This is a genomic window from Mycobacterium colombiense (assembly GCF_001665835.1).
Lineage (GTDB): Bacteria > Actinomycetota > Actinomycetes > Mycobacteriales > Mycobacteriaceae > Mycobacterium > Mycobacterium colombiense_A.
Map to the genome: position 1 here is coordinate 115,344 of NZ_LZSX01000079.1, position 43,631 is coordinate 158,974.

Annotated in this window: 40 protein-coding genes (1 of these 40 only partly in view); 19 read left to right on the top strand and 21 right to left on the bottom strand. The window is 69.0% G+C overall.

Features of this window, described 5'->3' with window-relative positions; genetic code table 11:
• Positions 1 to 860, bottom strand: the 5' portion of a protein-coding gene (locus tag A5760_RS18895; protein ID WP_064883522.1) for a histidinol-phosphate transaminase. It extends 283 nt beyond the left edge of the window; 860 of the gene's 1,143 nt are visible here — the first part of the coding sequence; its start codon is at positions 858 to 860; its stop codon lies beyond the left edge, outside the window.
• Entirely contained in the window at positions 857 to 2,203 is a 1,347-nt protein-coding gene (hisD, locus tag A5760_RS18900) for a histidinol dehydrogenase (RefSeq protein WP_064883524.1), read from the bottom strand. The genes A5760_RS18895 and hisD overlap by 4 nt, the downstream gene beginning before the upstream one ends.
• A gap of 86 nt (positions 2,204 to 2,289) precedes the next feature.
• Here hisD and A5760_RS18905 point away from each other — a divergent pair, with 86 nt between their 5' ends.
• A complete protein-coding gene (locus A5760_RS18905) occupies positions 2,290 to 2,703 on the top strand; it encodes a nitroreductase family deazaflavin-dependent oxidoreductase (RefSeq protein WP_064883526.1) in 414 nt (137 codons plus the stop codon).
• A 144-nt stretch (positions 2,704 to 2,847) separates the two neighbouring features.
• Here A5760_RS18905 and nadC read toward each other — a convergent pair whose 3' ends face one another.
• Genes nadC through nadA form a run of 3 tightly spaced genes read right to left on the bottom strand, consistent with a single transcriptional unit; the run spans position 2,848 to position 6,331 of the window.
• Positions 2,848 to 3,708: a carboxylating nicotinate-nucleotide diphosphorylase gene (gene nadC / locus A5760_RS18910; RefSeq protein ID WP_064883528.1), complete on the bottom strand. Its 861-nt coding sequence runs from the start codon at positions 3,706 to 3,708 to the stop codon at positions 2,848 to 2,850.
• Positions 3,705 to 5,285 (bottom strand): L-aspartate oxidase, encoded by a 1,581-nt coding sequence (locus A5760_RS18915; protein ID WP_064883530.1) that lies wholly within the window; start codon positions 5,283 to 5,285, stop codon positions 3,705 to 3,707. Before A5760_RS18915 ends, nadC begins: the two co-directional genes overlap by 4 nt.
• The gene (gene nadA, locus A5760_RS18920; protein WP_064883532.1) at positions 5,282 to 6,331 is read right to left on the bottom strand and encodes a quinolinate synthase NadA; all 1,050 of its coding nucleotides are present in this window, start codon (positions 6,329 to 6,331) and stop codon (positions 5,282 to 5,284) included. The genes A5760_RS18915 and nadA overlap by 4 nt, the downstream gene beginning before the upstream one ends.
• Before the next feature lie 46 nt (positions 6,332 to 6,377).
• On the opposite strand from nadA, the gene A5760_RS18925 reads away from it, so the two are divergent.
• Together A5760_RS18925 and A5760_RS18930 are read left to right on the top strand one after the other, a co-directional pair.
• Positions 6,378 to 7,103: an NUDIX hydrolase gene (locus tag A5760_RS18925; protein ID WP_064883533.1), complete on the top strand. Its 726-nt coding sequence runs from the start codon at positions 6,378 to 6,380 to the stop codon at positions 7,101 to 7,103.
• A 161-nt stretch (positions 7,104 to 7,264) separates the two neighbouring features.
• Positions 7,265 to 8,605, top strand: coding sequence for a lipase family protein (locus tag A5760_RS18930; RefSeq protein ID WP_064883614.1), 1,341 nt, complete (start codon positions 7,265 to 7,267; stop codon positions 8,603 to 8,605).
• Here the strand turns inward: A5760_RS18930 and A5760_RS18935 are convergent.
• Genes A5760_RS18935 through bioB form a run of 3 tightly spaced genes read right to left on the bottom strand, consistent with a single transcriptional unit; the run spans position 8,600 to position 10,550 of the window.
• Positions 8,600 to 9,259: a DUF2567 domain-containing protein gene (locus A5760_RS18935; protein ID WP_064883535.1), complete on the bottom strand. Its 660-nt coding sequence runs from the start codon at positions 9,257 to 9,259 to the stop codon at positions 8,600 to 8,602. The genes A5760_RS18930 and A5760_RS18935 overlap by 6 nt on opposite strands.
• A complete protein-coding gene (locus A5760_RS18940; RefSeq protein WP_064883538.1) occupies positions 9,256 to 9,483 on the bottom strand; it encodes a hypothetical protein in 228 nt (75 codons plus the stop codon). Before A5760_RS18940 ends, A5760_RS18935 begins: the two co-directional genes overlap by 4 nt.
• Positions 9,484 to 9,512: 29 nt before the next feature.
• Complete coding sequence (gene bioB, locus A5760_RS18945; protein WP_064883540.1) at positions 9,513 to 10,550, bottom strand: biotin synthase BioB; 1,038 nt, start codon at positions 10,548 to 10,550, stop codon at positions 9,513 to 9,515.
• Between the two features lie 135 nt (positions 10,551 to 10,685).
• Between bioB and A5760_RS18950 the strand changes: the two genes are divergently transcribed.
• From A5760_RS18950 to A5760_RS18975, 6 genes are all read left to right on the top strand, one after another.
• Positions 10,686 to 10,877, top strand: coding sequence for a hypothetical protein (locus tag A5760_RS18950; protein ID WP_064883542.1), 192 nt, complete (start codon positions 10,686 to 10,688; stop codon positions 10,875 to 10,877).
• Positions 10,878 to 10,989: 112 nt separating this feature from the next.
• On the top strand, positions 10,990 to 12,822 hold the full coding sequence (locus tag A5760_RS18955; RefSeq protein WP_064883616.1) for a hypothetical protein: 1,833 nt from the start codon (positions 10,990 to 10,992) through the stop codon (positions 12,820 to 12,822).
• 4 nt (positions 12,823 to 12,826) lie between these two features.
• Positions 12,827 to 13,189 carry a hypothetical protein gene (locus tag A5760_RS18960; protein WP_064883544.1) on the top strand — a complete coding sequence of 121 codons (363 nt, stop codon included), beginning with the start codon at positions 12,827 to 12,829 and terminating at the stop codon, positions 13,187 to 13,189.
• Positions 13,186 to 14,550 (top strand): hypothetical protein, encoded by a 1,365-nt coding sequence (locus A5760_RS18965; protein WP_064883546.1) that lies wholly within the window; start codon positions 13,186 to 13,188, stop codon positions 14,548 to 14,550. The genes A5760_RS18960 and A5760_RS18965 overlap by 4 nt, the downstream gene beginning before the upstream one ends.
• Positions 14,551 to 14,631: 81 nt before the next feature.
• Positions 14,632 to 16,812 (top strand): adenylate/guanylate cyclase domain-containing protein, encoded by a 2,181-nt coding sequence (locus A5760_RS18970; RefSeq protein WP_064883548.1) that lies wholly within the window; start codon positions 14,632 to 14,634, stop codon positions 16,810 to 16,812.
• Entirely contained in the window at positions 16,809 to 18,221 is a 1,413-nt protein-coding gene (locus tag A5760_RS18975) for a mechanosensitive ion channel domain-containing protein (RefSeq protein ID WP_064883549.1), read from the top strand. The genes A5760_RS18970 and A5760_RS18975 overlap by 4 nt, the downstream gene beginning before the upstream one ends.
• A 50-nt stretch (positions 18,222 to 18,271) precedes the next feature.
• On the opposite strand, the gene A5760_RS18980 is transcribed toward A5760_RS18975, so the two are convergent.
• From A5760_RS18980 to A5760_RS18995, 4 genes are all read right to left on the bottom strand, one after another.
• Positions 18,272 to 18,781 (bottom strand): 2'-5' RNA ligase family protein, encoded by a 510-nt coding sequence (locus tag A5760_RS18980; RefSeq protein WP_064883551.1) that lies wholly within the window; start codon positions 18,779 to 18,781, stop codon positions 18,272 to 18,274.
• Positions 18,781 to 19,461, bottom strand: coding sequence for a dethiobiotin synthase (bioD, locus tag A5760_RS18985; RefSeq protein WP_064883553.1), 681 nt, complete (start codon positions 19,459 to 19,461; stop codon positions 18,781 to 18,783). The genes A5760_RS18980 and bioD overlap by 1 nt, the downstream gene beginning before the upstream one ends.
• Positions 19,462 to 19,470: 9 nt before the next feature.
• Positions 19,471 to 20,616, bottom strand: a complete 1,146-nt coding sequence (locus tag A5760_RS18990) for an 8-amino-7-oxononanoate synthase (protein WP_064883555.1) — start codon at positions 20,614 to 20,616, stop codon at positions 19,471 to 19,473.
• Positions 20,617 to 20,700: 84 nt separating this feature from the next.
• Complete coding sequence (locus tag A5760_RS18995) at positions 20,701 to 22,005, bottom strand: adenosylmethionine--8-amino-7-oxononanoate transaminase (protein ID WP_064883557.1); 1,305 nt, start codon at positions 22,003 to 22,005, stop codon at positions 20,701 to 20,703.
• A 62-nt stretch (positions 22,006 to 22,067) separates the two neighbouring features.
• On the opposite strand from A5760_RS18995, the gene A5760_RS19000 reads away from it, so the two are divergent.
• From A5760_RS19000 to A5760_RS19030, 7 genes are all read left to right on the top strand, one after another.
• Positions 22,068 to 22,544: a hypothetical protein gene (locus tag A5760_RS19000; protein WP_064883559.1), complete on the top strand. Its 477-nt coding sequence runs from the start codon at positions 22,068 to 22,070 to the stop codon at positions 22,542 to 22,544.
• Between the two features lie 326 nt (positions 22,545 to 22,870).
• Positions 22,871 to 23,623 carry an NlpC/P60 family peptidoglycan-binding protein RipD gene (ripD, locus tag A5760_RS19005; protein ID WP_064883561.1) on the top strand — a complete coding sequence of 251 codons (753 nt, stop codon included), beginning with the start codon at positions 22,871 to 22,873 and terminating at the stop codon, positions 23,621 to 23,623.
• Between the two features lie 144 nt (positions 23,624 to 23,767).
• Positions 23,768 to 25,921 carry an acyltransferase family protein gene (locus A5760_RS19010; protein ID WP_064883563.1) on the top strand — a complete coding sequence of 718 codons (2,154 nt, stop codon included), beginning with the start codon at positions 23,768 to 23,770 and terminating at the stop codon, positions 25,919 to 25,921.
• Positions 25,922 to 25,982: 61 nt separating this feature from the next.
• Entirely contained in the window at positions 25,983 to 28,184 is a 2,202-nt protein-coding gene (glgX, locus tag A5760_RS19015) for a glycogen debranching protein GlgX (protein WP_064883565.1), read from the top strand.
• A 3-nt stretch (positions 28,185 to 28,187) separates the two neighbouring features.
• A complete protein-coding gene (gene treY / locus A5760_RS19020; RefSeq protein WP_064883567.1) occupies positions 28,188 to 30,485 on the top strand; it encodes a malto-oligosyltrehalose synthase in 2,298 nt (765 codons plus the stop codon).
• Positions 30,478 to 32,208: a malto-oligosyltrehalose trehalohydrolase gene (treZ, locus tag A5760_RS19025; RefSeq protein WP_064883569.1), complete on the top strand. Its 1,731-nt coding sequence runs from the start codon at positions 30,478 to 30,480 to the stop codon at positions 32,206 to 32,208. The genes treY and treZ overlap by 8 nt, the downstream gene beginning before the upstream one ends.
• Before the next feature lie 56 nt (positions 32,209 to 32,264).
• The gene (locus A5760_RS19030) at positions 32,265 to 32,447 is read left to right on the top strand and encodes a hypothetical protein (protein ID WP_064883571.1); all 183 of its coding nucleotides are present in this window, start codon (positions 32,265 to 32,267) and stop codon (positions 32,445 to 32,447) included.
• 7 nt (positions 32,448 to 32,454) lie between these two features.
• Here the strand turns inward: A5760_RS19030 and A5760_RS19035 are convergent, their stop codons facing one another.
• Positions 32,455 to 33,783: an aminotransferase class I/II-fold pyridoxal phosphate-dependent enzyme gene (locus A5760_RS19035; protein WP_064883573.1), complete on the bottom strand. Its 1,329-nt coding sequence runs from the start codon at positions 33,781 to 33,783 to the stop codon at positions 32,455 to 32,457.
• Positions 33,784 to 33,823: 40 nt separating this feature from the next.
• On the opposite strand from A5760_RS19035, the gene A5760_RS19040 reads away from it, so the two are divergent.
• Complete coding sequence (locus tag A5760_RS19040; RefSeq protein WP_064883575.1) at positions 33,824 to 34,495, top strand: pyridoxamine 5'-phosphate oxidase family protein; 672 nt, start codon at positions 33,824 to 33,826, stop codon at positions 34,493 to 34,495.
• Here A5760_RS19040 and A5760_RS19045 read toward each other — a convergent pair.
• The 4 genes from A5760_RS19045 to A5760_RS19060 are packed head-to-tail and all read right to left on the bottom strand — an operon-like array spanning position 34,475 to position 37,768.
• Positions 34,475 to 35,380: a phosphatase PAP2 family protein gene (locus tag A5760_RS19045; RefSeq protein WP_064883577.1), complete on the bottom strand. Its 906-nt coding sequence runs from the start codon at positions 35,378 to 35,380 to the stop codon at positions 34,475 to 34,477. The two genes, A5760_RS19040 and A5760_RS19045, sit on opposite strands and share 21 nt — an antisense overlap.
• Positions 35,381 to 35,401: 21 nt before the next feature.
• Positions 35,402 to 36,685, bottom strand: a complete 1,284-nt coding sequence (gene ilvA, locus A5760_RS19050) for a threonine ammonia-lyase (protein ID WP_064883578.1) — start codon at positions 36,683 to 36,685, stop codon at positions 35,402 to 35,404.
• A gap of 32 nt (positions 36,686 to 36,717) precedes the next feature.
• A complete protein-coding gene (locus A5760_RS19055; RefSeq protein WP_064883580.1) occupies positions 36,718 to 37,155 on the bottom strand; it encodes a nitroreductase family deazaflavin-dependent oxidoreductase in 438 nt (145 codons plus the stop codon).
• Positions 37,156 to 37,210: 55 nt separating this feature from the next.
• A complete protein-coding gene (locus tag A5760_RS19060; protein WP_064883582.1) occupies positions 37,211 to 37,768 on the bottom strand; it encodes a TetR/AcrR family transcriptional regulator in 558 nt (185 codons plus the stop codon).
• A 96-nt stretch (positions 37,769 to 37,864) separates the two neighbouring features.
• On the opposite strand from A5760_RS19060, the gene A5760_RS19065 reads away from it, so the two are divergent.
• The gene (locus tag A5760_RS19065) at positions 37,865 to 38,272 is read left to right on the top strand and encodes a hypothetical protein (protein WP_064883584.1); all 408 of its coding nucleotides are present in this window, start codon (positions 37,865 to 37,867) and stop codon (positions 38,270 to 38,272) included.
• Positions 38,269 to 39,747, top strand: coding sequence for an FAD-dependent oxidoreductase (locus A5760_RS19070; protein WP_064883586.1), 1,479 nt, complete (start codon positions 38,269 to 38,271; stop codon positions 39,745 to 39,747). Before A5760_RS19065 ends, A5760_RS19070 begins: the two co-directional genes overlap by 4 nt.
• Here A5760_RS19070 and A5760_RS19075 read toward each other — a convergent pair.
• From A5760_RS19075 to A5760_RS19090, 4 genes are all read right to left on the bottom strand, one after another.
• The gene (locus A5760_RS19075; RefSeq protein WP_064883588.1) at positions 39,744 to 40,529 is read right to left on the bottom strand and encodes a DUF6065 family protein; all 786 of its coding nucleotides are present in this window, start codon (positions 40,527 to 40,529) and stop codon (positions 39,744 to 39,746) included. The two genes, A5760_RS19070 and A5760_RS19075, sit on opposite strands and share 4 nt — an antisense overlap.
• A gap of 241 nt (positions 40,530 to 40,770) precedes the next feature.
• The gene (locus A5760_RS19080) at positions 40,771 to 42,483 is read right to left on the bottom strand and encodes a nitric oxide reductase activation protein NorD (RefSeq protein ID WP_064883590.1); all 1,713 of its coding nucleotides are present in this window, start codon (positions 42,481 to 42,483) and stop codon (positions 40,771 to 40,773) included.
• Positions 42,480 to 43,298 carry a CbbQ/NirQ/NorQ/GpvN family protein gene (locus A5760_RS19085; RefSeq protein WP_064883592.1) on the bottom strand — a complete coding sequence of 273 codons (819 nt, stop codon included), beginning with the start codon at positions 43,296 to 43,298 and terminating at the stop codon, positions 42,480 to 42,482. The genes A5760_RS19080 and A5760_RS19085 overlap by 4 nt, the downstream gene beginning before the upstream one ends.
• A partial coding sequence (locus tag A5760_RS19090; RefSeq protein WP_155764375.1) for a spirocyclase AveC family protein occupies positions 43,299 to 43,631 on the bottom strand: 333 nt, incomplete at its 5' end.

The window sequence follows — 43,631 nt, forward strand, 5'->3', positions numbered from 1 at the left end:
AGTGTCGCCACACTGCCCAGGGTGTCATCGGCATGCCGCAGCGCGGCGCGGGCGGCGGCCTGAGTGAGCACCGACAGGTGATACGGGAGCCGCACCAGCAGCATCGCGTCGATCACCGCCGGGGTGGCGATCAGGTAGCCCAGCCGGCCGCCGGCGAACGCGAACGCCTTGCTCATGGTGCGCGAGACGATCAGCTTGGTCGGGTACTCCCCCACCAGCTCGACGGCGCTGGGCTGCGAGGAGAATTCGCCGTAGGCCTCATCCACGATCAGGATGCCGGGCACCACGTCGAGCAGCCGCCGCAGGTCCGGCAGCGGAACGCTCTGCCCGGACGGGTTATTCGGGCTGGCGACGAACACCACATCGGGCCGGCGGTCGGTGATGGCGGCCACGGCGGCGTCGACGTCCAGGCCGAAGTCGTCGGCGCGGGCGGCCTGCAGCCATTCGGTGCGGGTGCCGTCGGAGATGATCGGGTGCATCGAGTACGACGGGACAAAACCGATGGCGGTGCGCCCGGGGCCCCCGAAGGCCTGCAGCAGCTGCTGCAGGATCTCGTTGGAACCGTTTGCCGCCCATAGGTTTTCGACTCCGAGCGCAACGCCGGTCTGTGCGCTCAGGTAGGCGGCCAGGTCGGTCCGCAGCGCCACCGCGTCGCGGTCGGGGTAGCGGTGCAGGTCGGCGGCGGCCTCGCCCACCGACCGCACCACGTCGTCCACCAGCGCCTTGCTCGGCGGGTGCGGGTTCTCGTTGGTGTTCAGCCGCACCGGGACGTCCAATTGCGGTGCGCCGTAAGGCGATTTGCCGCGCAGGTCGTCGCGCAGCGGCAGGTCGTCGAGCGCAGGTTCCGATTGTCCGCTCATCGCTCGAACCTCCGCCGTACCGCTTCGCCGTGTGACGGCAGGTCTTCGGCCTCGGCGAGCGCGATCACGTGTCCGGATACGTCTTTCAGGGCCGCCTCGGTGTAGTCGACGACGTGGATGCCGCGCAGGAAGGTCTGCACCGACAGACCGCTGGAATGCCGGGCGCTGCCCGCGGTGGGCAGCACGTGATTGGATCCTGCGCAGTAGTCACCGAGGCTCACCGGCGCGTACGGGCCGACGAAAATGGCTCCGGCCGAGCGGATTCGGCTTACCACGGCGGCGGCGTCGAGGGTCTGGATCTCCAGGTGTTCGGCGGCGTAGGCGTTGACCACTTCGACACCGGCGTCCAGGTCGTCGACCAGGATGATGGCCGATTGGCGACCGCCGAGCGCGGCCGTCACCCGTTCGCGGTGCACGGTCGTCTGCAGCTGTTTGGCCAGCTCCGCGTCCGTGGCGCCGGCCAGGTCCGCGCTGGGGGTGACCAGCACGCTGCCCGCCATCTCGTCGTGCTCGGCCTGACTGATCAGGTCGGCGGCGACGTGCGCCGGGTCGGCGGTGTGGTCGGCCAGGATCGCGATCTCGGTCGGGCCGGCTTCGGCGTCGATCCCGACGTGCGACCGGCAGAGCCGCTTGGCGGCGGTGACGTAGATGTTGCCGGGCCCGGTGATCATGTCGACGGGCGCCAGTTCGGCGCCGTCGAGGTCGGTGCCGCCGTAGGCCAGCAGCGCGACCGCCTGCGCGCCGCCCACGGCCCACACCTCGTCGACGCCCAGCAGCCGGGCCGCGGCCAGGATCGTCGGGTGCGGCAGGCCGCCGAATTGAGCCTGCGGTGGGCTGGCCACCACCAGCGAGGCGACGCCGGCGGCCTGGGCCGGCACCACGTTCATCACCACGCTGGAGGGGTAGACGGCGTTGCCGCCGGGCACGTAGAGACCCACCCGGTCAACCGGGACCCACCGCTCGGTGACGGTCGCGCCCGGGCCAAGGGTGGTCGTGACGTCGGTGCGACGCTGGTCGGCGTGCACGGCGCGGGTGCGTTCGATCATCACCCGCAGCGCGTCGGCCACCCGCGCGTCGAGTTCGGCCAGCGCCTTCTCCAGCGCGGCGTCGGGCACCCGGACGGCCGGGGGCCGGACGCCGTCGAACGTGGCCCCGAACTCGCACGCGGCTTCGGCGCCGCGCTCGGCGACGGCCTGCACGATCGGCCGGACCTTGGGCAGCACCGTCTCCACGTCGGCGCCGCCGCGGGGCAGCGCCGTCCGCAATCGGGCAGCCGTCAACTCCGCGCCCCGCAGGTCGATACGGGCCATCGGCGACGGTTGGGTGGTGCTCACGGTGTCCATTGTCCCAGAGGAACTCAAGTCAATATCCGACCGGTACAGTGCCGGTATCTAGGCCATACCCCGCGTTGCCGACCCAGGGAGCCGCCATGTCCGCGAAGGATCACCCCAACAACGCCCCGGGCACCCCGATGGTCTTCCCGCCCTGGTTTGAGCGCTTCCAGATCAAATACTTCAACCCGGCGCTGAAGCCGATCGCGCGATACCTGCCCGGAATCGCGACGATCAAGCACCGGGGCCGCACCTCCGGCAAACCCTACGAGACCATCGTGACCACGTATCGCAAGGGCAACACCGTGGCGATCGCGCTGGGCCACGGCAAGACGAACTGGGTGAAGAACGTGCTGGCCGCCGGTGAGGCGGACGTGGAGTTCAGCCGCAACCGATCGGTGCACCTGATCAACCCGCGAATCCTGCCCGCCGGCTCGGACGGGCACGGCCTGCCTGGACTGGCGCGCATGCAGCTGCGCCGGATCGGCGTTTTCGTCGGCGACATCGCCTGAGGCCGCTCGCCTGAGGCGCGTATGGGGGCACCGCAGCGTCGAGGGTGCGCTGGTGGCGTTGAGTGTGCGCCCACGGCGGCGACATCCGGGTGAAGCCCGCCCAGGATGCACACCCGACGCGGCGCGCAGTAGACGCAAGCTTTCCTACATATCGAGGCCGATGTCGAGCGCCCGCACCGAATGGGTCAGTGCCCCGACGGCCAGGTAGTCCACCCCGGTCGCGGCGTACGCGGCAGCGTTCTCCAGGCTGAGCCCGCCCGAGGCCTCCAGCAGCACGGCGGGTGCCCGCGCGTCACGGCGCTGCACGGCCATCTGCGTCTGCCACACCGGGAAGTTGTCCAGCAGGATGAGCTCGGGCTTCTCGGGCAGCACCTCGTCCAGCTGCTCGAGTGAATCCACTTCCACCTCGCACGGCAGATCCGGCGCCGCCTCGCGCACCGCCCGCAGCGCGTCGACCACCGATCCCGCGGCCACCACGTGGTTGTCCTTGATCAGGGCCGCGTCGCCGAGCCCCAGTCGGTGGTTCACGCCGCCACCGACCCGGACCGCGTATTTCTGCAGGACGCGCAGACCGGGCAGGGTCTTGCGGGTATCGCGCACCTGGGCCTTGGTGCCGTGCACGGCGTCCACCCAGTGCGCCGTCGTGGTTGCGATCCCAGACAGGTGACAGATCAGATTCAGCATGGTCCGCTCGGCGGTCAGCAGGCCGCGGATCTCGGCGCGCAGCGTCAGCACCGGCTGGCCGGGCTCCAGGCGGGCCCCGTCCTCGACGCGGTCGACCACCTCGTAGCCGCGCGCGCCGAGCACCTCGTCGAGCACCAGCAACGCGATGTCGATGCCGGCGATCACGCCGGGCTGGCGGGGCACCATGGACGCGGTCGCGACCGTGTCGGCGGGCACCGTGGCCAGGGTGGTGATGTCGGGGCCGTAGCGCAGGTCCTCGACCAGGCCGCGCTTGACGGTTTCGCGCGCGGCGGTCAGTTCGCAGTCGGACATCGTGGTCATACGACCGCCGCCAATGCCTCCACCAGCACCGCGTTCTGGTCGTCGGCCAGCCGCAGCACGTGGCTGCGCCCCAGCTCGGACGCGGTCTGCCGATATTCCTCGCGATGGTGGCAGCCCCGGCTCTCGGTGCGGGCCAGGGCCGCGGCCGTGACCGCGCGGGCGGCGACGGCCAGCGCCACATCCTCGAAGTCGCGGCGGCCGGACACGGGACGCGGCGGCGCCTGCGACAGCAGGGTGGACAGCCGGGTCAGCCCGGCGGCATCGCGCACCACCGACGCGTCCCGGCTCATCGCGCGCTGCAGCACACCGCGCTCGGGCGCGGTGTGGACGAGTGGCTCGGGCGCGACCGCCTGCACCCGCCCGGTCGTCGCGGCGTGCGCGGCCGCCAATTTGCCGGCCCGTCCGCCGACCACCAGACCTTCCAGCAGGCTGTTGGACGCCAGCCGGTTGGCACCGTGCAGTCCGGTGCGCGCCACCTCGCCGGCGGCGAACAACCCGGGCAGTTCGGTTTGGCCGTAGACATCGGTGACGATGCCGCCGCAGCTGTAATGCGCCCCGGGGACAACCGGGATGGGCTGCCGGCGGGGATCGATGCCGGCGGCCCGGCAGGCGGCCGTCACCGTCGGGAACCGGTTGGCGAAGTCGCCGATGTGGCGCGCGTCGAGGAAGACGCAGGCATCGCCGGTGGCCTTGAGCCGGGCGTCGATGGCCGCGGCGACGACGTCGCGGGGCGCCAGATCCCCCATCGGGTGGACACCGGCGGTCACCGAATCGCCTTGCCGGTCAATCAGTTTCGCGCCCTCACCGCGGATGGCCTCGGTGACGAGCGGACGCCGTCCGCTGGCGGCATCGCCGGCGAAGAGCATCGTGGGGTGGAACTGGATGAACTCGAGATCGCTGACCCGGACACCGGCCCACAAGCCCAGCGCGATGCCGTCGCCGGTGGAGCCCTCGGGGTTGGTGGTCGCGCCGTACAGGTGCCCGAGGCCGCCGGAGGCCAGGATCACCGACGGCGCGCTGATGATTCCGTACCCGCCCGGCGTGCCGACCAGGACGCCGGTCACGGCCGCACCGTCGTGCAGAACCCGCAGCGCCACATGGCCGGTGCGGATGTCCAGCGTGCGCGCGGCGTGATCGAGGGCGCGCTGCACCTCCGCGCCGGTGGCGTCGCCGCCGGCATGCACGATGCGGCGCCGGGAGTGTCCACCCTCGCGGGTCAGCGCCCACTTGCCCGGCGCGGCTTCATCGAAACGTGCTCCGTCGCCGACCAATTCGGCGACTGCCGCGTATCCATCGGCGACGATCGAGTAGACCGCCTGGGGGTCGCACAGACCCGCACCCGCGACCACCGTGTCCGCGACGTGGGCCTCCACCGAATCGTCATTGTCGGGCAGCACCACCGCGATGCCGCCCTGCGCGTAATGCGTCGCCGTCGCCCCGCGAGCCTGGTCGGCCTTGCTCAGCACGACGACGTTGCGCCCGGCGCGGTGGGCGGCCAGTGCGGCGGCCAATCCCGCGACGCCGGTACCGACGACGACGACGTCGGCGCTGTGCGTCCACTGGGGACGGGCGGTCACTCGCCACCGCCAGGCTGGCCGATCTCGATCATTCGCTGCACGCTGCGCCGGCCGGCGGCGGCCACGTCGGGATCGACATCGACCTCGTCGGCCCCCTCGACCAGGCAGCGCAACAGCGCGGCCGGGGTGATCATCTTCATGAACTTGCAAGAAGCGCGGTCGTTGACCGCGCGGAAGTCGACTTGCGGTGCGGCCCGGCGCAATTGATACAGCATGCCGACCTCGGTGGCGACCAGCACCTTGCGTGCGTTGGTCTGGTTGGCGGCCTCCAGCATGCCGCCGGTGGACAGGATCTTCACCCGGTCCGGCGGGAAGGCACCCTCGCCCGCGAGATACAGGGCCGAAGTGGCGCAACCACATTCGGGGTGCACGAAGAGCTCGGCATCGGGATTGGCGCGGGCCTGGTCGTTGAGTTCGTCGCCGTTGATCCCGGCGTGCACGTGGCATTCGCCCGCCCACACGTGCAGGTTCTCGCGACCGGTCATTCGGCGGACGTGGGCGCCGAGGAACTGATCCGGGCAGAACAGCACCTCGCGGTCGGGGTCGATGGACTCGACGACCTCGACCGCGTTGGACGAGGTGCAGCAGATGTCGGTGAGCGCCTTGACCGCCGCCGTCGTGTTGACGTAGGAGACGACGACCGCGCCGGGGTGTTCGTCCTTCCAGGCCTGCAGCTCGTCGGCGGTGATGGAATCGGCCAGCGAGCAGCCGGCACGCTGGTCCGGGATGAGCACGGTCTTGTCCGGGCTCAGGATCTTGGCCGTCTCGGCCATGAAGTGCACACCGCAGAACACGATGGTGTCCTCGGGCGCCTCGGCGGCGATCCGCGACAGCGCCAGTGAGTCGCCCACGTGGTCGGCGACGTCCTGGATCTCGGGCAGTTGATAGTTGTGCGCCAATACGGTGGCGCCGCGCAGCTTGGCCAGGCGGCGAACCTCGGCGGCCCATTGCTCATCACCGGCCACACCGGCATACCCGGCGGGTGAATTCGTGATGTCGGCGACCATGCCTTCGGCGAGCGTGTCCATGCGATTGATAACCGTCATGGCGGTCCCTTTCAGCCCAGGAGGTTTTCGACTTATAATCGAAAACATGGCCCATGGTAGCACCGCTCACGAAGTGCTCGCGGTCGTGTTCCAGGTTCGCGAAGTGACTGAACAGGTTACGAAGGGACACCGGACGGCGAAACCGCAGTTGAACGTGCTGTTATGGCAACGCGCCCGGGAGCCGCAACAGGGCAAGTGGTCGCTGCCGGGCGGGCAGCTGCGCAACGACGAGGACATGATCACCTCGGTCCGGCGCCAGCTGGCCGAGAAGGTGGACCTCAAAGAGCTGGCCCACCTGGAGCAGCTCGCGGTGTTCTCCGACCCGCAGCGGGTGCCGGACACCCGGGTGATCGCGTCCACGTTCCTGGGCCTGGTTCCCTCCCCCGCCAGCCCCGAGCTGCCGCCGGACACCCGCTGGCATCCGGTGAACTCGCTGCCGCCGATGGCTTTCGATCACGGTCTGATGGTGGACAACGCTCGCACCCGGCTAATCGCCAAGCTGTCCTATACCAATATCGGCTTCGCTTTGGCGCCAAGGGAATTCGCGCTTTCCACGCTGCGCGACATCTACGGCGCCGCGCTGGGCTATCAGGTGGACGCGACGAACCTGCAGCGAGTGCTGGGCCGGCGCGGCGTCATCCGGGCGACCGGCACCATCGCACAATCCGGGCGCAGCGGCGGACGGCCGGCCGCACTGTACCGGTTCACCGACGCGGCGTTGCGGGTCACCGACGAGTTCGCCGCGCTCAGACCTCCGGGGCTGCCAGGCTAGGCTGGCGGAAAGCGTCATCGGGCGACGCGGGGCGATTCGAAATTTTCAGTAGCGTTCTGACCTGTCCGGAGTGACGAGAAGTCGCCCACACTGCGGCGATTACGTTTTGGTTACCTGCCGTTCGTGCGCGAGAATGCCGGGTGGCCACGAAGGGAGCCTCAATGGCTGAGCTCGGCAACCTGGTCGGCACGCAGGGCGCGGAATGGCTCGCCCGGCCGCCGCACGAGGAACTGCAGCACAAGGTGCGTCCGCTGCTGCCCTCGGACGACCCGTTCTACCAGCCGCCGCTGGGCTTCCAGCACGCCGAGCCCGGGACCGTGCTGCGCTCGCGCGACGTCGAGCTGGCGTTCCTCGGCCTGATCCCGCAGCCCATCAAGGCCGTCCAGCTGCTGTACCGGACCATGGACATGAACGGCGAGCCGGAGGCCACCGCCACGACGGTGATCGTCCCCGCCGACCTCGCTCCGGGCCAGTCCTGCCCGGTGCTGTCGTACCAGTGCGCGATCGACGCCGTCTCGTCGCGCTGTTTCCCCTCCTACGCGCTGCGGCGACGGGCGAAGGCGCTGGGCGCCATCGGCCAGTTCGAGCTCTTCCTGATCGCCGCCGCCGTGGCCGAGGGGTGGGCCGTCTCCGTGCCCGACCACGAAGGCCTGCGCGGCCTGTGGGGCGCACCGTACGAACCGGGCTACCGCGTCCTGGACGGCATCCGGGCCGCGCGCAACTCGGAGCGCCTCAACCTGTCCTCCACCGCCCCGGTCGGGCTGTGGGGGTACTCCGGTGGCGGACTGGCCAGCGCATGGGCCGCCGAGATGTGCGCCGAATACGCGCCCGAGCTGGACATCGTCGGCGCGGTGCTGGGCTCACCAGTCGGGGACCTGGGCAACACCTTCCGCCGGCTCAACGGCAGCTTCCTGTCCGGGCTTCCCGCCCTGGTGGTGGCCGCGCTCGCGCACATCTATCCCGATCTGGACCGGGTGATCCGCGAGCACACCAACGAGGAGGGGCGCGCCCTGCTCGACTCGCTGGAGAAGATGACGACGGTGGAAGCCGTGGTGCGGATGGCCGGCAAGAACATGGGCGACTACCTCGACCAGCCGCTCGAGCAGATCCTGTCCACCCCGGAAATCACCTACGTCTTCGACCACATCAAGCTGGGTGCCGCCGTCCCGACGCCGCCGGTGCTGATCGTGCAGGCCGTGCACGACTACCTGATCGACGTCCACGACATCGACGTGCTCGCCGACGCGTATTCGGCCGGCGGCGCGCACGTCACCTACCACCGCGACGCCTTCAACGAGCACATGATGCTGCATCCGCTGTCGGCGCCGATGGCGCTGCGCTGGCTGACGGATCGCTTCCAAGGCCGCCCACTGACCGAGCACCTGATCCGGACCACGTGGCCGACGATGTTCAACCCGATGACCTACGTCGGTATGGCCAGGCTGCTCAAGATCGCCGCCAAGGTCGTCACGGGTCGCAAGATCGGCCGTCGTCCGCTATGACACGGGCGCTTCCGCGGCGCCTCCGCCTCCCACCGGCAGCGCTTCGGAAGGCCTAGGCTCCGGCGGAAGCGCACCCAGGTCGTCGCGGGCGTCCGCGGCCGCCCGCACAGCGTAGACAAGGGCGGCGATGCCGGCCGGCCACAACAGCGTCACCGCGACCTGCAGCGGACCGCTCGAGAAGAACACCGGCGGCGCCTGCGTGACGTACGCGACCGATGGGCTCTTCGTCAGCGGGACCGCATCGAAGTCCAGGGCGCCGTAGCTCAGCCGAACCAGCCCGGCCCCCACCGCCGAGGCCAGGGCGGCCGCCGCCACCATGCCGCCCGACAGGGCGATGACCATCGCCGGCCCGCGGTGCTCGCGCCACTGCCACACCCCGACCGAGCCGACCACCGCCAGCACGGTCAGCAGGCCCAGCATCAGCGCCGGCGCGACGAAGAAGTGCTCGGACTCGTTGCCCAGATAGTCATGGACCCGCTCGCCCGAACGGGTGAGGGCCACCACGGCGCGAATCGGCGGGGCGATCCACGCCCACACTCCGCCGATCACCAAACCGGTGACCGCCGTCCCCAGGGCCACGACCAGGAGCGCGCGCACCCGGGCCCGCCGCGAAACGGTGACGACGGGCGCATCGGACTTGGCCGGCTCGGTCACCGCTGGGTCTCCAGATCACCGGAATCGACCTCACCGTGCCGCGAGCAGCGCGCGCGCCAGCCGTCGGGGCGAACCTGCACCACCATCCGGCGCCCGCATGCCGCGCAGAATCGGGGAGGCTCAAGACCCAACTGAGCCGCTGTCGGCACTGAGGTGCCCCCTAATTCCCCGGTGTAGACGTTGTAGACGCCGGCACTGACCGCCGCGCCCAAATCGCCAACCACAAGTCTCCAACCCTAGCCGCGAAGCCGGGCTACAAGCTGGCGTTGAGCCCCTTGAGGGGCATCTGCAGGTCGTCCAGCAATTCCAGGTCGGATTCGGCGGGCCGGCCCAGCGTGGTCAGGTAGTTGCCGACGATCACGGCGTTGATGCCGCCCAGGATGCCCTTCTTGGCGCCCAGGTCGCCCAGCGTGATCTCCCGGCCGCCGGCGAATCGCAGCATGGTGCGGGGCAGCGCCAGGCGGAACGCGGCCACGGACTTCAGCGCCTCGCTCGCCGGCATGACCTCCAGGTCGCCGAACGGGGTGCCGGGACGCGGGTTGAGGAAGTTCAGCGGCACCTCGTCGGGGCCCAATTCGGCCAGTTCGGCGGCGAACTCCGCGCGCTGTTCCAGGGTCTCGCCCATGCCCAGGATGCCGCCGCAGCAGACCTCCATGCCGGCGTCGCGGACCATCGACAGCGTCTCCCAGCGCTCTTCCCAGCTGTGGGTGGTCACCACGTTGGTGAAGAACGAGCGGGCGGTCTCGAGGTTGTGGTTGTAGCGGTGCACACCCATCTCGGAGAGCTGCTCGACCTGCTCGGCCGTCAGCATGCCCAGCGAGCAGGCGATGTTGATCTCGACCTCGTTGCGGATCGCCTCGATACCGGCCGCGACCTGGGCCAGCAGCCGCTCGTCGGGCCCACGCACGGCGGCCACGATGCAGAATTCGGTGGCGCCGGACTTGGCGGTCTGCTTGGCCGCCTCGACCAGGCTGGGAATGTCGAGCCGCGCGCTGCGCACCGGCGACGCGAACAGCCCCGACTGCGAGCAGAAGTGACAGTCCTCCGGGCATCCGCCGGTCTTCAGGCTGATGATGCCCTCGACCTCGACCTCGGGACCGCACCAGCGCATCCGCACGTCGTGGGCCAGCGCCAGCAGTTCGTCGAGGCGGTCGTCGGGCAACTGCAGCACCCGCAGCACCTGGTCCCGGCTCAATCCCTGGCCGTCCTCCAGCACCTGCCGCCGGGCCACCGCCAGGATGTCCTCGTCGTTGCCGGTTTCGGCCGTCGGTCGAGTTGCCGCTTGAGTCACCAGGTACTCCCCTTGCCTCTTTTCGTGTCCGCGCGTGGGGACACATCTGCCACGTGGTGATGGCAGCGGTGAATGAAAAGGTGTTCAAAGTAGGGTAGCGGCCGAAGTACACGACCTACCTATGGGTATACGACCATGGTGACTCCGCACGTCGAATTCTTGGCGCATCACTACCTGCTGTTGGCGGCGCCGGCGTTTCTGCCTGCGGTGATCGTCGTCGGGGTGGTGTTGTACATCGCGCTGCGCGACCGCCGGGAAGGCCGGAGCACCACGGCCGCCGGCAAGGACACTTCCCGTCCCGACACGCCCGACAAAGAGCGTGATTGACGAGCCCTGGATCGGGGCATTAAACAAACAATCACGACCCTACTTGGCAGTAATAAGCGGTTGACGGAATCGGATCCTCCGGGGCAGCCCGGCGCGGTTGGGAGGCATGACGATGCGGTCGAATGAACTGGTGATTGTTGCTGAGGCACCCGCGCGCGGCGCGGGGCTGAATCAGGTGATCGGGTTATCGATCGCCGCCGCGGTGATCACCCTGCTATTGCTATGGGTGGGCCACGCCCATCGCACCCATCGCATTCACTGGTTGACCCGCGTCGCCGACAAAGTCGGCGATAAATTCCACCGGCCCGGCTGGGTTGCGCTGCCGGTTCTGGTGTTCACCACATCCATCATCTGCGCGCTGTTCGGTTTCATCTGGGACGTCAGCTGGCATATCGGCAACGGCCGCGACCCCGGGCCGCTGGCCAATCCGGCTCACTACTTCATCATCATTGGATTGTTCGGCATCTTCCTGGGCGGAATGACGGCGGTCGTGCTGCCGTTCGACAGGCCCGGCCCGGCGGCGGTGCGCATCACGCAAAACTGGCACGCACCCGTCGGCGGCGTGCTGATGGCCGGTTGCGGGCTGTACGCGATGATCGGGTTCCCGCTCGACGACATCTGGCACCGCATCTTCGGCCAAGACGTAACCCTTTGGGGTCCAACGCATTTGATGATGATCGGCGGCGCGTGCTTCTCCCTGTTCGCGGCGCTGATGCTGGAGCGCGAAGGTGAGGCCGAAGAGGGCGAGGAGGTCTACCACGGCGCCTTCATCACCTTCCTGCGTTACCTGTCCTTCGGCGGGTTGTTCATCGGCTTATCGGTCTACCAGATCGAGTACGACTTCGGCGTCGAGCAATTCCGGCTGGTCCTGCAGCCGATGATGATCGCCGCCGCGGCGGCGCTGGCGGCGGTCGCCGCGCGCATCACCATGGGGCGGGGTGCGGCGCTGATCGCGGCGATCTTCGCCATCGCCCTACGCGGTGGTGTCGCGCTGCTGGTCGGGCCGATACTGGGTGCCCCGATCAACTGGTTCCCGCTGTATCTTGGCCCCGCGCTGGCCGTCGAGCTGATCGCGTTGACCCCACTGTTCAAGCGCCCCATCGTTTTCGGCGCCGTCGCGGGCCTGGGTGTGGGCACCTTCGGGCTGTGGCTGGAGTCGCTGTGGATCTCGGCGGTCTACCACTACCCCTGGCCGATCAGCATGTGGGGCGAGGCCCTGGCCATGGCCGTACCGGTCGCCGTCCTGATGGGCATGTGCGGAGCGCTGCTCGGCCTGGTGCTCACCGGGCAGCGGCTCCCGAGCCGGGCCGCCGGCATCTCGGTGATCGTGGCCACGGTGCTGGTGATCGGCGGCGCCGTCGCCAACGGACTGCACATCGTCGTCCCGCGGCAGAACAACGCGACCATCATGCTGACCGACGTGCCGAGCGCACCAGGGAAACGGATGGTGTCGGCGGACGTCCAACTCCAGCCGGCCGACATGGTCAGCGCGCACCCGGACTGGGTGACGATCCTGTCGTGGCAGGGCCGGATGGAGAACGACCGCGGCTTGCAGATCGACCGTCTCGAGAAGGTCGGCCCCGGCCATTATCGGTCCACAAGGCCGCTGCCAGTCTGGGGATCGTGGAAGACCCTATTGCGGGTTCAGGACGGCTACACGATGACCGCGGTGCCGATCTACGAGCCGGCCGACGACGCGATTCCGGCGCCCGAGGTCCCGGCGCTGTCGGCGATGAACAGGCCGTTCGTGCAGGAGATCACCATCCTGCAGCGCGAACGCGACCAGAACGCCCCGGTGTGGTTGTTCACCGCCGGCTCCTTCGTCGTGCTGTTCCTGACGCTGATGGTGATCGCGGGCCTGACCTGGGGTGCGGGCCGGCTCGGCTACGCGGTCACCGAGCCCGAACCCGTCGAGGACAAACAGCAGATCCCGCGGGCGGCGTGAATCCATGACACTCCGAGGCGCTCTCATCGCAGTGTGGGCGGCGGCGCTGGTCTGCGGCCTGGTCGGCTGCGGCGGTTCGACCAGTAAGTCCCCGGCCGAACCGCTGATGATCGACGTGACCATCGCCAACGGGCAGGTCACCCCGACCAACGCCACGCTGCAGGCCAAGGTGCATCAGCAGATCACCCTGCACGTGACCAGCGACGCCACCGACGAATTGCACGTGCATTCGACGCCGGATCACAAGTTCCAGGTCGCTGCCGCTCCCAACCAGACGTTCGGGTTCGCCGTCGACGTTCCGGGCAACGTCGCGGTGGAGCTGCACCATCTGGACCGCACCATCGCAACGATCCAAGTGCAGTCGTGAGCTCCGCCGCCGCGGCGGTGGTGCTCGCGCACGGCCTCGGTGGGTCGGGTGACCTCCCGGTGCCCTACGCCTACGCGATGGTCGGGGCGGCATGGGCGCTGACCTTCACGTTCGCCCTGGTGGCTTTCGCGTGGCGGCGGCCGCGGTTCGATCCACTCAAGCCGGGCCGGCCCTTGCCGGCGGCGCTGACGACGTTCGTCGACTCCCGGGTGACCCGGTGGTCGGCGGCCGCGCTGGCGCTGGTGTTCGCGGCATGGGTGGTGGCCGCCGGGGTGTGGGGTCCCGAATCGGAGTCCAACGCACTGCTCGGTGCGTTCTATGTGCTGCTGTGGGTCGGCCTGGTGGCGCTATCGCTGGCCATCGGGCCGGTGTGGCGGGTGATCTCGCCGATGCGCACGGTGTATCTGCTGCTGCGTCGCGTCGTCCCGGAACGGCTCGGCCGGCCCCGGCTGTCCTACCCCGAAGGCTGGGGTTATCGACCCGCCGCGTTCGGCCTGTTCGCCTTCGTCTGGATGGAGCTGGCCAGCCCGAACCCGGCGTCACTGCCCTGGGTCAGGACGTGGATAGCCGCCTACGCCGTGCTGATGCTGGTCGGCGGGTGGTTGTGCGGGCAGCGCTGGCTGGCACGGGCCGACCCGTTCGGCGTGTACAGCATGGCCGTCTCCCGGCTCTCGCCGTTTCGGCGCAACCAGGAGACCGGAAGGATCGTCGTCGGAAACCCGCTCGACCATCTGCCGTCGCTGCCGGTGCGGCCGGGCGTCGTGGTGCTGCTGGCGGTGCTGCTCGGCTCGACGGCGTTCGACAGTTTCTCGTCGTCGCCGACGTGGCGCGGCTTCTCCGATCAGCTCACCCGTGAATTCGGCGCTGCCCCGACATTGGCGTCGTCGATACTGCGCACCGTCGGACTGATCGTCTTCATTTGCGTTGTGGCAGTGACGTTTTCACTTGCGGCACGCGCCACCGGCGGGGTCGCCAGGGAGCGGCGCCGCGAATTGCCCGGGAAGATGGCGCATTCACTGATCCCGATCGTCGTCGGCTACATATTTGCGCACTACCTGTCCTATCTGGTGGAGCGTGGCCAGCAGGCGGTGTTCGCGCTGGCCGACCCGTTCGGCCACGGATGGAATCTGTTCGGCCTGGCGCATCTGCACGTGGCCTACGTCTTGTCCATGCACCCGCCGGTGCTGGCCGCGATCAAGGTGACCTGCGTGGTCACCGGGCACATCGTCGCGGTGATCGCGGCCCACGACAAAGCCCTGCGGCTGCTGCCGGCCGGCCATCAGCTCACCGGCCAGCTGACGATGATGCTGGTAATGGTCGGCTACACCTTCACCGGTTTGTATCTGCTCTTCGGGGGGTAGGCGTCGGGGCGTGCGCTTCCTAACGCCATCGCGAGAAGCGGCGCCCCGGCGTCGAGGGTCGACCCGACACCGGGTCGGTTGATGCGCCCGACCGAGTCGGTCCCCCCGGACGAACAGAACCCGGCCCGGAAGAAAAGGCGTCGCCCGCGAGCGCTGTCCTGGATCAGCATTCAGTCCAAGGTGATGCTGATGCTGCTGGTGTCGAGCCTGGCATCGCTGGGAGTGATCGGGGTCGTCGAGTACGTCGCGGCGCGCAATGCGCTGCTGCCGGCGGCTTCGGAGCGGATGATGCAGCTGCGCGAGGCGCAGAAGCGCGCCATCGAGACGCTGTTCTCGGACCTGTCGGACTCGCTTGTGGTCTACAGCCGCGGGACCACCGCGCTGGACGCGGTGCAGGCGTTCACGGCCGGCTTCGACCAGCTGGCCAACGCGCCCGTCGACCCCGGGCAGCAGCGGGCGCTGGTGGACTTCTACAACGAGCGGCTGATCAAACCGTTGGAGCGCGACACCGGGACCAAGTTGGCCCTGGATGCCGTGCTGCCAAGCAACAACTCACAGCGCTATCTGCAGGCGCACTACACCGTTGCGGCGCACGGGTCTTCGAATGGGTCCGCGCCCGACGACGCCGGCGACGGCAGCGCCTGGTCGGCCGCCAACGCCCGATTCAACGACTACTTCCGCGAGATCGCCACCCGCTTCGAGTACCGCGACGCGCTGCTGCTCGACACCCACGGCAACGTCGTCTACACCGTGCGGAAAAGCGCTTCGCTCGGTACCAACGTCCTCACCGGCCCGTATCGCCAGTCGAATCTGCGCGGCGCCTACGAGAAGGCGATGGCCGCGAACTCGGTGAACTTTGTGTGGATCACCGACTTTCAGCCGTATCAGCCTCAGCTGGGTCAGCCCATCGCGTGGTTGGTCGCGCCGATCGGCCCGCCGGGCAAGCCGGCCGGAGTGCTGGCGCTGCCGCTGCCGATCGCGAAAGTGAATCGGATCATGACCGCCGACAAGCAGTGGCGGGCCGCGGGCATGGGCCAGACCGCCGAGACGTACCTGGCGGGCCCGGACAACCTGATGCGCTCCGATTCGCGGCTGTTCCTGGAAGATCCGCAGCGATACCGGCGTGAGGCGCTGGCCGCCGGCGCTCGCCGCGAGACCGTGGACACCGCGATGAGGTGGGGCGGCACCACGCTGGTCCAGCCCGTCGCCACCCCGGCCGTGCGCGCCGCGCAGCGCGGCGAGACCGGGACGGTGACCGACACCGGTTATCTGGGCCGGCGGGAGCTGGCCTCCTACGCCCCGTTGTCGCTGCCGAATTCAGACCTGCACTGGTCGATCGTGGCGACCAGGGAAACCTCGGAGGCCAACGCGCGGGTGGCATCGCTCACCCAGACACTGATATTGACCACCACGGCAATGGTTTTCGTCATCTGCGTGGCCGCGCTGCTGGTCGCCCAGATATTCGTGCGGCCCATTCGCAGGTTGCAGGCCGGGGCCCGTGAGATCGCCGCCGGCAACTACGACGTCGCGATCCCGGTCACCTCACGCGATGAGATCGGTGAGCTGATGGCCGCTTTCAACGACATGAGCCGCAACCTGCAGATCAAGGAAGATCTGCTGACCGAACAGCGCAAGGAGAACGACCGGCTGCTCGCTTCGCTGATGCCCGAACCGGTGGCGCGGCGGTACCGCGAGGGCGAACAAGCCATCGCCCAGGAACACCAGGACGTCACGGTCATCTTCGCCGACATCGTCGGCCTCGACGACATCTCCGGCAAACTGTCCGGCCGCGAACTGGTGGGCATCGTCGACGAGCTGATCCGCGAACTCGACTCGGCGGCGGAATCGCTTGGCATCGAGCCGATCCGCACCCTGCACAACGGGTACCTGGCCAGCTGCGGCCTGAACTTCCCCCGGCTGGACAGCGTCCACCGCACGGTCGAATTCGCCGTGGAGATGCAAGACATCATCGCGCGCTTCAACAGCAGGACCGGCTACCACCTGGCCCTGCGGGCCGGCATCAACACCGGCAACGTGATCAGCGGGCTGGTCGGGCGATCCAGCATCGTCTACGACATGTGGGGCGCGGCCGTCAACCTGGCCCATCAGACACGCAGCAGCACAACACAATCGGGAATCTATGTGACCGCGAAGGTCTACGAGGTGATGCACGACATCCGGCGATTCACCGCGGCGGGCACCATCACCGTCGGCGGCGAGGAGCAGCAGATCTGGAAGCTGTCGGAAGGGCAGGGGCAATGAAAACCTTTGACTCGCCATCGCTGTACTGGGCCGCCGGGGTGGTATTCGGCCTACCTTTGCTGCTGATCGCCCTCACCGAATGGCACCAGAGCCTCGTCCGCAAGAGGAGCCCGCTGGCGCGGCCCGTCCTGCTGTTGCGCAGCTACGTGATCCCGCTGGGCGCCCTGCTGGTGCTGCTGGTGAATGTGGCCAGGATGCCCGCCCAGTTCACGTCGGTTCGGGTGCTCGCCACGGTGTTCGGTTTCGTGGTGCTGGTGCTGCTGCTGTCCGGGCTCAACGCAACGGTTTTCGAGGGCGCACCGCAGGGTTCCTGGCGCCAGCGGATCCCGGGCATCTTCCTCGACGTGACCCGGTTCGTGCTGATCGGGGTCGGACTGGCGGTCATCTTCTCCTACGTGTGGGGCGTGCGCGTCGGTGGCCTGTTCACCGCGCTGGGGGTGACCTCGGTGGTCATCGGCCTGATGCTGCAGAACTCCGTCGGCCAGATCGTGTCGGGCCTGTTCATGTTGTTCGAGCAGCCGTTCCGGATTGGTGACTGGCTGGACACCCCGTCGGCGCGGGGGCGGATCGTGGAGGCGAACTGGCGTTCCGTGCACATCGAATCCGGCCGGGGGCTGCAGATCACCCCGAACTCGGTGCTGGCCACCACCTCGTTCACCAATCTCAGCCACCCGCCCGGAGGGCACCAATTGGCAATCACCACAACCTTTTCCGAGATCGACCCGCCGGATCGGGTGTGCGCGCTGTTGGAGCGGGTCGCCAACGCGTTGCCGCAGCGCAGGCCCAACGCGGTGGCAACGTCGGCCCCGACCGGGGGCGCCGACTATTCAGTCACCGTCGGGCTGAAGTCGCCCGCGGACGACTCGGCCGCACAAGCGGCGTTTCTGCGCTGGCTGTGGTACGCGGCGCGGCGCGAGGGTCTGCACCTGAACGGCGCCGAGGACGACATCTCCACGGCCGAGCGCATCGAGAAGGCGGTGCGGACGGTGGTGGCGCCGGCGTTGCGGCTCAGCCAACCAGACCAGCAGGCCTTGGTGTCGCACGCGAAAATCGTTCGGTACGGGGCCGACGAGATCGTCGAGCACGCCGGTCGCGTTCCGGCCGGGATGACGTTCCTGATCGAGGGCGGCGTGCGGTTGACCGCGACCGGCACGGACGGATCGACCGTCCCGGTCGGCGGGCTGGACGAGGGCTCGTTCCTGGGTGTGACCGCCCTGACCCGCCAGCCCAACCTCGCCGACGCGCAGGCCATCGCCGAAGTGACCGCGCTGGAGATCGATCGCGATCACCTGGTCGAGCTCGTGATGGACAAGCCGCTGCTGCTGCAAGACCTGGGCCGCACCATCGATGAGCGGCGCGCCAGGGTGCAGGCGGCCACCGCGCCGGAGTTCGCAACGACCGAGGTCTGATCCGATGCTGGCGACCGCCGCGCCCGGCTGCGCCACGCTTGCGATCGCCACTAGGAAATCAGATGCTCGGCCTTCTTGTTGCCGTCCCAGCGGCGCAAACCCACGAAGCTGCCGTCGATCTGGGCGGGCCGGCCCGCGATGCGCAGCGCCCGCCCGAGTTGAGCGCCGCCGACGCGCCGGGCCATCGTGACGTGCGCGGTCCACCGATCGGGCAGGCTGTTGGGCATCGGACCGGGCGACAAATGCGGACCGCACACCCGGTGCACCTGGGCATGCATGGCCAACAGGTCGCCGGTCGGCACCACCAGCCGCGCGAAAACCGCGCTGGCGCGGCCGAATAACACCGGCGCACCAATGAGGCAGCGCAGTGGCAGCCGCTCGCTCAGCGGGCTCAGCAGCTCGTCGACGTCGGCGGCGATGCCTTCGGCCACGGCCAGCGTCACGTGCGGCCGGCTGGCCGGAGCCTGACTGGGAATTCCGGCCGCCGCCAACGCTTCCCAGATGTTCCGGATCGCCGACTCGGTGTCGCGGTCGAAGACCAACTCGATGGAGTGGACCATCAGCCCACCAGCGAGGTGACCCAGTCGCGGTCGAACGCCTGGGCGCACAGGGCCGCGAACTCGGCGGCGTCCAGGGACGCCGCAGCTTCGGGCAGCACGGCGCGCACCGTGGCCAGCCGGGCCAGCGCGGGCCGGTTCGTCGTCTCCACCACCCCGGGCCGCCGGGGCCAGCTGCCGATGACCAGACCCGCGCATGAAAGGTTCTGCGCGGCAATGGATTCCAGGGTCAGCGCGGTGTGGTTGAGGGTGCCCAGGGACGGACCGACCACCACCAGCACCGCGGCGCCCAGCGCGACGGCGAGATCGCGTGCGGTGACACCGTTTTCGCCGAGTTCGACCAGCAGTCCCCCGGCGCCCTCGACCAGCGTCAGCCGCCCCGGGCGGTCCAGCTCCCCGATGAGCGCCAGCAGCTGCTCGCGGGTGGGTAACGGCATCCCGGCCGCCCCGGCGGCCGCCACCGGCGCCAGCGGCTGCGGATAACGGCCGAACCCGGCCAGCTCGGTCACCCCGGACAGCCGGGCCACCTCGGCGAGGTCGTCGTCGCCGGCGTCGATGCCGGTCTGCACCGGTTTGCAGACCGCGACGTCGAGGCCGGCCTGGCGGGCGTGGCAGGCCAGCGCCGCGGTGGCGACCGTCTTGCCGACCCCGGTGTCGGTGCCCGTGACGACCAGAACCGTCACCGGTGCGCCTCAACCCAGCTTGGCGAGCACATCGGTGAGCACCCGGCGCGCGACCTCCAGCTCGTCGTCGTCCAGCGAGGCGCGCGCGGTCAGCCGCAGCCGCGACGTCCCGGCGGGCACGGTCGGGGGCCGGAAGCATCCCACCCGCACGCCGGCGTCCAGGCAGGCGGTCGCGGCGGCCACCGCCACGTCCGGGTCACCCAGGATCACCGACACCACCGCCGACTGCGGCGTCTCGGGCACGCCGCAGACCTCGGCCAGGAAGGCGGCGTGGCGCAGCACCGCGTCCGCCCGCCACGGCTCGGACCGCAGCACGGTCAGCGCGGCCCGCGCGGCGCCCACGGCCGCCGGGGCCAGGCCGGTGTCGAAGATGAACGTGCGCGCCGCGTCGATCAGATGGTCGCGCACCGGCGCCGGTCCGAGCACCGCGCCGCCCTGGCTGCCCAGCGCCTTGGACAGTGTGGTGGTCATGACCACGTCGGGCGCACCGGCCAGCCCGGCCTCGTACAGCAGCCCGCGGCCGCCGCCGCGCACGCCCAGGCCGTGCGCCTCGTCGACGATGAGCAGGGCGCGCTGCCGGCGGCACACCTCGTGCAGTTCCCGCAGCGGCGCCAGCGCGCCGTCGGTGGAAAACACCGACTCGGTGATGACGACCGCGCGCTCCTCGTCGCGGGCCTGCAGCGCGGCCTCCACGGCACCGACGTCGCGGTGCGGCGTCACGGCCACCCGGGCCCGCGACAGCCGGCAGGCGTCCACCAGCGACGCGTGCGAGTACTCGTCGGATACCAGGAGCGAACCCCGGCCCGACAGGCCGACGACCGCGCCCAGGTTGGCCGCGTAGCCGGAGGAGAACAGCAGTCCGGAGGGGGCGCCGGCGTAGTCGGCCAGCTCGGACTCGAACTGCTGGTGCAGTTCGGTGTCACCGGTGACCAGCCGCGAGCCGGTCGCCCCGGCGCCCCACATGCGCAGCGCGGCGACTCCGCCGTCGATCACGTCCGGGTGTTGGGAGAGCCCGAGGTAGTCGTTGGAGGCCAGGTCCAGCTCGGTGGCAACGGCGGGACGCGGCCGCAGTGAGCGGCGCAGCCCGGCCTCGCGGCGCTGCCGTTCCACCGCGTCCAGCCAGGCCAGCGGGGAAACCTCGATCGGTGCCTTCATCGGCGTTCAGCCTAGTGGCGACCGCCGGCGCGGCGAAGCCGGGCGCTGGGGTACCTCCCGCTTGCGGGGGACGGGTCGTCACCGCTAGCCAACGAGGCGGGCGACCTCCACCATCGCCGAGGTGATCTGGGCGATCTCGCCGGGCGTGCAGACGTAGGGCGGCATCGCGTAGACCAGGTTGCGGAACGGGCGCAGCCAGACGCCGTGGTCCAGCGCCGCCGGCGTGGCCACGGCCAGGTCGACCGGGCGCTCGCATTCGATGACGCCGATGGCGCCGCATACCCGCACGTCGCGCACGCCGGGCAGTGCCCGCGCCGGCTCGAGTCCGGCCGCCAGGCCGGCGCCGATCTCGCCGACCCGCGCCCGCCAGTCCTGCCCGAGCAGAACCTCGACGCTGGCCACCGACACCGCGCAGGCCAGCGCGTTGGCCATGAACGTGGGGCCGTGCATCAGCGCTCCGGCCTCACCCGCGCTGATGGTGTGGGCGATGTCGGTCGTGCACAGGGTCGCCGCCAGGGTGAGATATCCCCCGGTCAGGGCCTTGCCGACGCACATGATGTCCGGGCTCACGCCGGCGTGGTCGGCGGCGAAGAGCTCGCCGGTGCGGCCGAAACCGGTGGCGATCTCGTCGAAGATCAGCAGCACGTCGTGCCGACGGCAGATGTCGCGCAGGTCGCGCAGGTATTGCGGGTCGTGAAAGCGCATGCCGCCGGCGCCCTGCACGACGGGCTCGACGATGACGGCGGCCAGCTCGGCCGCGTGCCGGGCCAGCTGTTCCTCGAATGCCGCGCTGTAACCGGGGTCGTAGTCGCGGGGCACCTGCGGGGCGAACACCTGCCGGGCCAGGATGTCGGTCCACAGCGAGTGCATGCCGCCGTCGGGGTCGCAGACGCTCATCGGCGTGAAGGTGTCGCCGTGGTAGCCGCCGCGCCAGGTCATCAGCCGGTGCTTGCCCGCCCGGTCGCGGCTGCGCCAGTACTGCAGCGCCATCTTCACCGCCACCTCGACCGACACCGAGCCGGAGTCGCTGAAGAACACCGTGTCCAGCCCGGCCGGGGTGATGTCCACCAGCAACTGGGCCAGCCGCGCCGCGGGTTCGTGGGTCAGCCCGCCGAACATGACGTGGTTCATCGCGCCGAGCTGGGCTTTCAGCGCCGCATCCAGCACCGGGTGGCCGTGCCCGTGGATCGCGGTCCACCAGGAGCTCATGGCGTCGAGCGCCTCGACCGGCGCGCCGTCGCGGATCAAGGTGAGCCAGACGCCGCGGGCGCCGACCGCCACCACGGGGGCGACGGATTCGGCGCCGATGGTGCTGTAGGGATGCCACAGGTGCGCGGCGTCGATCGCGCTGATCTGCTCGGGCGTCAGCCCGGCCTTGGCCGCGAACATAGTGATCGAGGGTAAAGCAGCCGATTCGCGCAAAACTCCGACGTCGGGAAGCATGGGACATCATGGCCACGCCGCAACAACCCGACAGCGCAGCGCCGGGACCCGAGGCCGGGCCGGCGCCGGGGCCCGGCTGGTCCAGAGACACGCACTACCCGCTGGTGGACTACGACGACGAAGCTCCGCGGGTGATCCGGCTGCGGCTGGCGCCGTGGGACGTCGTCTGCACCGTCGTGCTGCTGATCCTGCTCGCGGTGCTGGGTACGGCGACGGCCTGGCCGACGCGGCTGTTCGGCTTCCTGGCGAACGTCTGCGAGGACGAAACCTGCGGGCCGGTGCCTTACGGGCTGGACCTGTACATCCACCCACTGGTGTGGGGCGGTTTGGGCGCGGCCATCACCGCGGCCGTCATCGGACCGGTCGTGTCGATCCTGAAGGGCTGGTACATGTCCTTCTGGCCTGTCCTGGCGCTGGCGCTGGTCATGGTCAGCTCGGTGGCCGGGTCGCTGCTGACCATGTTCAGCGAACGCTACTGGCTCTGATCGCCCCGCCGGCGCCCGGCGAACGTGCGATTTCGTGGCACACTGAGACCGAAATCACAACTGCGCATACGAGATTCGGCGCGCCAGTCACCGTCCGGTCACGGTACGACAAAAAATCCCGCGTGGACCTGGCGGTTAACACGATCTGTTGTCAAAGTGGCTTGTGTGACTGATGTGAATACTGCGGTCTGACCGCTGATTCACTTCGCAAGTGCCCATGGACGGCGTCCGGCCCCAGCGTGGGGGTCTCGCTTGGTCCATGAACCGGGGGCGGACGCGCGAGGTCACCGCGCCGAGCCCATTGAGTGCCTGAGAGGCCAGGAACAATGAAACGCATCTACGCCTTCGCGATCGGTTTGGCCCTGATCGGGGCGCCGATGGTGGTTCCCACCATCGCGACCGCCGACCCGGGCGCCAGGTCGATGGACTATCAGCAGGCCACCGACGTGGTGGTCGCCCGCGGTCTGTCGCAGCGCGGTGTGCCGTTCTCCTGGGCCGGTGGCGGCATCAACGGCCCCACCCGCGGCACCGGCACCGGCATCAACACCGTCGGTTTCGACGCCTCCGGGCTGATGCAGTACGCGTACGCCGGCGCCGGCATCAAGCTGCCGCGATCGTCGGGCGCGATCTACCGCGTCGGCCAGAAGATCGTCCCGCAGCAGGCCCGCAAGGGTGACCTGATCTTCTACGGCCCCGAGGGCACGCAGAGCGTGGCGATGTACCTGGGCAACAACCAGATGCTCGAGGTCGGCGACGTCGTGCAGGTCTCGCCGGTGCGGGCCAACGGCATGACGCCCTACATGGTCCGGGTTCTCGGGGCCTCCGCGCCGGCGCAGCAGGCGCCGCTGCAGCAGGCCCCGCAACAGCTGCCCACCCAGCAGACACCGCAGCAACTGCCCACCCAGCAGGCCCCGCTGCAGCAGACGCCGTATCAGCAGACGCCGCAGCAGCTGCCCGCCCAGCAGGCGCCGTTGCAGCAGTCGCCGTTGCAGCAGTCGCCGTTCCAGCAAGCGCCCGTCCAGCAACTGCCGACCCAGCAGTCGCCGTTGCAGCCGACCGGCGCCGGCATCGGCAGGTAATTTCCCGGTCCATCCCCGGCCGTCCGACGCCCGCCACTTGCTCCCCGCCGCCCGACGCGGATGCTCAGCGACCCGCCTGAGCAGCCTCCCCGGCGCGAGCGGTCGGGAGTGGGTGGCGGGTTTTCGGTAAATTAGCTGTCGATCATGCAGACCCCGCCACCCTCTCCTGCGCCGGACGCCACCGCCGATCCGGGGGCCACGGGAGTGCGCAAAGCGGGATCCCAGGGGTTCTATCGCTACGACCTCGACGGCCTGCGCGGCATCGCGATTGCGTTGGTCGCCGTCTTTCACATCTGGTTCGGCCGCGTCTCCGGTGGCGTGGACGTCTTCCTGGCGCTGTCCGGATTCTTCTTCGGCGGCAAGGTGATTCGCGCCGCGCTGAACCCGGCCGTGACGCTGTCGCCGGCAGCCGAGGTAGTCCGGCTCATCCGACGGCTGGTGCCCGCCCTCGTCGTGGTGCTGGCCGGTTGCGCGGTGCTGACCATCCTGGTTCAACCGGAGACCCGCTGGGAGACATTTGCCGACCAAAGCCTTGCCAGCCTCGGCTACTACCAGAACTGGGAGCTGGCGAACACCGCCTCGGACTACCTGCGGGCGGGCGAAGCCGTCAGTCCGCTGCAGCACATCTGGTCGATGTCGGTGCAGGGCCAGTTCTACGTCAGCTTCCTGGTGTTGATCGCCGGCCTGGCCTACCTGTTCCGGCGCCCGCTGGGCGCACGGCTGCGGACCGTGTTCCTGGTCGTGCTGACCGCGTTGACGGTGGCCTCGTTCGTCTACGCGATCATCGCGCACCAGCAGGACCAGGCGGCCGCCTACTACAACACCTTTGCGCGGGGCTGGGAGTTGTTGCTGGGCGCGCTGGTCGGCGCGGTGGTGACCCGGGTCGGCTGGCCCATGTGGGTGCGGACGGTGGTGGCCACGGTCGCGCTGGGCGCGGTGCTGTCCTGCGGGGCGCTGATCGACGGGGTGCAGGAGTTCCCCGGCCCGTGGGCGCTGGTGCCGGTGGGCGCCGCCATGCTGCTGATCCTCGTCGGGGCCAACCTGCAGGGCGACCGGTTGCCGCTGCCCAACCGGATCCTGGCGACGCGCCCGTTGGTGGAGCTGGGCGCCATGGCGTATGCGCTGTACCTCTGGCACTGGCCGCTGCTGATCTTCTGGCTGTCCTACAGCGGCCACAAGCACGCCAACTTCGTCGAAGGCGCGGTGCTGCTGCTGGTGTCCGGGGTGCTGGCCTATCTGACCAACCGGCTCGTCGAGGACCCGTTGCGCTACCGCGCATCCTCGAAGCCTGCGCCTGCGGCGACCAGGCCGTGGCCGACGCGCCTGGCCCGGCCGACGATGGCGCTCGGATCGGCCATCGTGCTGCTGGGCGTGACGCTGACGGCGACCTCATTCACCTGGCGTCAGCACGTCACGGTCTTGCGGTCGGCCGGCAAGGAGCTCAGCGTCCTCAACCCGCAGGACTACCCCGGCGCGCGTGCGCTGACCGAACGCGTGCGGGTGCCCGCGCTGCCGATCCGGCCCTCCGTCTTGGAGGTCAAACAGGACCTGCCCGCCACCACCCGGGACGGGTGCATCAGCGACTTCGTCAACCCCGCGGTGGTCACCTGCACCTACGGCGATGTGGCCGCCGACCGGACCATCGCGCTGGCCGGTGGGTCACACGCCGAGCACTGGCTGCCCGCACTGGACATCCTGGGCAAGACGCACCACTTCAAGCTCGTGACGTATCTGAAGATGGGCTGCCCGCTGTCGACCGAGCAGGTCCCGCTGATCATGGGCAACAACGCCCCCTACCCGCAGTGCCGCGAGTGGGTGCAACGCTCGATGACCAAATTGGTCACCGACCGGCCCGACTACGTCTTCACCACCACCACCCGGCCGTGGAACATCAAAAGCGGCGATGTAATGCCCGCCACCTACATAGGGATCTGGCAAACGTTGTCCGACAACAACATTCCCATTCTCGGCATGCGGGACACCCCGTGGCTGGTGAAGAACGGACAACCGTTCGACCCGGCGGACTGCCTGGCCAAACGGGGCGGCACCGCGCAGTCATGCGCGATCAAGCGTTCCGACCTGCTCTCGGACCACAATCAGACGCTCGACTTCGTCGGACAGTTCCCGCAGCTCAAGGTGCTCGACATGTCGGACGCGATCTGCCGCACCGACGTGTGCCGTCCGGTCGAGGGAAACATCCTGATCTACCACGGCGCCCACCACCTGACCCCCACCTACGTGCGGACGATGACACCCGAATTGGGCCGCCAGATCGCCGAGGCCACCGGCTGGTGGTGACCCGCCTTACTCCTGGCCGCTTACCCGAGTGAGCGCCACCGCGCGCGGATAAGGTCGATAGGTGTCAACCAACAGTCCCGCTTCAGAATCAGGCGGTAACCACCAACCCAAGCTCGCCACCGTCTGGCCGGGAAACCCGTATCCGCTGGGCGCCTCCTACGACGGCGCGGGGACCAACTTCTCTTTGTTCTCCGAAATCGCCGAGAAGGTCGAGTTGTGCCTGATCGACGACCAGGGCAGCGAGTCACGGATTCCGCTGGACGAGGTGGACGGATACGTCTGGCACGCCTATCTGCCGAACATCACCCCGGGGCAACGCTACGGATTTCGGGTCTACGGGCCGTGGGATCCGGCGGCCGGTCACCGCTGTGACCCCAGCAAGCTGCTGCTCGACCCGTACGGCAAGGCTTTCCACGGCGACTTCACGTTCGGCCAGGCGCTGTTCTCCTACGACATGACGGCGGTCGATCCGGACGGGCCCAACGCCGACGGCGCCGACCCGGGGACTCCCCCCATGGTCGATTCACTGGGCCACACGATGACCAGTGCGGTGAGCAACCCGTTCTTCGACTGGGGATCTGACCGGGCTCCGCTGACCCCGTACCACGAGACGGTCATCTACGAGGCCCATGTCAAGGGGATGACGCAGACCCATCCCAGCATCCCCGAGGAGCTTCGCGGCACGTATGCCGGCCTGGCCCACCCGGCGATCATCGACCACCTCAAGTCGCTGCGCGTCACGGCCATCGAGCTGATGCCGGTGCACCAGTTCATGCACGACTCGCGACTGCTGGACCTGGGCCTGCGAAATTACTGGGGCTACAACACTTTCGGGTTCTTCGCCCCGAACAACGAGTACGCGGCCAACCGCAAGTCCAGCGTCCCCGAGTTCAAATCCATGGTGCGCAGCTTCCACGAGGCCGGCATCGAGGTGATCCTCGACGTGGTCTACAACCACACCGCCGAGGGCAACCACCTCGGGCCGACCATCAACTTTCGCGGCATCGACAACGCCGCATACTACCGGCTCGTCGACACCGACCTGCGGTTGTACAAGGACTACACCGGCACCGGCAACAGCCTGAACCCGCGCCACCCGCACGTGCTGCAGCTGATCATGGACTCGCTGCGGTACTGGGTTACCGAGATGCACGTGGACGGGTTCCGCTTCGACCTGGCCGCCACACTGGCCCGCGAACTGCACGACGTCGACCGATTGAGCGCCTTCTTCGATCTGGTGCAGCAGGATCCGATCGTCAGCCAGGTCAAACTGATCGCCGAGCCGTGGGACGTCGGCGAGGGTGGCTACCAAGTCGGAAATTTCCCGGGTTTGTGGACCGAGTGGAACGGGAAGTATCGCGATACTGTGCGCGATTACTGGCGGGGCGAGCCCGCAATCCTGGGCGAGTTCGCTTCCCGGCTGACCGGGTCGTCGGACCTGTACGAGGCGACCGGTCGCCGTCCCAGCGCGAGCATCAACTTCGTCACCGCGCACGACGGATTCACGCTCAACGACCTGGTGTCTTACAACGAAAAACACAACACGGCCAACGGGGAGGACAACCGGGACGGGGAAAGCCACAACCGATCGTGGAACTGTGGCGTCGAGGGCCCCACCGACGACCCCGACATCACCGAGCTGCGCTGCCGCCAGATGCGCAACTTCTGGGCGACGCTGATGCTCAGCCAGGGCACGCCGATGATCGCCCACGGCGACGAGTTCGGGCGTACACAGAACGGCAACAACAACGTGTACTGCCAGGACTCCGAATTGTCTTGGATGGACTGGTCTTTGGTCGACAAGAATGCCGACCTGCTGGCGTTCGCCCGCAGGGTGAGCACGCTACGCAAGCGGCATCCGGTGTTCCGGCGGCGCCGGTTCTTCGAGGGTGAGCCGATCCGAACCGGCGACGAGGTGCGCGACATCGCCTGGCTGAATCCAAGTAGCCGCGAGATGACGCACGAGGACTGGGGCGAAAGCATTCACAAGTGTGTGGCGGTGTTCCTCAACGGCGAGGCCATCAGCGCACCCAACGCACGCGGTGAACGGGTCGTCGACGACTCATTCCTGTTGTGTTTCAACGCCGGTGAAGATCCGGTGGACTTCGTAACGCCGAACACCGACTATGCGAAAGAGTGGACCGTGGAACTGGACACCAACGAACCGACGGGCCGCAAAGAGGGAGCCGACCAGGTGGTGACCGCCGAGGAGAAAGTATCGCTGCCCTCGCGCTCACTGCTGGTACTGCGTAAGACGCAGTGACGCATGGCTTTACCCGTCATCTCCACCTACCGGCTGCAACTGCGAGGTGAGTCCAGCGGGTTCGCGTTCACCTTCGCCGATGCGGAAAACCTGCTCGACTACCTGAACGACCTCGGGGTGTCGCACCTGTATTTGTCTCCGATCATGACCGCAACCGCGGGGTCGAGCCACGGCTACGACGTCACCGACCCCACGACGGTGTCGCCCGAGATCGGCGGCCAACAGGGCCTGGCGCGACTGTCGGCGGCGGCGCGGGCGCGCGGCATGGGCCTGATCGTGGACATCGTGCCCAACCATGTGGGCATCGACCAGCCCGGGCAGAACCCCTGGTGGTGGGACGTCCTGCGGAACGGCCGTTCTTCGCCCTACGCAACGTATTTCGACATCGACTGGGACCTCGACGACGGCCGCATCGTGTTGCCGGTGCTGGGGTCCGACGACGACGCCGCCGGCCTCACCGTCGACGGTGACCTGTTGCGCCTGGGCGATCTGGCGTTCCCGATCGCGCCCGGCACCGCTCGGGGCACCGGCCCCGAGGTGCACGACCGCCAGCACTACCGGCTGGTGGGCTGGCGCAACGGCGTCTGCGGTTACCGCCGCTTCTTCTCGATCACCTCGCTGGCCGGGTTGCGTCAGGAGGATCGCGCCGTTTTCGATGCCACCCACGGCGAAGTCGGGCGGTGGTTCGCCGAGGGGCTGGTCGACGGCATTCGCATCGACCACCCCGACGGCCTGTCCGACCCGTGCGGATACCTGGCGTGGCTGCGCGAGCTGACCGGCCCGCAGGCGTGGATCGTGATCGAGAAGATCCTGGCCGTCGACGAGGCGCTCGAGCCCACCCTGCCCATCGGCGGCACCACCGGCTACGACGTGTTGCGCGAAACCGGGGGCGTCCTGGTGGATCCGAAGGGTGCCCCGGCGCTGACCGCGCTGGTGGAGTCGGCCGGCGTGGACTACCAGGCCATGCCGGACATGCTGGTGGATCTCAAGATCCGCTCGGCCACCGACACGCTGGCCAGTGAGCTGCGCCGACTGCGCCGCAGCATCGTGGCCGCCACCGGCGCCGACCATCCGCAGCTGCCCGAGGCGGTGGCCGCGCTGCTCACCCATATCGGGGTGTACCGCTGCGACTACCCCGGCCTGGTCGCGCTGCTGCCCACCGCCCTGGCCGAAACCGAGGCGGCCGCACCGGATTTGGGGCCCGCGCTGCAGGTGCTGGCCGCGGCGCTGGCCCGCGGCGGTGAGCCGGCCACCCGGCTGCAGCAGCTGTGCGGCGCCGTCACCGCCAAGGCCGTCGAGGACTGCTTGTTCTACCGCGACGCCCGGCTGGTTTCGCTGAACGAGGTGGGCGGCGAGCCGCACCGCTTCGGTGTCGGCGCGGCCGAATTCCATCACAGCGCCGCCACCCGGGCCCGGTTGTGGCCGCAGACCATGACGACGCTGACCACCCATGACACCAAGCGCGGCGAGGACGTCCGGGCCCGGATTTCGGTGCTGTCCCAGGTGCCGTCGCTGTGGACCGAGTTCCTCGCGCGCTGGGAGATCGCCGTGCCCTCCCCCGATCCGGCGACCGGACAGTTCTTGTGGCAGAACATCTTCGGCGTGTGGCCTGTCAACGGCGAGGTCACCGATGCGCTGCGCGACCGGCTGCACGCCTACACCGAGAAGGCCATCCGGGAAGCGTCCTGGCACACCTCGTGGAACGATCCGGATGCCGAGTTCGAGGACGCGGTGCACCGGTGGCTGGACACCGTGCTCGACGGCCCGGTGGCCGGCCAGCTGACCGAGCTTGTCGCCCAACTCAATCCACATGCCGCAAGCGACGCGCTGGCCCAGAAGATGCTGGCGCTGACCGTGCCCGGAATCCCCGACGTGTATCAGGGCACCGAGCTGTGGGACGACAGCCTGGTCGACCCGGACAACCGCCGGGCCGTCGACTACGCCGCCCGGCGCGCCGCCCTGCAGGCGTTGGAGCATCCGAAAATCCGGGTCGTCACCACCGCACTTCGGGTGCGCCGTGACCATCCGGACGCCTTCCTGCACGGCGACTACGTCCCGGTGCTGGCCAACGGCGAGGCCGCCGATCACGTGCTGGCCTTCCTTCGGGGCGAGGACATCGTAGTGGCGGTGACCCGCTGGACCGTGCGGCTGACCGAAACTGGTTGGGGTAATACGGTTTTGCCGCTGCCGGACGGAACCTGGAAGGACGCGCTCACCGGGGCGATCGCCGACGGCCCGACGTCGGCCGCCCAATTGTTCGCCGATCTGCCGGTGGTTCTGCTGGAGCGCCACCATGACTGAATTCCGGGTCTGGGCACCCAAACCCGCGCAGGTTCGGCTCGACGTCGACGGCCGGGTGCACGCCATGCGGCGCTCGGATGACGGTTGGTGGCATGCGACCGTGGCGACCGCGCCCGACGCCCGCTACGGCTACCTGCTCGACGACGACCCCACCGTGCTGCCCGACCCGCGGTCGGCCCGCCAGCCCGACGGAGTTCACGCCCGCTCGCAGTTGTGGGATCCGGCCGCCGCGACGTGGACAGACACCGGGTGGGCCGGCCGCTCGGTCGGGGGTGCGGTGATCTACGAGCTGCACCTGGGCACGTTCACCGAGGCCGGCACGTTCGACGCCGCCATCGAGAAGCTGGACTACCTGGTCGATCTCGGCGTGGACTTCGTCGAGCTGATGCCGGTGAATTCCTTTGCCGGCACCCATGGTTGGGGATACGACGGCGTGCTGTGGTACAGCGTGCACGAACCCTACGGCGGACCCGACGGGCTGGTGCGCTTCGTCGACGCCTGCCACGCCAAGGGTGTGGGCGTGCTGATCGACGCGGTCTTCAACCACCTCGGGCCATCGGGCAACTACCTGCCGCGATACGGCCCCTACCTGTCGTCGGCGAGCAATCCGTGGGGCGAGGGCATCAACATCGCCGACGCCGATTCCGACGAGGTGCGCCGCTACATCATCGGGTGCGCGTTGCGCTGGATGCGTGATTTTCACGCCGACGGCCTTCGGTTGGACGCGGTCCACGCGCTGGTGGACACCACCGCGATCCATATCCTCGAAGAGCTCGCCACCGAAACGGATTGGCTGGCACAGCAATTGGGTCGCCCGCTGTCGCTGATCGCCGAGAGCGACCTGAACGACCCGCGGCTGATCACCCCGCGCGATCGCGGCGGCTACGGCCTCACCGGACAATGGGCCGACGACATTCATCACGCCATCCACACCGCGGTGTCCGGCGAGCGCCAGGGCTACTACGGTGACTTCGGCAGCCTGGCCACCCTGGCGCAGACGCTGTGCCACGGCTTCTTCCACGCCGCCACCTATTCGTCGTTCCGGCACCGCCGCCACGGGCGGCCGCTGGACACCAGCGAGAAGTCCGGCATCCCGGCCACCCGGCTGGTCGCCTACACCTGCACGCACGATCAGGTCGGCAATCGCGCCCTGGGAGATCGCCCGTCGCAGAACCTGACCGGCGGCCAGCTGGCCATCAAAGCCGCGCTCGTGCTCGGATCCCCCTACACCACCATGCTGTTCATGGGTGAGGAGTACGGGGCCTCGACCCCGTTCCAATTCTTCAGCTCGCACCCCGAACCGGAGCTGGCGCGGGCCACGGCCGAAGGACGCAAGGCCGAGTTCGCCGAACACGGCTGGGACGCCGACGAGATCCCCGACCCGCAGGATCCCCAGACGTTCGCGCGCTCCAAACTGGCCTGGGCCGAGGTCGACACCGGCGAGCACGCCCGGCTGCTCGGCCTGTATCGCGACCTGATCGCGTTGCGGCGCAACCACCCCGACATGGCCGATCCCTGGCTGGAACACCTCGCGGTCGACTACGACGAGGACGAACGCTGGATCAGCGTGTCCCGTGGCCGGTTGCGCATCGTGTGCAACCTCGGTGCCGAGCCGGTGAGGGTGCCGGTCAGCGGTGATGTGGTGCTGGCCTGGGACGAGCCCGCCGTCGATGCCGACGGCACTGTGCTACAAGGCCATTCGTTCGCCATCTTGTCGGTCTGAGTGGGCTGTGGATAACTGAATAGCGGCGCGGCGGGCGCACCCCCGATGATGCCGCCATGAGTCAATCTGAATTCGGTCACCCATTGCGGCGGATCTGTAGGCGCAAGCCGAGCCGCCGCGCCACCAACCCGGCGTCGGGCCGGCACACCGCGCGCCACGACATGCCGCCGTATCCCAGCGTCGAGCTGTTGTGGAGCGGACCCGGGCCCGGCGCCACCGACGACGACGAGGGCGCTTGAGCTGCGGCTAGACGATGGTCCGCCCGGCCGGATGCACGGCGCGGGCGACCGCGTCGGCGAGTGGATCGATCTCGTCGGGAGTCAGGTCGGAGATCGTGATGCGGATGCCCGGCGGCGTGTTCATCCGGAACCGGCTGCCCGGTGCCGCCGCCCAGCCGGTGCCGAGCAACCGGGACACTGTGACCGCCTCGTCGGGAACCGGCACCCACACGTTGAGCCCCGAGCGCCCGTGCGCCGGTAGACCGCGTTCGGTCAGGGCGTCGCAGAGCCGTCCGCGGTTGTCGGCGTAGTGCCGCTCGGCCGTCGCGACCAGCTCCCCAGCCCCCTGGTCGGACCACAGGTCGACGGCGAGCCGCTGCAGGAAGTGGCTCACCCAGCCCGGCCCGAGCCGCAACCGGCCGTGCACGCGTTCGATCGTGCGGTGGTCTCCGGCGAGGACGGCCACCCGCAGGTCGGGGCCGTAGGCCTTGGACGCCGAGCGGACGAACGCCCAGTGCGCGGTGCAGCCGGCCAGGGTGTGCAGCGGCGCCCCGGAAATACCCGCGCAGTGGTCGTCTTCGACCAGCAACAGGTCCTCGGCCCGCCGCGCCAGCAGCGAATGCAGCGAGTCGGCGCGTTGCTCCGAAAGCGCAGCGCCCGTGGGGTTTTGCGCACGGTTGGTGAGCACCAGTGCTCGCACCCCACTCCCCAGCGCCCGGGCCAGGTCGTCGGCCAGCGGGCCGTCGTCGTCGACCCGCACCGGCTCAGCCGAAAGCCCCAGTGCAGCAAGGAGATCGAGGAGGTTGGCCCAGCCCGGATCCTCGACGGCGACGCGATCGCCGGGGCGCAGATGCGCGGTGAGCACGCGCTCGATGCCGTCCAGCGCGCCGCTGGTCACTCCCAGGTGATCGGCGGGGATCCCATCCGCGGCCAGCGCGCTACGGGCGAACTCCTCCAGCGCCGGCGACAGTCCCGGCCCGCCGTAGAGCACGGGCTGGCCGGCGCCCGGGCCGGCCAGCGAGGCGCCGGCAATCGGCAACAGGTCCGGGCGCGGGTTGCCGGTCGACAGGTTGCGCACGCCCGCGGGCACGTCGAGGCCGAGCAGCGAGCGCGGGGTGGTCGCCGGGCGATGGCGCACGCGGGTGCCGCGCCGGCCGGCGGTCTCGACGGCCCCGCGATGACGCAGCAGCCGGTAGGCCGCGGCGGCGGTGTTCGCGTTCACGCCGAGCTGGGCGGCCAGCTCGCGCACCGGCGGGAGCGCATCGCCGGGCGCCAGGGAGCCGGCGGAGACCGCCGCTTCGATGCTGGCGGCTATGGATTCCGCCCCGGTTCCGGTTATGCTGTTTTGTACTGGCACGCAACATATTATGTACTAGAACAAACTAGAGGGCAATCTCGTGGACACCGCATACCAGCCGACGGCACGCACCACCCCGACCCGCTACCGGGAGCGCGCGCACTACGAACGCCGCGCCATTCACGACATCCTCGACGAGGCGCTGATCTGCCATCTGGGCTACTCGAGCGCCGGTCGGACCGTGGTCTTGCCCACGACGCATGCCCGGCTCGACGAAACGCTCTACCTGCACGGTTCGACGGGCGGCGGCCCGTTGCTGGCGGCCAGGGCGGCCCAGGCGTCGGGGTCGGGCCTGCCGGTCTGCGTCACCGTCGCCCTGGTCGACGGTCTGGTGCTGGCCCGGTCGGCGATGCACCACTCGGTGAACTTCCGCTCGGTGGTCGCGGTGGGCGACGCGCGCGTCGTCGACGATCCGGCGGAGAAGTCGCGAGCGCTGAGCTGCCTGCTCGACCACATCGCGCCAGGGCGCGCAGCCGACTGCAGGGCGCCCGATGCCCGCGAGCTCGCCGCGACCGGGGTGCTCGCGCTCGACCTCGTCGAGGTGTCGGCGAAGGTCCGCAGCGGTCCCCCGGCCGACGATCCGCAGGACGTTGCGCTGCCGCACTGGGCGGGCGTGGTGCCGCTGAGCCTGACGGCCGGAACGCCGGTGCCGGCCGACGACCTGACGCCCGGCACCACTGAGCCAACGTACTTACGGGAGCACCGACGCTGAGCCGCGTGCGCGTCGGGTGTTGTCCCACCAGGATCCGACGAGCATGACGGTGCCGGCCCAGGCCATGCCCAGCAGCCAACCGGACAGCACATCGCTGACGTAATGGACTCCCAGATAGACGCGGGAAAACCCGACCACGAACGTCACGCCGGCCGCCATCGCCCATACCATCACGCGCCCGGTCCACCAGGGCATCAGCCAGCGGGTCAGCATCCACGCGGAGATGACCATGCTCGCGGCGGTGCCGGTTGCATGTCCGGAGGGAAACGAATACCCGTCCGCGTCGATCAGGGCGAAAGGCAGCGCGGGGCGGTTGCGACCCACCAAGACTTTGGCGGTAAACAGCACGAGGGGAATCCCGACGCCAGCAACCAGGGCGAGCACCACCGGCCGCCACGACCCGCACCGCCAACCGGCAACTACGGAGATCGGCAAGGCCACCGCAGCCAGGAAAACCGGACTGCCCGCGTCGGTGACCACGCGCAGAACGGTGGTCAGCCACAGATCACGGTGGGCCGCGAGCCACCGAGTCGTCGGTTGGTCGAATCCGGCGATGCCGTCGCCCTCGAGCACGTCATCTAGCACTTCGGTGAAGCCGACCGCCAGCGCCACGACCACGACCAGCCCGAGAAGCAACGCGACAGCGGCGACGCTCGGGGGCAACCGCCGGGCCAGCGCCGGGTCCCTGGCGCCGATCCGATCGCGTGCCCAGGTCAGCCCTGCGCCGATCACGGCGGAGTTGGTCACCCTCTGCCAAAGCCCGAGCAACAGGCGCCCGTGCCGAGCAATCCATACCGCCGCCCACGCCAGCAGTAGAAGACAGGCCACAAAGCCGGCGCTGACAAGGCCGAAACCGGCGGTACCGGGTCCATAAGGCGGGCGCATGTCTGGCGGCGGCCCCGGCCGCTAGAGCAGCAGGTACCGGTAGGCCGGCGAGCCCGGTTTCAGGCTCTCGACGTGTAGCTCCGTCGCACGCATCCGGGCCAGCAGGCCGTCCAGGTCGGCCGAGGACCCCAGCTGGATGCCGACCAGCGCCTCGCCGGTTTCCCGGTTGTTGCGCTTGACGTATTCGAACAGGGTGATGTCGTCGTTCGGCCCGAGCACCGTGTCGAGGAAGCGGCGCAGCGCGCCGGGCTCCTGCGGAAAGTCCACCAGGAAGTAATGCTTGAGGCCGAGGTGTACCAGCGAGCGCTCGAGCACTTCGCCGTAACGCGACACGTCGTTGTTGCCACCCGAAATCAGGCACACCACAGTGGATCCGGGCTCGATGTCGGCGTCCAGCAATCCGGTGACGGACAGCGCGCCCGCGGGCTCGGCGATGATGCCCTCGTTCTGATAGAGGCCGAGCATCGCCGTGCACACCGCGCCCTCGTCGACCGCGGTGATCGACACCATGTCGCCGGCGGCCGCCAGCGCGGCGTAGGTCAGGTCGCCCGCCCGGCGCACCGCGGCTCCGTCGACGAACTGGTCGACGTGGTCCAGCGTCACCGGCTGGCCGGCGGACAGCGCGGCCATCATCGCCGCGGCGCCGGCCGGCTCGACGCCCAGCACCGAGGTGTTGTCGGTGCGCTCGGCGAGATAGGTGGTGATGCCGGCGATGCAGCCGCCGCCGCCCACCGGGACGACCACCAGATCCGGCTCGTTGTCGAGCTGATCGAGCAGCTCGACGCCGATGGTGCCCTGGCCCGCCATGGTGCGCAGGTCGTCATAGGGCGGCACCAGGGTGGCGCCGGTGCTTTCCACATCGGCCACCGCCGCCTCCGCGGCGAGGTCGTAGGTGGTGCCGCCCACGATCAGGTCGATGAAGTCGCCGCCGTGGTAGCGGATCCGGTCGCGCTTCTGCATGGGCGTCTTGGCCGGCACATAGACGCGGCCGTGCACCTGCAACATCCGGCACGCGTAGGCGAAGCCCTGCGCGTGGTTGCCCGCCGAGGAACACACCACGCCCGCCGCCAGCTCCGCCTCGGACAGCTGGACCAACAGGTTGTAGGCGCCGCGCAGCTTGTAGGAGCGCACGATCTGCAGGTCCTCGCGCTTGAGGTAGACCTGTGCGCCGGTGAGCGCCGACAACCGGTCGCTGAACTGCAGCGGGGTCGGCGTGACCACCGCGGCGATCCGCTTGGCCGCGCTGTCGATGTCAGCCGCGGATAACCGCGAGACGCTCGGGCTCTGGCTCAATTCGGCGGTCACTGATTAATGGTGCCATGACAGCCGACCGGAATTCAGCCGACCGGGGTCAGCACGAACACCGGGATCTGGCGGTCGGTCTTGGTCTGATACTCGGCGTACTCCGGCCACGCCTCGACGGCCCGCTCCCACCAGGTGGCCTTCTCATCGTCGAAGACCTCCCGGGCGTCGTAATCGCGGGTCACCGGGCCGTCCTGCAGCTCGACGCGGGGATTCTTCTTGATGTTGTGGTACCAGACCGGGTGTTTCGGCGCCCCGCCCAGCGAGGCGACGACCGCGTACTGGCCGTCGTGCTCGACGCGCATCAGCGGTGTCTTGCGCAGCTTGCCGGTCTTCGCGCCGACCGTGGTCAGCAGAATGATCGGCTTGCCCTTCATGTCGGCGGCCTCGGCTCCCCCCGACTCGGCGTATTTGTCAGCTTGCTCGCGAGACCAATCCCATGGGCTCGGCAGGTACTCCCCTTCTAGCGGCATGGCCTCAACTCTAGGCGCGGTTTTCGCGGTCCCGCCGTTTCGCCGCGGCCGGCGATCACGGCGCCGCCCCGGTGAGGTAGTGGGCGAGCACCGGGCGCAGCCATTCGGTCAGCGTCGCGTCGTCCATCGCGGCCAGCGCGGGTACCCCAACGACGTTGCGCGCCATGGCGATTCCCAGCACCTGCGATCCCACCATCGCGGTCCGCTCAGCGGCGCGGTCGCGGGTGACGGTGGCCAGGGCCGGCGCCACCTTTTCGACGAACACCTCCAGGAGCGCGTCGGCGGCGGTCCGGTTGGTGGCGGCCGCGCGCAGCAGCGGCAGGAACGACCCGGCCGGATCCCACACCCGGATGAGGAACGGCACCAACACGTCGGCGATGCGTTCCGGGGCGACGCCGGTGAGGTCCGGGAAGGTGATTTCGAGCCGCGAGACCGCGGCGAACAGGTCGGCCTTGTTGCCGAAGTAGTGCATGACGAGCGCGGGATCGACGCCGGCCTCGGCCGCGATCGAGCGGATGGTGGTCCGCTCGAAGCCGTGGCTGGAGAACAGCGTCCGCGCCGCGCTGAGGATCGTCGCGCGGGTGACTTTGCCGTCGCGGGTCTTACCGGGCATGCCGAAATTCTAGTTCAACAACTGTTGACATCGCTAGCCACCGGGCTTACTTTGATTTCAACAGTTGTTGAATCGGTTAGTCGAGGAGGCTCGGACATGACCGTGACCGTCATCCAGATCGGGCTCGATCCCGACGTGATCGACTACTCGTCACCGGAGTTCGCCCAGTTCGCGGGCCTGTCGAGGGAGGTGCTGCGGGCCGCCAACGACGACAACGTCGCGGGTCTGCGCGCCGCCGGCTACCAGGTCGACAACTGCCTGATCGACTTCGGCACCGCCGGCGCCGCGAAGGCCGGCGAGTGGCTGCGCGCCAAGCACTACGACGCCGTGCTGATCGGCGCCGGGATTCGCCTGGTCGCCTGCAACACCCTGCTGTTCGAGTCGATCGTCAACGCCGCACACACCACCCAGCCCGGCTGCCGCTTCGTCTTCAACCAGGCAGCGCAAGCCACCCCCGGCGACATCCGTCGCTGGTACCCGCAACCGGAAGGAGCGGCCCGATGAGTACAACCACTGTTCGCGACGTCGACGTCCTGGTGGTGGGAGCCGGCCCCGCGGGCCTGACCGCCGCGGGTGACCTGGCCCGCGCCGGACGGTCGGTGACCGTGCTGGAGCGCTGGCCCGCCGAAAACCCGGCCAGCCGCGCGTTCGCCGTCATGCCCCGCACACTGGAGGTCCTCGACTCGCGCGACGCGGCCGCCGAGCTGCTCGCGGTCGGGCAGCGCGGACCGGACGTGACCCTGTTCGCCAAGGCCCGGATCGACCTGACCCGCCTCGATTCGGCCTACCCGTTCGTCCTGATCACCCCGCAGACCAACGTCGATGCGGCACTGCGCCGCTACGCGGTGGCCGAAGGGGCCGACATCCGGCGCGGCGTCGAGGTGGTCGCGCTCGAGCAGGACGCCGCGGGCGTCACTGTCACCGCCCGCCCCAAGGGCGACGGCGATCCCGCACACCGGCAGACGTGGCGGGCGCGATACGTGATCGGCGCCGACGGTGCACACAGCACCGTCCGCACGCTGCTGGGCGTCGACTTTCCCGGCAAGACGGTGCTGACCTCGCTCATGCTGGCCGACGTCAAGCTGGCCCACGGCCCGTCGCGCGGCGGGCTGGTGGTGGGCACCACCGGTGACGTGCTGGGATTCTTGGCCCCGTACAACCGCCACGACGAGGACGGCTCGTGGTACCGGGCACTGGTCTGGGACCGCGACCATCAGCTGCCCGACAGCGCGCCCGTCGACGACGCCGAGATCATCGACGTCCTGGCCCGCGCGATGCGAACGGACTTCGGCGTGATCGAGATCGGCTGGAAGTCGCGATTCCACTGTGACGAAAGGCAAGTCGCGCAGTACCGGCACGGACGGGTGTTCCTGGCCGGCGACGCCGCGCACGTGCACTCACCGATGGGCGGCCAGGGCATGAACACCGGCATCCAGGATGCCGCGAACCTGGCCTGGAAGCTCGACGCGGTGCTCGGCGGCGCCGACGACGCCCTGTTGGACACCTACCAGGACGAACGCCACCCGATCGGCAAGCGGGTGCTGTTGCAGTCCGGGATGATCGCCCGGGGCGCGACCCTGCACCGGCGGCCGGCGATCTGGCTGCGTAATCTGTTGGCTCCCAACCTGCTTCGGATAGCCCCGGTGCAGGACTTCGTGGCCGGCAGCTTTGCGGGCACGACGTTGCGGTACGGCCGGCGCGGACTGGTCGGCACCCGTGCCGCCACGATCCCCCTCGTCGACGAAAGGTTGACGCACCTGCAGCGCGGCGGCGGCTTCGTCTTCATCCGCGAATATGGCGCCGCCCCGGTCGAGACACCGGGGATGCTGCAGGCCGAGCGCGCCGACCGCGGGCCGGCCGTGCTGGTACGCCCCGACGGCTACATCGCGTGGGCCGGCGCGTCGGCACAGGCGCCGGACCGGATCACGAATATGGCGGTAAGCGGCAACCACCATGCACGCGCAATGATTTCGTTCTAGTCCGTGTTCTCGGGTTGGTACTGGACGAACGATCGGAGATGACGGCGGGTCTGGTGGTCTTCCGCGCCGGGCTCGCCGTCGCTGTGCCGGCCCCGCGTGTAATCGCCTTGCCACGGCACCTTCTCGTTCCCGGCGCCGCCCGCGGCTTCCTGCTCGCGGCCCAGTGCGCCGCGTGAACCGAGGAAGTGCTCGTGCTTGCGGTGCAGTTCCTCGTCGGCTTCGATGGGCCGAAGCTCGGGGACGAACTCCTCCAGCTCGGCCCGGCGTTGCGGCACGATCATGCAGATCGGCTCGCCGACCTCGAATCGCACCGGCATGAATTCACGGGTGAACTTCCAGTTCATGCTGAAACTCGAACTGGACCAATCCGTTTCGACGATGCCCTCCAGCGGCGAGATGGCGTCCTTCGGATAGTTGGCCGGTCCGCGGGCCAGCAGGTTGTAGCCCGGCGGGGTGCGAAACAGGATCGGCAGATGCCAGGTCAGGATGCCGTAGCCGAAGTGGCTGGAGGGCAGGAACTGGCCGCTTTCGCGGGTGTCGGGGGCGATCATCAGGTTCGTACGGTCGTTGCCACCCATCCACGTCGCGGTGAACGCGCTGCGGTTGCGCACCTCCCAGCCGCTCTGGTTGGCGATCAGCATCGGCAGACACCGGTGCGGCCACCCTTGCCGTATCTCCGACATCCACTCCCGGCCGATCGGCGCGGGGCTGATCGGGGGCGCGATCTCGTGGGTGATGTACCCGATCAGGGGCCGCTGCCGCCTGTCGGAGTTGTCACTCATCGGCTCCTCAATTCGCTGGTTGCCCGGGTAGCGAGGATCTCGATCGAGACGGCTGGTCGAAAATGTCGACTAGCTGGGTGCCCGTCGTCCCGCCGTGGGAATCACGTCCACCATAGAGGCATAGCGCATGTCATGCCCGCCGACGGATGTCAGAATCGCCACGTGAGCTGCTCCGCGGCGCTCAGCAACGCCTCCAACGGGGATGGGCCGATATTGCCCAGCGCACCCGTCAACACCACCTTCAGGCGGTGCCTCGCGAAGGTCTCGGCGCGGCAAGTTCCCGCAGGGACGACAAGAACAACTCATCCATCCGTGGGCTCAATTCGGCCAGCGTTGCGGCGCTGGCGTAGCCGGCGGAACCAAAGACGCGTTCGAGGGCATCGGTAGCAGTCGTGGCCCCGATGGAAAGGCAAAGGCAGGCAACGCCTTCCGCCCGGAGCTCTTCGAGGGCCTTGTAGGAGTCGGCTTCGGCGTAACGGCCTTCGTAGCCGTCGTCGTAGGGAAACCCGTCGGAAAGGACGACCAGCAGCCGATTCGGTGTGCCCGCCTCGGTTTTGAGTATTTCGCCCGCACCTCGAATGCCGGCACCGAGGCGTGTGTAGCCCGACGGTTCCAGCTGGTTGAGCCGCGCGCGCCCGACAGCGCCGAAGTTCTGGTCGAACGCCTTGATGACCGGCAGATGGACAGCATGGCGGCCCTGCGATCGAAACGCGTAGACGGCAACCCGGTCGCCAAGCTCTTCGAGTGTGACGGCCAGAGTGGCGGCCGCCCGTCGCTGGTGGTCGTGCACGGCGAGGCCGTCCGCATCGGCATCGATCGCGGACCCGGAGACGTCGATCAGAATGAGCACGCCGAGATTACGGGCAAGTTTGCGGCGCTCCAGGTAGACGTGTTCGGGTGGGGAAAACCCGGATTGCAGATCGACGAACAGGTCGATGAGCGCTTCGATGTCGAGGTCGTCCCCGTCCGCACGGCCGCGCAGGACCTTCGGGCCGAGCCCGACGCGTGCCAGGCGCCGCCGCAGCAGGTCGTCGTGCGCCACACCGGCATCGGAGACGTCGGCGGCTACGGTCAACGGAAAGTCGATGACCCGGCACCAGTCCGGCTTGTACCGGTCGTTGAAGACATCCCACTCCGGATACAGCACGCCGCCCACGCCGATCGCGGCACCGGGCTTGCCGTCATCGGTGAATTGGACCCGGGTGGGCAGGGGACGGGCATTCGGACCGATCTGTTGCGCCCGGCGGATGGAGCGAACTGTCATCTCTGCGCCCGCGGCACCCTCCCCCGGGGAGCGCGAACCTCCGAACATCTTGCGGAAGTAGTCCGACATCGACTTGTTGTTCAGGAGCGGACTTTCAAACAGTTTGAGGATCTTGCTCTCCCCCGACCTCCCACCGTCGTCGTCTTCGTCGTCGTCCTCCGACTCGGGCATGTCGATGGGGTCGAACCGCAATTGCAGGTCTTTGTTGGTGGCCGGCCCTCCCGGTCCAGTGGGCGCCGCCATCAACCGAGAGGGCTTGATGACACCGAACCATCCCGGTGGGTCGGCAACCTCGGTTCGGCTCTTGGCCGTCTCGAGCGACTCGTCGGGGGTCGTGGTGCTGGGTGGTCTGTCCGGCATGAGCGCGGCATCGAGTGGAATCTGTTGGGCGAGTTCGGCGAGAACCCGCCGACCCTCGAGCGCAAGGTAGCGGCGCGCCAATGTGGATCGTGCGCGCAATCCCCTCACCAATCGCGGATCGAGGCTGCCGGCGCCGAGAAGTGCGGCCTGGACCACCATCTCGCGGCGCTGCTCCTCGACCGAGGCGCCGGCCGACACGAAGATGAACTGGCCGTTGGTGTGCGCGGGCTGCCCGGCCGGCGCCTCGGTGACTTCGACGGACCTGCCGGCGATGTAGGTGGCGAGGAACCGGAACCGGTCAGGGTTGTGGGGATTGGACGCCTTGGTCACTTCTGGGGCAGGACGGTGTTGACGAGTTCGTCGAGCGCTCGGATGACGTCGTCGTCGTCGGAGAGCACCTGGACGACGGCCGCGTGGACCGCACTGCGCAGGTTCAGCCCTTCGGCGGCGAGGCCACCGGCGAGAATCAACATGCGCGTGGAGGACACTTCGCGCAATGGTGAGCCGTCGAGGTTGCGGATGGCGTACCCGAGCTTGACCAACGAACGTGCTGTCTCGATGTCGATCCCGGCTTCGTAGGCAACCACCTCGGTCTCGACCTCGGGGGATGGATAGCCGAGCTCGATGGCGACGAAGCGCTGACGGGTCGACTCCTTGAGGTTCTTCAGGACGCTCTGATAGCCGGGGTTGTAGGAGATCACCAGCTGGAATCCGGGCGCCGCCCGCAACGTGGTGCCGAGCCGATCGACCGGAAGCTCACGGCGGTGATCCGCCAGCGGGTGGATGACCACGGTGGTGTCTTGGCGCGCCTCCACCACCTCGTCCAGATAGAAGATGCCGCCTTCGCGTACGGCCCGGGTCAACGGTCCGTCCACCCAGACCGTTTCACCGCCCTTGAGCAAGAAACGACCCACCAGATCGGCCGACGTCATGTCCTCGTGGCCCGCGACGGTGATCAGGTCCCGGCCCAGCTGGTGAGCCATCGCCTCCACGAAGCGTGTTTTCCCGCATCCCGTGGGGCCTTTCAGCAGTACCGGCAGGCCTCGGCCGGCCGCCGCTCGGAAGACCTCGACCTCGTCGCCGACGGCACGGTAGAACGGCGCGTTCGAAACGGAGCGGACGGCTGCGGGCTGGCTGTTCAACAATTACTTCCCCCGTTCGAGCGGAACGTTTTTCGGCAGCTTTGCGCCCCCGGGTAGCACAAGCTGCCCGTCGTGGTTGATGTAGCCGGAATTCGTCAGCGGCACCGGTAGCGAAGGATCGGGGCACGGCCGATCGGTGTCCGCCCCGCAGATGCCCATCAGGAAGTACGAGCGCTTCAGGATGTCGTCGGGCCAGGGATCTTGGTGCATGGCGAACCACTGCGCGGGCAGGTTGTAGAAGACGAAGAAGAAGGCGCTGCAGGCGGCGAAGATCGCCAGGAAGCGGGTGAGCTGCTGTTTGACGAGACCGCCTCGAACGTGGTCGAGTCCGCGCTC

Excerpts from the sequence above, each read along its gene's own strand:
- hisD (WP_064883524.1), bottom strand. The coding sequence starts at position 2,203 with ATGGACACCGTGAGCACCACCCAACCGTCGCCGATGGCCCGTATCGAC.
- A5760_RS18925 (WP_064883533.1), top strand. The coding sequence starts at position 6,378 with ATGGCCCATGGTAGCACCGCTCACGAAGTGCTCGCGGTCGTGTTCCAG.
- A5760_RS19070 (WP_064883586.1), top strand. The coding sequence starts at position 38,269 with ATGAGTACAACCACTGTTCGCGACGTCGACGTCCTGGTGGTGGGAGCC.
- A5760_RS18970 (WP_064883548.1), top strand. The coding sequence starts at position 14,632 with ATGCGCCCGACCGAGTCGGTCCCCCCGGACGAACAGAACCCGGCCCGG.
- A5760_RS18980 (WP_064883551.1), bottom strand. The coding sequence starts at position 18,781 with ATGGTCCACTCCATCGAGTTGGTCTTCGACCGCGACACCGAGTCGGCG.
- A5760_RS19060 (WP_064883582.1), bottom strand. The coding sequence starts at position 37,768 with ATGCCCGGTAAGACCCGCGACGGCAAAGTCACCCGCGCGACGATCCTC.
- A5760_RS18950 (WP_064883542.1), top strand. The coding sequence starts at position 10,686 with ATGGTGACTCCGCACGTCGAATTCTTGGCGCATCACTACCTGCTGTTG.
- A5760_RS19045 (WP_064883577.1), bottom strand. The coding sequence starts at position 35,380 with ATGCGCCCGCCTTATGGACCCGGTACCGCCGGTTTCGGCCTTGTCAGC.
- A5760_RS19030 (WP_064883571.1), top strand. The coding sequence starts at position 32,265 with ATGAGTCAATCTGAATTCGGTCACCCATTGCGGCGGATCTGTAGGCGC.
- A5760_RS19055 (WP_064883580.1), bottom strand. The coding sequence starts at position 37,155 with ATGCCGCTAGAAGGGGAGTACCTGCCGAGCCCATGGGATTGGTCTCGC.
- A5760_RS19010 (WP_064883563.1), top strand. The coding sequence starts at position 23,768 with ATGCAGACCCCGCCACCCTCTCCTGCGCCGGACGCCACCGCCGATCCG.
- treZ (WP_064883569.1), top strand. The coding sequence starts at position 30,478 with ATGACTGAATTCCGGGTCTGGGCACCCAAACCCGCGCAGGTTCGGCTC.
- A5760_RS18960 (WP_064883544.1), top strand. The coding sequence starts at position 12,827 with ATGACACTCCGAGGCGCTCTCATCGCAGTGTGGGCGGCGGCGCTGGTC.
- A5760_RS18975 (WP_064883549.1), top strand. The coding sequence starts at position 16,809 with ATGAAAACCTTTGACTCGCCATCGCTGTACTGGGCCGCCGGGGTGGTA.
- nadC (WP_064883528.1), bottom strand. The coding sequence starts at position 3,708 with ATGACCACGATGTCCGACTGCGAACTGACCGCCGCGCGCGAAACCGTC.
- A5760_RS19065 (WP_064883584.1), top strand. The coding sequence starts at position 37,865 with ATGACCGTGACCGTCATCCAGATCGGGCTCGATCCCGACGTGATCGAC.
- A5760_RS18905 (WP_064883526.1), top strand. The coding sequence starts at position 2,290 with ATGTCCGCGAAGGATCACCCCAACAACGCCCCGGGCACCCCGATGGTC.
- nadA (WP_064883532.1), bottom strand. The coding sequence starts at position 6,331 with ATGACGGTTATCAATCGCATGGACACGCTCGCCGAAGGCATGGTCGCC.
- treY (WP_064883567.1), top strand. The coding sequence starts at position 28,188 with ATGGCTTTACCCGTCATCTCCACCTACCGGCTGCAACTGCGAGGTGAG.
- A5760_RS18955 (WP_064883616.1), top strand. The coding sequence starts at position 10,990 with ATGCGGTCGAATGAACTGGTGATTGTTGCTGAGGCACCCGCGCGCGGC.
- A5760_RS19075 (WP_064883588.1), bottom strand. The coding sequence starts at position 40,529 with ATGAGTGACAACTCCGACAGGCGGCAGCGGCCCCTGATCGGGTACATC.
- A5760_RS18990 (WP_064883555.1), bottom strand. The coding sequence starts at position 20,616 with ATGAAGGCACCGATCGAGGTTTCCCCGCTGGCCTGGCTGGACGCGGTG.
- ripD (WP_064883561.1), top strand. The coding sequence starts at position 22,871 with ATGAAACGCATCTACGCCTTCGCGATCGGTTTGGCCCTGATCGGGGCG.
- A5760_RS18995 (WP_064883557.1), bottom strand. The coding sequence starts at position 22,005 with ATGTTCGCGGCCAAGGCCGGGCTGACGCCCGAGCAGATCAGCGCGATC.
- A5760_RS18930 (WP_064883614.1), top strand. The coding sequence starts at position 7,265 with ATGGCTGAGCTCGGCAACCTGGTCGGCACGCAGGGCGCGGAATGGCTC.
- A5760_RS19000 (WP_064883559.1), top strand. The coding sequence starts at position 22,068 with ATGGCCACGCCGCAACAACCCGACAGCGCAGCGCCGGGACCCGAGGCC.